Below are 57,671 nucleotides of genomic sequence, written 5' to 3' on the forward strand. Positions count from 1 at the left end.
TCAACAATCTCGGCCGCGTGCAGTACTTGCGGGGCGAGCTCGGGGTGGCGGAGGCGACGCTGACCCGTGCTCTGGATCTGTCCACGGACCTGGGCAGCCGACACGGCCGGGCCAACGCCCTCAATAGTCTTGGCATTGTGCAGTATGCGCGGGGTGAGTACGGGGTGGCGGAGGTAACGCTGACCCGTGCTCTGGATCTGTTCACGGACCTGGGCAACCGACACGGCCGGGCCAACGGCCATCTGAATCTCGGAATCACCCAACGCCTGCACGGCGCTCACGAACCCGCGACCACGAACCTCACGAAGGCCCTCGTCCTGTTCGGTGAGGTCGGCGATCATGACGGAGAAGCCGAGACCCACAACGCCCTGGGCGAGCTCACGCTCGCCCACCCCGACGCCGGCGACCCCCACACCCATTTCACCACCGCCCTCACCCTCGCCCGAGACACCGGCTCCCGACTCCACGAAGCCAATGCTCTAGCAGGACAGGGACGATGCCTCCAGCACACCGACCCGGCACGCGCCATCACCCTGCTCCACCAAGCCCTCATCCTCCACCGGGAACTCGACGTCCCCGAGGCGACCCGAACCGCAGCCCTCCTGGACAACCTGCAACGCGACCACTCGAACACCCCCGAACCACCCCTGGGTTCCGCGTCAAACCCGGGACTGTAAAACGAAACGAGCCGGTGTAACTCGAGCTGAAGACGGTTACTTTGCGTCCCGATGGCCAGGCGGCCGTCGAAGGCGACGTCATTTAAGGGGCATCTGATCTTGGTTTGGGGTGGTCTGTCCGGTTTGCCGACCGCTCTAAGCTTGACTCTGTCGGTGATCTTGGAACGGTCGGTGTGTCGTGGTGGGTGACCGGTAGGTAACAGCGAGGCTCCCGGGGGTCGGTGAAGTCGCAATGCTCCCTGAGGTGGTCGTATGTCGTTACCGGTTGGTACGCGGTCTGCGGTGGAGGTCCCGGAGCTCACCGCGCGATGGCGCGAGCCAGCAATCCCGGTGGTACGACGGCGATGTGGGTGCGTGACCGTCTCGGTGGTCTGTGGAGGGACGAGGACTTCGTCGACTGCTACTCGCGTAACGGGCGTCGCGGGCTCTCCCCGGCCCAGTTGGCCATGGTGAGCGTGTTGCAGTTCCTGCTGGGCCTGTCCGATCGCGATGCCGCCGAGGCGGTGCGCTGCCGCATCGACTTCAAGTATGCGCTCGGTCTGGAGCTGGACGATCCCGGCTTTCACCACAGCGTGCTCGGCGACTTCCGGGACCGTCTCGTGAGAGCCGGGCGGGCGGACCGCCTCCTGGATGTCGCGCTGACCCGTCTGAAGGGGGTCGGCCTGGTCCGCGAGCGCACCACCCAGCGCACCGATTCCACCCACGTCCTGGCCGCCGTGCGCGACCTGACCCGTCTGGAGTTGGTCACCGAGACGGTGCGCGCGGCTTTGGAGGAACTCACCCGCACCGCCGACCACGCGCTGGAAGGGCTGGTCGACGAGCACTGGGGCCGCCGCTACGGCCGGCCGGTGCGCCTGGGCAAGAACCCGACCAGGCCCAGGACCAGGATCAACACCGCCGGGGCGGACGCCTGTCACCTGCTCGAACACCTCGGCCGCCACCATCCCGGCCTACTGGACGGGCCCGGGTGCAGACCCTGCGGCAGGTGCTGGTGCAGAACTATCACCGGGATGCCACCGGTCGCCTGCGGTGGCGCGACGAGGACGAGGGCAGCGGTCTGCCGCCTTCGGCGATCCGGATCGTCTCGCCCTACGACCCGACGGCCCGCTACGCACGTCGGGGACAGGTCACCCGCTGGCAGGGGTTCCTCGCGCACGTGACCGAGACCTGCTCGGGCGACGGTCCCAATGTGATCACCGACGTGGCCACCATGCCGGCCACCAGCCCGGACGCCGAGGTCCTGCCCGCCATCCACGCCAGACTGCAACACCGGGGCCTGCGGCCCGACCAGCACCTGGTCGACGGCGGCTACACCTTCCTGGTCCACCTGGAGCGGGCCGAGCGCGAACACCGGATCACCGTCGTCGGACCGCTGCCCGCAAACCCCACCCACCAACACCGCAAGGGCGAGGGCTTCGCACGCGACGACTTCCGCATCGACTTCGACCGTCGCAGGTCACCTGCCCGCAGGGGCAGGTGAGCAAGGGCTGGCACGGGCCCTACCCGACGTCCTCGCCGACCGCGGCCCCGCTGATCGTGGCCCGCTTCACCAAGGGCCAGTGCCAACCCTGCCCGGTCCGGGCCAAGTGCACCACTTCCCGGGACTCCGCCCGCAACGTGGGCTTTCCCCCGCGAGAACTGCTCGAACTGCAGCTGCGCAACCGCGCCGAGCGGCAGGAACCGGCCTGGCACAAGCGTTACGCGGTGCGTTCCGGCGTCGAGGGCACCATCTGCGCGTTCGCCCACGGCCATGGCATGCGCCACTGCCGCTACCGCGGGCAGGCCAAGACCCACCTGCAGCACGTGCTCACCGCCATCGCCGTCAACATCGAACGCCTCAGCCGGCAACCTCCCGACCAGAAGCCGCCCCCGCGACCACCGGCAGCCTTCCAGGGCCACCTCGACAAGCAGGACATCCCACGCCTGCGTTCCTGGAGAGCCGTCGACTGACACGCCACCAACCAAGATCACCGACAGAGTCAACCTTAGGCAATAGAGCCGCACAAGCTCTTGCCGTCTCGTTGCAGGAACCGGTACAGCAACCACAGCACCAGGGCGATCGGGGTGAGCACCGCCACGAACAGGATTGCTGCGAACATCCCGTAACCGTGCGGGTCGGCGGACAACCCGGTGACGCTGACCAGCCCCATGCCGATGAGCAGGGCGATCAGTGCGGCAGCGCAGAGGAACGCGACGAGCACGATGCGCCTCAGTGTTGTTCGTAGGGCGCTCGTGTGGGTCGTACCGTCCTGTGCGTCCATCTTCAGCTCCGCAGGTGGTGTCGGCCCGACCTTTCATCACTCGGGGTCAGGGGTGCAGACGGTCAGAAATGACTTTCGGTTCTCCCGTTGCACGTCCGAGGCGTCCATCCAGCCACGCCGGCCGAAGAGGTAGCTGTCGGACGGGTGCCGGGCAGACTCGTCCAGCACCCGGTCGACCTCGGCCCTGGCGCCGTGCGCACTCGGGCCGTCGACGGAAAAGGTGATCCAGTCCGCTTCGGTCCAGTCGTAGTCCTCGGGCAGGGCTTTCCGGACTTCGAGCGGTTCAGGGGTGGCCGGCGATCCTCCGGTGGTCCCAAGTAGGTCCATGTGCTCCAGCAGCACCCCGGGCCGGGGTGCGGACCACGTCTGCTGCGCGCTCCTGGTGGTACCGGAGTCGAAGACCACCGTCACGCCGGTGACGCCGCGGCAGGAGGTCCCGGTCCACAGCTTCAGCACTCCGTCATCGACGCGGAACCCGGCCGCCGTCGGCAGTGACGGCTCGAACGGTGCCTTGGTGTCGCACGCCGCGGTCACCGACACCACGAGGAGGATGGTGCAGGCGGCGTGGCGCCAGTCAGTGATACCCGCCATCGGAGAGCCCCGCGTCTTCTTCGGTTTCGTTGCCGCCTGTGATCCGCTCCCACACGTAGGAGGCCACGTAGCGCGCGTGGCCCTCATTCGCCCACTGCTGTGAGTGGCGTTCCTCGTGGTGGAGCAGTCGGTCCATGTCGAGAGCGCCCCGCTGAGGTCCGTCATCGCCGTCATACCATGCGTGGCCCGACCTGGCCACCTCTCGGAGCTGCTGCGCCGCGTCCTCGGGGTCGTCGATGTTCAGCATGAACGTGTCGCCGTAGGTCGTTCCGCCCAGTTGGCTGAACTGGTCCTGGATCAGGTTCCCTCCCAATCCCATCATCATGCCGTTCGGCGTGGTCACCAGCCTGCCACCGTTGCCGTGCACGAACGCCACGTCCTCGTTGTAGCTCCAGTCGTTCGCCCGCTGCCGCTCGACGATCCGATTCAGCTCATCCGATCCGTAGGGGGTCGGTGCGAAGTCGGTCTTCTCCCCTTCGGTGCCGTAGTCGGTACCCGCGTTCATGATGTATGTCATCCGCACCGCCTTGGCGGCGTCGTCGCCGCTGATGTCGGTCGGCATCATGAAGTACGACTTCGACGTCCCGTCGCCGTCCTCGTCCTCCCGGATCTCCTCCATCCCTTCGAGGACCTTGAAGTCCTCCGGCGTGATGTGGTGGTCGGCGGCGATCTTCTTGATCGTGTCGACCGACACGCCGCGGCGCACGGCGTTCTCGAGCCACTGCCGGTAGTGCCCGGACGCGGGTGGCCCGGTCAGCAGTCCGGCGTCCCGGAGCGACTGCTCCATCTTGACGACCTGGGCGTCGATCTCACCCGACTTCCCAGCGGCGGCCAGGGTGGTCGCGCCGTCGTCGTCGATACCGCCTTCCTGCGCGAGCCGCAGCACGCGTGCGAGGGTGGCGTCGATGCTGTTCGCCGTGGCGAGTATCGCCTTGGTTTCCTGCTCCAGCTGTTTCCTGATGTTCTCGCGGTGTTGCTGGGCCGCGATGCGCTCGTCGGCCTCGCGCGACGATCCCGGTGGGCTGGTGTCGACGGGCTTGTTATTCACGATCGTGCCGTCACCGGAGATGCGGAACTCGTAGGCGTCGGCGAGGGCGTCGTTGTTGGAAACCCGGGACTTCAGGGCGGAGACGTCGTCGGAAGCGGTCTGCAGTGCGCGTTTGACGGCGGACAGTTCCGCGATCAGCATCTCGGCCTTGTCCCGCGTGTCTCCCAGCGAATCGCGCGCGAGCTCGCCTGCGGAGCCGTGCCAGTCGGGCAGCTTCCTGGCCTCGTCGAGTTCGTCCTGCAACCCGACGAGTCTGTCCCGCCTCCCACCGAGGTTGGTGGCCGACGCGTCGAGCGCTTCAGCGTCCCATGTGCGGACGTCGTCGTAGCTGATGGTCATCTACCGAAAGCGCTTTCGGCGGCGTCCTCGTTCTCCGAGTACGTCTTCGAGGACGCCGAGACCGACTCGCTCCACTGGTCGATCTCGTGGGCCCAGCCCACCGAGCGTTCGTCGAACGCCAAAGCCAGAGACGGCGCGAGCTTCGCTGACTCCCCGCCCGGCATCGCCGCCGCGATCGTGTCCAAGCCGGTGCCCGGCCGCACCTCCCTGGCCTGGTCCGCAGCTGATGCCGCCGCATTCGACGCAGCCCGTAGCTGACCGATCTGAACTCCGTAGCCGCTCACACCCGTGACCTTCCTGTTCGGATCGATGAAACCACAGAGTCGAATTTCGCAGGTGGCGTACGCTCCACATTGCGCGGAGATCGCCCTTACCGGCAAAGTAGATCAAAAATCAGCAGCGAAGCCGATCATGGGATTGGCAGCTACATCGTCGGACTCCTTGTTGTGGCGGGTACTGCACCACGCTGGTCGAAGGTGACCTCGGTCGCGTGCATCAGTTCCTGCTGTGTCAACCTGTGAGGCCGGAACCGCGTGGTGCGTCGATGAACTTCGGTTCTACCGACAGGTGTGGGTTGGTTCCGCGTATATCACGCACCCGTCGCTCGTTTGGCCGTACGGGTCCACTCGACCGGACGATATTTCGCCACCCGGTCCCGCTGTTCTGCGGTGATCATCGATCGCCGGATGCGCTCGGTGTGAGTCGGGGCGAACGTGTGCAAAGTGACGGCTTGACGCGCCTATTCCTGCTGAGAAGGAATCATGAGTGGCATGGGGTTGATGTGCTCCATCGGGATACGCTGGATGTCGCCGGGAAGGGCGACGAGCACTGCGCACAGCGGCTCATCGCCCTCGCTCACGACGGCAAGATCCCGAACGGCGAGCAGTTGCTCGCCGCAGGGCTATGACCTGGCTCGGCGACCGGCCGGTGTCGGCCTCCGGATACCGCAGCTGCGGCAGACCCTGTGCTGCTGTCTGCGGGTGCTGGTCACTTGATTCATGATCAAGTGCACTTCAGTCTTCTCATGCCACTCTGGTGCCGCTCTCGGGTGTCCACATCGTTTGCCACGGCGGCGCAGTTCTGGACAGTCGCAGCGTGAGACAAAAGGACTCGGCGTGATGATGCAGATGGAGTATGACCGTGTCTGCGTATCTATACTAAGATGGTTCGGATGTTCCGATGTGAATAGCCGAACTCTCGGCCATGGCGTGCGGAGGATGCAGTGCGGCGAGAAGTCAGACTTAGTCCGGATGTAATAGTTCAAACGGACGAACGTGACGGTGTGGCGTATCTTTACGCACTGGCCAGGCTGATCGAAGCAAATTTCGCAGACGCCCCAGACGGTCAACGATCTGATGGTGGGGTGACAGATCGTCAGGTGCTGGTAGCTCGAATTCGCTGCTCTGCGGATGCACTAAGCGCTGCAATTGCCCCAGGTGAGCCAGTCTTCAGTCGTGGAATACGGGAGCGAATGGTCGAATTGCGACGAATTCTAGCAATCGACGGCTGGTCGCGGGCCAAAGAAAAGGAAAGAGTAAAAACGGATGCCGAAGGAGGCAGCACTTCGGTTCTTTAACGGCAACTGGTGCCATGGGGTGCGGTTGCCAGATTTCTGCACCGGGACGCTGAGTTGCGGCGCTCCTGCCCCTGAGTTCCCAGGGCGGTAGCGTGAGGTGTGGCGTTGCGACTGCTGCACTTGATCTTCGTCCGGTTGGGTGGTTGGCCATCTTCTGCGGCTAGGACGTCGAACTGGCAGTGCTACGACTGGGGTCTCCGTCATGCGCGACGGCGATGGGATGTCCGCTCCAGGCGCTACTAATGACTTTCCATCGGCTGCGGGGCACTTCACGACTGGATTCAGGGGGCCTGGACACTTGATTTGCGTACAGGCGTTCGACGCCCGCAGTGGTCGACATGGACCCGTCGTGGGAGGACGACGGGAGGAAAGTGGGAGAAGTCAAGGTGGGACAACAGGATCGAGCTGCACTCAAGCGCACTTAACTGCACGGCCGCGACGTGCCGGTTGAGCATTTCTGCAGGGGTTGGGGGTAGGTCCACTTCTTCGCGACCAGGCGTCGGTGCCATCGAAGGACCATCGAAGGATGGTGCCCGGTGTCACCGCTCGGTGCTCGCGCAGCGGTCGGGGAAGTCGGCGCACCGGCGCGGCGAGCACCGCGCGGTCGGCCCACTCCAGCCGCGGGTGGGGGTTGGTGCGGCGCAGGACGGCAACTTCGTGCCGCAGTACCAGCAGCTCCAAGTCTTTGGCCGCCGATGACCTGACCGGCCGAGCGGACCAGCCAGCCAACGAGCCGGACGAAGATCAGGTACGGCAGTCGTAGGGCCACGCCCCACGATCATGCTCCTACAGCTACTTCTGCGCGATCACCGCAGCTCAGCGCCTCAGTGCAGAGTTCTGGAACCCCACAGGCACACCTGATCACCCAGACGTTCAACAAAGATCGACTCTACCGGTGGTCCTACTGGCGCAGACGCCACCAGTACCGTGCTAGAAAGAGCCACTACCAGCGAAAACGCACGTAGTCACCAAGTGCGGCTGGAGTACTAAAGCCCCGCCGATACGCGAAGGAAGCTGCACACAGTCAGGCCGCAGTGTCTCCAGGGTCGGATCGGATAAGGCGGTGCCAGGTACCGCCTCGTCCATCCATTTCGGCATGTTCGATCGCAGGATGCCATCCGGCAGGCCACGATAATCTCATAGCTACAGGATGAGCCGTAAGAGCATTGGCGAAGGCGACGTCCCTGACGAACCTTGCGTTGGTGAATTGGGCATGTCCGGCGAATATCGCTCCGTCGAATTGCACGTCTCCGACAAATGTAGCCGAGTCGAACGTTGCACCGCGCCACGGTTCACCAAGAAATTCCGACCCTATAAACCACGATTTCTCGGAGAATGTGGCGCTGTCGAACCGAGCCTCCTCGCCGAACCTCACCCTGTCGAATCGGACGACCTTGGTGAATTCTCCCGCATCGAACCGGACACCCTTAGTGAATACCGCATCATTGAACCAACATTTTCCATCGAATCGTACCCCATCAAACAATGCGCGTTCCGTGAAGATCGCCCGACTGAACGCGGCATAACCGAGAAAATTCGCTCTGCGGAAATTGGCAACCCCGGTGAATAAAGTGCCACGAAAGTCTACATTCCGAGGTCTGCAGTGACTGAAGTCAAAGTCGATCAGGGTGGAACCAGAAAGGTCAAGATCGGTGTCAGGCCAAGACAATTTTATTGAGCGGCCGAGATCGCCACCAGGGCGCAGATGGGCGACAAGTATTCGTTGAGCCGCGAGCCGAACTTCACGCTCCTGCACCCGCTCGCTATAACGAGCGCGGATCTGTCCTTCAATATCTCCCGCAGGGGGCTCGCCAGGTAATGTGTACGGCATCCGCAAATAGGCGCACAGCACGTTTACCACGGTCTGCCGCTGGTGCGGATTGTCCTGTGCCAGCCGCTCCAGGGCATAAAGGCCAGCCAGCCGGACCGGTGCCTTATCGGAGCCGAGCTGTTCACTGGCCTTGGTGTACAGCTCCGTGATGCGCTGGGCTTCGGCGTGCAGACGAGCATCGGTGGCGACCTGCTCGGCGTGCAGTCGGTTGGCCTCGGCGACCTGCTCGGCGTGGACCTGCACGCGGTCGCGTTGGGCTAGCTCGGCGTGCCGGACCTCCAGTTCCTGCTCCTGCGTGCGCTGCCGCCGAGCGGCAAGGTACAGCGCGAACAACCCGCCGCCGCCCACGACGATCGACGCAGCGAGCTTCAGCGCGTCGAGCTGCGCGGTCGCCCGCTTGTCCGCGTCGGTCAGGGCGAGGCCGTCGATCCAGCGCCCAAGCCACACCAGCACGGCCACGGTGGCGGCCGATATCAGCACCGCGACTACCCGGACAGGCCACCGCGGCAACCGGGGCGGGGTCTTCGCGCCCTCGGGGGCGGCCGGGGTGGAGCGGGGTAACGGGGCGGGGGGCTCGTCAGTCACGTCGGCATCATCGCCGGGCCGCGGCTTGTCGTCACACTCTCCCCGCGCGGCCGCCTCGCGGTGCCGGTAACGCGGGCACCGACCGGTGCGACGGACCCTTATGCGCGTCTTACCATGTGAGATGCCACAAGTCAGCCGCATGACCTGACCTGCGGTTACGCTGCTGAGATCGCGGTGACCTTGCGTCGTCCGGCTTCGTGGATGCCGTCGGGGCTGCCGCAGCGGGACAGGATCTCCCCAGGACCGCAGGGTGGGTGACGCGGGGGCCGAGGGTGCATTCGAGGGTGGGGTGGATGCCGGTGAGCAGGCCGCGGATGCGGTTGGAGATCCGGGTGGCCTCGGCGGCCAGGTCGTCGTCGAAGCCGACAATGACGCCGAGCTCGGCCAGAGTGTCGTCGCGGGTGCCGACCGTGGATAGGGTGCGGACGGCGTCGGCGATGACGTGGGCGTCGCGGGCGTCGGTCTTGGCGTTGCCGGGGTAGAGGTTACGGCTGAACGCGGTAGGCGGGTTGCGTGGCGTGAACGCCGATGCCGCGGGCCAGGACGGTGTGGTCACGCCATCTGCAAGTGACACGACGGGCGTAGCCGTATCGCCGAAGCGCTCAGTCCCAGTGAACTGTCGTCACTTGACGGATGCACAACCGTTCGACGCCCGCAGCGGTCGACAACGGCTCGTCGTGGGAGGACGATGGGAGGAAATTGGGAGAAGTCAAGGCGTGGCAACAGGATCGAGCTGCGCTCAGATGCGTTGAACCGCGCCGTCGCGACCTGCCGGTTAGACGTTTTTGCAGGTCAGGCCATGATCCGGTCCACCCTGGGGGTCAAGGGGTCGCAGGTTCAAATCCTGTCGTCCCGACGGTCTGAGGGAGCCCGCTGGCTTGGGAAGTTCGCCCAGGTCAGCGGGCTTTCTCATGCGCCGGTGTCGATCTCCGGTTAGTCACGGAACGGTGACTTCGCGATCTTGGTGAACGCTGTGTAGGAGCGAAATCAGGAGCGGGTCGCTCCAACCCTTTGACCAACGCCAAATGGGGTCGTCTTGAACGGGTGAATCCTGCCAACCGACGCCAAACGCCAACCGTTGGGGTGAACCGCTTCCGCTGTGCGTCGAGCGTCCTGGTCGCGCCCTGACCGGCCGGTGTGGCGCGTGGTGACCTTAACGGCGCGATCGGACGCAGACTCGGGGGCATTAGGCGCGCCTGGCGATCACCTTGGTGGCGACGGCATGGCCCTGCGGCGGCGCACTGTTGCACATCGCGCACGGCGATCTCATACGGCAGTACCAGCAGTTCGACACGTTGCGCTCCAACGAGTACGGCACCCCGCGGGCGGGCTCCACCGCTGACTGCCGAGGTCCGCGATACTTGATCGAGATGGTCCGCGCCTTGGTCGGCGCGTGGCTGTCCGAGCCGCCTGTCGTGGGTGCCACGGACAAGACCCGCCGGTCGTTCACCGAACCGGTCGGCTCGATCGTCGGCCGGTGGTGAACGCTGTTTACGGAGGCTCGGAGGCCCAGGGATCCACGGGCACGAGGCCCACGGCGCGGCCTGAGGCGTCCAGCAGTCTGCCGTGGATCTTGTCGAGCCGCAGGACGAACTCGCAGTCCACTACGTGCACCCCGGGGTTCTCTTGTTCGATCCGATCCATCAAGCTGTCCGCGTCTTCGGGCGTCCGGAGATTGACGATGAGCTGAATGTTGCGCTCGGTGCCCGATGTGGAGACGCAGAACCGGGTCTCGAGCATTCCGCCGAGTTTCTGGCACGCCTCGGTTCGGATGCCGCTCTTGGCGTGGAGCCAGAAGAAGGCCGCGAGGTGCCAGCCCGCGAACCGCCTCGCGACGTCGGTGCGGAAGTCGATGATTCCCCGGTTCTGGGCCAGTCGCAGCTGTCGGCCGACAGACTGCGGTGTTCCGCCGAGCTCGTCGGCGAGTTCGGTGAGCGGACGGCGGGCATCAGCTGCCAATGCGAGGAACAAGCGCCGCTCCCTCATGGGGATGGGTGTCCACGAACCCGAACGGGTGACGTGTTTGGTCGCGAATTGCGCTACCTGGGACTCGCGCAGGGTCCTCACTCGCCAGCGCGACCCTCCGTATGCGTGGTGGTAGAGGTGGGTGCGCAGCGCGGTCGCCTGGATCGACGTGAGCACGCGCATGTGGAAGTTCGTCAATGCCTGCATCGAGGCGGCGATGGTCAGGGCATAGAGGTTGTACGCGCCCGTGAGGTGGCCGATCGTCATGACGTCCGGCAGGCCATCCCGGTTTCGCACAGCCGCGACCAGTGGCGTGACGCCGTGTGGAGCAGCTCGACCGCCGGTCCGGAACTCGCCCGAGGGCTCATCGTCGAGATCGCGTGCGAACCGGGCCGGACCGCTCAATGTCCGGGAGGTCCAACGTGCGCGATCGTCGCAGCTCAGCATCCCAGTGCAGAGTTCTGACATCCCACAGGCACGTCACCGCGACGGGGATCCCGTCGACGGCGAGCTCGTTCACGAGCGGGTAGGCACGGGCAGGTGGGTCGCTCGGCATCTCCATGGGTGCCTCGGATCCGGAGGCCGTCGATGTGCGGGAGTCGCACAGGTCGTGACGCGCGATGTGACGTCCGCCGCGAGCGAGTGCCGCGCACGGCACGTCGGACCAGGGGACGATGTGAGTGCGCCGTTCGTGGGCAGCTCGACGGGCACCACCGCATCGCCGAGTGTTCAGCCCCCGGCAGAGGCTGGTTACTTGACGAGCGCATGGCCTACACCGGGATCCTGCCCGATGAGACCAAGGACACCGCGGCCGCGTTCTGGACCAGGGCACAGGCATTCTTCCGGGCAGCGGGCGTCACGGTCACACGGGTACTGACCGACAACGGGTCCTGCTACCGCTCACGACTGCGGCGCGACACCCTCACCGCCGCCGGGATCACCCACTAACGCACCCCGCCCCTACCGGCCCCAGACCAACGGCAAGGTCGAACGGTTCAACCGCACCCTGCTCGACGAACGGGCCTACGCCCGCCCCGACAGGTCGGAGACCGAACGCCGAGCCGAGCTGCCGCGATGGCTGCACACCTACAATCACCACCGCGGCCACACCGCACTCGCAGGCCAACCACCCGCCAGTCGCGTCCCCAACCTCACCGGACAGTACAACTAGGTCAGGCCGCGGTCGGTGAGTCCCTGGCGGAAGCCGGAAGAGTCGCCATACCGACGTCGGCCACCACGGGCCGCGCGGGGCATGCCCATCGGGCTCCTGCCACTCGCTCAGGCCACTGTCCATTGCTGGCTGGGCCAGGTGCCGGGTTGGCAGGTGACCATCACGATGCGTGTGCCGACGGCGTTGGAGTCGAGGTCCATGCACAGCCCGTTGTAGTTGCTGATTGTCCGGTTCTCGCGGACCGTCCACTGCTGGCTGGCCCACGACCCGGGTTGGCAGGTCGCGATCACGACGGGTGTGCCGACGGCGTTGGAGCCGAGATCCGCACAGAGCGTGTTGTAGTTGCGGATCGTGCCGTCACCGGGCAGGCGCCACAGCTGACTGAGCCAATGCCCCGGCTGGCAGGTCGCCATCACGACGGGTGTGCCGACGGCGTTGGAGCCGAGATCCGCGCAGAGCGTGTTGTAGTTGCGGATGCGCTTGCTGGGGAACTGCTGGTGGATCCAGGTGACGATGTCGTCGGTCCGGGCCTCGGTGCTGCCCTGGCGGGTCTCGGTCACGAGCAGGCAGCCGTGCTGCCACGACGTGCTGTTGACCGCGACAAGCTCCGGCCGACCGCCGACCATCCGGAACGCAGGCCCGCCGGCGTCACCCTTGCAGGTGTCCACACCGTTCTCGCCGGTCAGCGACGCGGTGGTGGCACCGAGGGCGGTAACCGAGAAGGTGGCCAGGCGTGGCCTGTCCGGCACCCAGTCCGTCGCGGTGCGGCCGAAGCCCACCACACCCAGTGGTTCGCCCTGAACGGGTGCGGTGCGGCTCAACGCGATCGGGGTGACGTCGAGGACCGGTCGCTCCAACTTCGCGAGCACGACGTCCCGGTCCGTCCGGCGGACCAGGCCGGTCACCTTGACGACCTGGCCGGTGCCGGTGCCGAGGTTCGCGTTGCCGACGTTCACCGTCGTCGGCGTGGTCGGTGTGCTTCCGCTACCGGGGAAACATTGTGCCGCTGTGATCACCCACTCGGGGTCGATCAGCGCCCCGGTACAGCCCACACCTTCCGAGTGGATCCTGGCCACGAACGGGTGGCTTCCGTTCGGCAGGGTCGATCCGCCGGACACTGCCGAGGCGGGGATGCTCAAGTGCGCGCCCGTCAGAACGACTGCGGCAGCGGCCAGGACGAGCTTCTTCATCGAATCTCCAGCAAGAAGGCACCAGGATCGGCGTGGACGTTGCCCTCGGTGTTCCGGGCGGGACCGGTCGGCTTTCCGCCGTCCGGCTCACCGGCGGCATGGTTCGCTGCTCCTGGTCCCATCGCAGGCGGCGAGAGACATGAAGTTTCGGGAGTCCCGTTGCCGTGTCACGAGTCCTCCGAGCCCGATCGCTTCCACGCCTTCGAACGGCGTGACGCGTTTGTGGTCATCGGGTCGCCCTCAACTCGATGAGGACACCGGGAGTGCCGGTGGCTCCTTCGCCGATGGGGGTGGGCACAGGGTCGTTCTTGCGCACGGTGGATCGGCGAACTTCGCCGGTGTCGGTGGTCCAGCTCGCCACGGCGTTGTAGTCGTTGCCGTAGACCAGGAAGGCGTTGGGAATCTCCATGGTCAGGTAGCCGCTGTTCCCGGTGACCTGGAAACAGAAGAGGTGGTTGGGCGGGTCGAAGGCGTTGCTCTCCACCCTGATCTGGTTCGCACCGGCGCGGCAGTCGACGAGCAGGATGTGCCCATCGCCCTTCTTCAGACGGATCTGCCGTTGTTGGAAGATGGCATCGGCATCGGGGTAGTCGAAGGTTTCCACGAGAGGCTGCTGAGCGTCCTCGGCGGTGGCCGGCGCGCCGTTGGACAGCGCGGCGACGACCGAGGAAACGAGTGTGGCGGCGACGGCCGCGCTGATGACGAGCATGCGAGAACGTGCCCGCAAGGGAACCCCCCGAGATTCGTCCCGCGTACCGGGGCGGGACTGCTGAATGACCGAACGCACCGGCTGACCCCTCCCGGTCGCGGGTGCATCTTGGTGATGATGGGACAGGTCGCGGACGGAAGCCAAGGCCCTGTGATCCCTGTCGCAATGAGGTAACGCCGGGCGCTTCGGGTTCGGCGTTGTCAAGATCGATGGATCCTGTCTAGCCTGAGCGTCGGTACTGCGGGTCAGGGGGTCGACCGGCGGTTCAGGAGCGCAAAATCAAAAATCGTGGGGGGATTCGGGTGGGCGTAAGCCACATCCGACGGCTGCTGTGCGCTGCCGTCGCAGTTGGCACCCTGACGAGCGGTGTCGTCGTGACGCCGGTCGCGGTCGCGCAGGACGAGCCGCCGCTCAGCGATCGGGCCAGGGTTGTGGAGATCCTCCGCACGGCGGGGCCGGTCACCGCCCGGGCAGCCGAGGCGGCTTTGTTGGGTTCGGAAGCCGATCTCGCTCAGTTCTTGGCGACCGGCCACCAGAACTCCACGGTGCACGACGACCGGCTGCGGGCCGCGCAGCTGATCTCGGTCGCCGGGAGACAGGTCCGCGAGGCGGCCGGGCGGGCGTTGGCAGGGACGCCGGAGCAGCTGCGCGAGTTCCTGCGCTCGGGGTGGCAGTCGCCGGCGGACGGGGACAACCGGGTCAGGATCGCCCAACTCATCAACACCGCGGGCCCGGTGGTTCGACGGAAAGCCGGCGAGGCGCTCAACGGCACCGCCGGTGACCGGCAGAAGTTCCTGTCGCAGGGCCAGTTCCCTGCTCGTGAGCAGGACAACCGGCTGAAGGTCTCGCAGATCCTCTACGCCGGTGGCCCGGCCGTGCAGCAGGCGGCGGGAATCGCGTTGAACGGCACCGCCGACGACATCCTGGAGTTCCTCGAGATCGGTCAGCACGTCGCCCGTGAACGCGATCAAGAGGTGCTGACGGTATCGCAGTTGGTGGAGCTGGCGAAGGAGGCCGGGGCTGTCGCGGCGACGCAGACGGAGCTGGCCAAGGAAACCTCCGAGCGGGCCGTGCAGGCAGCCGCGTTGGCCAAACAAGCCGCCGAGACCGCCGCGGCGGAAACGGCCGCGGCACGGGACTCCGCCACCAAGGCGTCCGCAGCGGCAGGACGTGCGGCCGATGCCGCGTCCGGTGCGGCCAACGCTGCGAGCGTGGCCACCGAGGCCGCTGCGGCAGCCAACAACGCGGCACGAGTGGCCGCCAACGCCGCAGCCCGTGCCGCGAGCGCGGCAACGCTCGCGAGCCAGGCGGCGGCCCGCGCCTACGACGCCGCCGCGGCGGCCGCCACCAACGCCGGCGACGCCGCTGCCGCCAGGCAAGCCGCACAGAACGCCCGCGACGTCGCCGCAGGTGCGAAACTGGCAGCCGAGGCGGCCAACGCGGCAGGGATTGCCGCCGACGCCTCGGGTTCGGCCGCGCGTGCGGCCGCTGCCGCCGCGGTGAACGCGGGCGCTGCGGCGGCAGCGGCCGCGGAGGCCGGCAACTATGCCCATGCGGCCGGAGCGGAAGCGGATCGCGCAAGGCAGGCGGCTGCGCGGGCGCAGCGAGCGGCGCAGACCGCGACCCGAGCAGCTGACCACGCTACCGCTCTGGCCGCGCAAGCCGTCCGCGCGGCCTACGAGGCGCGTGACGCAGCCAACGCCGCCGCCACCCACGCCGAGAACGCCGCCCGTGCCGCCGACCAGGCAGCAGATCACGCCGGCGACGCAGCCGAAGCCGCACGCAAGTCCACAGAACATGCCAATGCGGCAAGCGCCGCAGCGGACATCGCCGAGGCGGCCGCCAACCAAGCTCGCCAGGTCGAGGAGACCGCCCGGCAGGCCGACAGCAACCGACTGGCCTTGCAGACCGAGCTCGGTGTCGCGGCAGCCGAGCAGGCCAAGCGCGAATACGACAACCGACCTACCGAACCATTCTGGGACGACCCGGAAAGCACCCGAATCGACCAGCAGACTCGCCAACTGCTCGATGAGGCCACCGCACCCGGCGCGCCGCCCGAGGTGATCGTCGACAAGGGCCGTCGGGCAGCCTTGAAGCTAGCCCGCACCGGCGGTTCTTGGACGAGGGAAGCCGCGTACACCGCGCTGGCCGGCACCGACCAGCAAGTGCGCGAGTTCGTATCCACCTTGCGGCTGCTGGCTTCGGAGCAGGATGACCGCGCTCGGGTGGGACAGCTGGCCACCGTCGCGCCGAAACCGGAGTACAAGGCCGCAGCGGAAGCAGCGCTGGCCGGGAGTGCCGACGCGGTGCTGGAGTTTCTGCGCACACAGCACTACGAGGGCAAGTATCTGGATGACCGGGTCAAGATCGCTCAGATCATCGAAGCCGGTGGCAGCGCCACCCGTGCTGCAGGTGCCCGCGCCCTAGAAGGCACCGAGGCCGACCAGCACGCCTTCATCCGCACCGGCCAGCACGTCACCAGGCAGCAGGACGAACGCGTCGCCGTCGCGGAACTGTTGCACGCAGGCGGTCCCGAGGTGAAATCCGCCGCAACGATCGCCCTCGCCGGCCCGCCGTCGTACGTCAAGGAGTTCCTCCAAGTCGGCCGGTACAAAGCGGCTCGGCTCGACCACGACACCGCGACCCACGCCGCTCGGGTGAGCGGCTTCGTCGCAGACGCCGCCAACATCGCCGCCACCGCCCGAGCCGACGCCGCCGAAGCGCATCGGGTCGCCGCTGTCGCTCGCAATGCCGCCGCCGAAGCCGAGGGCTACGCACAAGAGGCCCTCAACCACGCCGACGCTGCAGCCGGCTACGCCGAGGATGCTCGCCAGTCCGCCGACGATGCTCAGAGGTCCGCCAACGAAGCCACCGCATCAGCGCGCGCCGCGAGGGAGGCACAGGCGTCGGCGAACCGTGATGCCCGCTCGGCCACCAACTCCGCCGGGCAGGCCGCCGAGTCGGCGGCCCAGGCACGTGGCCACGCGGCGGCAGCGCGGTCGGCTGCCGATGCTGCTTACGCGGCCGCCGTGGCGGCGGGGAACGACGGAGCCTTGGCAGCGGAGGCCGCCGCAGAGGCGTATGGGTTCTATGTCCAGAAGCAGCGGCAAGAGGACCTGAACCAACGAGCAGGGAGCGGTGTTCCCGACCCCGACTGGCCCTCGGGTGGCGCCGGTCAGTTCGAGAACGGCACGGAGATGCTGGTCCTCGACGGCATTTGCTACATCAACGGCGTCGAATTGCCGGCCAACCTCGGCACCGGCTCCTGCGTCGGTCTGGTGCACGACTTCGACATCTGGCTCGGATGGGAAGCAGGTGTCATCGACTGGTCGGTGCTCCAGGGCCGTGCGGACGCCGTTCAGCAACTGCTCAGGGGGTACTGTTCCGGTCGGCCCGACGCGTGTGGACCTGAACTCATCGCACAGGTCCAAGCCCTCAACCTGCCCGACCTGCCGCTCTTCGTGATGGAACTCGGTGCTGGTGGTGCCATCTGGCGACAACTCCGCAAGATCGCCGGTTACGCTGCTCACACCCCGGCCATGCGGCACGTTCTCCCGATCGCCCACTCCTGGCTACCACGTGCGGCGGTCGATAAGATTCCCAGCAGTTGGGCTCTTCCGGTCGCCAACAAGAAGGGGGTCGGGTTGAGGTGGTTTGGTCCGAATCCCCAGTCACAGGGCGTGCGCATCGACGCCGCTGTGCCGGGAGGGCTGCCGTCGCAGCAAGTGAATCATGTCGTGGTCCGGGACGGTGGGAAGATCCTCGGTCGTGATGGGAGGCCGATCACCGGTTCTCTCAAGGACAATCCAGATGCGCACATCTCGCTAGACGAGTGGTTGAGGTGGGGGCAATGGAACAAGCCATGACCGGTGTCGATTACCCCGATATGCGCGTGGAGATCGTCGACGCCATACGCGCGCTATCCGATCCGGAATACCAGCGGCGTGTTTGGGTGAGGCGTGAAATGCCTCATCCGAACTACCACGACAACTTCACCATGAACATCCACGTACTCTACGACGACACCACGGTCTTCGAGAATCTATCGGAAGCCGTCGGCCCGTACCTGCGCAACCAAGCCGAGATCCGAGCACTGGCACCGCTCAAGGATGCGCTGGACTCGCTGTTCGACGTGTATGGCACCGAATTGACCGACGAGGAGTACATCGATAAGCCGGAGTGGCCGACGGTCATCGCAACCGCACGCGCCGCGCTGCGCGTCCTCACCGCCCACTGAGAGCGGGCCGGACGCGCTGACCACCCTGTCGACTCGCAGGACCGCATCGGCGAAACGAGTGAACAGACGTTGCGAAGGAAACTGGGCCGGGTGCGCGCCGCCGTAGAAGCTGCCATCTGCACTGCAGAAGGCGCAATTCCAGCACCGGATCCGGACCGGCGCACCTGGCAGCCCCGATCATCACCGCTCAGGAGGCACCGCGGCCGCTGACCGACGCCGTGCGCATCGCCGCCCGCATCCGCGATGTCGCCCCGGTTGTCCTGGCCTTGGTCGCGGTCACGGGCCTGGGCATCATCACGGGCTTGCACGCGATCGCTGAGCGTCGCGCCATCCGCGAGGTTGCCCGTCAACAGCGCTACGCCGCCATCGCTGTTCTCGATGAGCACCCAGTCCGCGACGTCCTCCCGCGCGAGAAGCCACCACTCCTTCGCCAACCCGTCACGGCCACCCCATCCGCTGCGCGACCGGGCCCAACGCCGCTTCCCGCACCACACCGGCGCAACCACGCCGAACCGCCCTGCCCAACCCGACCAGGAACACAGGTCGTACCCGGTGATCAGGACACATCGAGTGGAACGTGAAGCAGCCGCTCAAGTGCGGCCTTCCGGAGTTCGCGAGTCTGGAGGGTGGATGTATCCGAACTGCGGTGAAATGTGTTGAACCCCAACCTTGCCGCAATTATGCGGACAATAGGTTGCCTTTCGGGGCGTGTTTCACTCTGGGTGTCGCATCTACCCCGATTGTGTGTCTCTAAGTGCCCTGAACGGGCGCTTACCTGTTTCTCCTTCTCTTCGGCATACTGAGCGGCTCGCCAGTGCTCTGCGGGCTCGGTGTTCGCGCCGATCGCAGCGTTCGAAGGGGGAAGGGCAGGTGGCGATAGGTGCCGACCGTGCTCGGATTGATCTTGTCAGGGCCAAGGCGGAGTCGTGGGCAGATGACCTGATCGACTTCGGTCACAACAACACACTGCTGTACTACCGCGACAGCAAGACGTGGAGCCTCGACCTGACCAAGGCTTCTTCTGAAGTCGTCGCACAGTTGCTCGCGGGGCGTAAAACCAGGCTCGACACATTGGTAGCCGCTGGTGAGGCGCATGCGGCTGCCTGTCAGCGCGCTCGCAACCTGCGCCGCAGGATGCTCACCTTCCAGGAGGAACAGGGAATCGACGACGTGGGCAAGTTGGCCCACGGCCTGTTCCTGCTGCAACCGACGTCGACCAAGGGCACGGCGCCGGTCAAGCCCTTGCGGGCGCCGCTCGTCCTCCAGCCACTTACGATCACACCGCGCACTGCCGCGGAGACCGATTACGTGCTGGAGCTGGTCGGAGCCCCCGAGGTCAACCCGGTCTTGCTGTACGCGCTCAGCCGCCAGCACGGCATCGACCTCGACGTCGAGCAGCTCACCGATGAGCTGAACGCCATGCTGGAGGAGAACGACGACCGCTCGACGCACGCCGGACTCGTGTACCGGGCGCTGAGAGACGTCGTGTCTGAGCACGGCCGCACCGCTGAGTTCGAGGAGCGACTGTTCGCCAGTACGTTCAGCTTCGACAAGCTGCCGATGGTGCGAGAGCTGAAGGACTGCGCCGAGCTCTTGGCGGCGCACGACGTCATCGCCGCGACGGCGGGCTACGAACCGGCCAGGCGCCAGCTCCGTGAAACGGCCGGCGGTTACCAACCGGTCGAGCCCGATGAGGTCGTCCTCAGGGACGAGTTCCTCGTCCTCGACGCGGACTCGTCCCAGCAGCGCGCTGTCAACGCTGTGATGGACGGGCAGCACGTCGTGATCCAGGGACCGCCGGGGACAGGCAAGAGCCAGACGATCGCCAACATCATCACCGCCGCGGCGGCGAGGGGTTGGCGCGTGCTGTTCGTCGCGGAGAAACGAGCCGCGATCGAGGCGGTCACCAACAGATTGGAGCAAGTCGACCTGGGGCACCTGGTGTTCGACCTCCACCAGCAGAAGCTCGACAAGCGGCAGGTCGCGCAACAGGTCTCGGAGTCGTTGGACAGGGCGAGCAAGGAGCCGCCTGCGGACGGCAACGGCCTGCACGAGCGGTTGACCGAACGACGTGGCCAACTTCTGCACCACGACCGGGCCCTGCACGCCGCGATCGAGCCCTGGGGCATCAAGGCGTTCTCGCTGTACGACAACCTTCTGGCCCTGCCGGACAGGAGCGCCAACCCGGTGCGTTTCCGCGGTGCCGAGTTGCGCGACCTGCACGGTGACACAGTTCGGCGGGTCGAAGACGACCTCATGAAGTTCATCAACTCGGACGGCCTCCGCTTCCACCGCGGCGAGTCCGCCTGGTCGGAGTCCGAGATCCGCACGTCCGAGCAAGTGCAGAACGTGATCGTCCAGCTCGACGAGCTGCACGCCAAGACGTGGCCGGACGCGCAGGACCGGATGCGACGCCTCATCGGGCAGGTCGGCTTCAAACGCCCCACGGACCTGCCGGGTTGGGAACAGGTCTTGGAGCTGCTGCGCCACGTCGAAGGCACGTTGACCCTGTTCGAGAAGGACGTCTTCGGTGACGAACTGGAGGACTACTGCTTCGCCACCGGGGACCGCAGGTGGCGGTCAGCCAACCCGCGACCGCTGAGCTGGTGGCAGCGGTACAAGCTTCGCAAGGTGGCCGCGGCGCTCCGCAAGGCCGGGAAGTGCAACCGGCGCACGCTGCACGCGAACTTGAGCGCAGCGCTCGCCCAGCGCAACCGGTGGCAGGAGATGGCGGCGGGAGGGGGTGCACCGCAAGAAGTCATCGGTCTCGCCGAGACGCTCGAGGAGATCGCCAAGGCCCGCGACCAACTGGCCGCTGTGGCTATGGGAGCGCAGTTGACCGAACCCGACCAATGGTCGGAAGACGAGGTGACAGCGCACGTCGGGCGGCTCCACGAGGAGCGGGACTTCCTCTTCCAGGTCCCGATGCTGAACGAGTTGACGGATCGACTTGTCGGGATGGGGATGGGGCGCTTTCTGGACGTCCTGGTAGAGCGCAACGCGGATGCCGAACTCGCGCGCACCATGTTCCGCCACTCGTGGTACAGCTCCCTGCTCGACGAGTACCGGGTGCGCATCCCGCACCTAGGGCAGTTCACCGGGCTGCACCACTCCCACGTCGTCTCCGAGTTCCGGGAGTTCGACACCTCGCACTTCCAGCTCAACGCCCAGCGCGTGCGCCGGCGCGTCGCCGAGAGGCTGCGTGAAGCGCGCGACGCTCACCCGGACCAGAACGACGTGGTCCGCGCCGAGGCGAAGCGCAAGCGGGGCCACATGCCCCTGCGGAAGCTGGTCGCCAAGGCGCCGGACGTCCTGCTCGCCGCCCGTCCTTGCTGGGCGATGTCCCCGATCGTGGTCAGCAGGCTCCTGCCCGCACAGCGGCTGTTCGACCTGGTCGTCTTCGACGAGGCCAGCCAGGTGGAGCCGGAGGACGCGATGACGTCCATCATGCGCGGCAAGCAACTCGTGGTCGCGGGGGACGAGCGCCAACTGCCGCCCAGTAAATGGTTCCACACAGCTCTCAGCGGTGGTGATTCGGACAACGACGAGGATGATGACCAGGCCGATGCGCCCCAGGTCCGAGATTTCGAGTCCATCCTCGCCTGCCTGAGCGCCTTCATCCCGAACACGAGGATGCTGGAGTGGCACTACCGGAGCCAGGACGAGAGGCTGATCGCCTTCTCCAACAGGGCTTTCTACCAGGGGAAGCTCATCACCTTCCCCGGTTGCCAGGCGGTGAGCCCCCTGTCGTTGCACCAGGTCGACGGTCGGGTGGCGCCAGGACGTGACGGGTCCGCCGAAGCCGAGGTGGAGAAGGTCGTTGACCTGGTGCTGGCGCACGCCCGCGCCCATCCCGAGGACACCCTCGGTGTCATCACGATGGGCGGCAACCACGCCAAGCGAATCGAACTCGCCCTCCGGCGGGCCAATGCCGGCCACGACGAGCTGGCAGAGTTCAGCGGGCGCATGCAGGGGGCGGGGCGTCGCCTGTTCGTCAAGAGCATCGAACAGGTCCAAGGTGACGAGCGCGATGCGATCATCTTCAGCCTCGGCGCCGCCAAGACGATCAACGGTCGGCTCCACATGACCGCCTTCGGCCCGCTCAACCGCCAAGGGGGAGAGCGGCGGCTCAACGTGGCGATCACGCGTGCGCGGAAGCGCGTGGACATCGTCGCTTCGTTCTCCCCGCTCGACATGCCCACGACCGGGATCAGCGTCGGAGCGGACCTGCTGCGCCAGTACCTGGAGTTCGCGGACAACGGAGGCTCACTGGGCCTCGTCGGTGCGCAGGGCAAGCAGGAGATGAACGGTTTCGAGCGGAGCATCCACGAAGCCCTGGTCGATGCGGGCGTTCCAGTGACCCCGCAATGGGGGGTGGCCGGTTACCGCATCGACTTCGCCTTGGGGCACAGGGACCAGCCCGGTCGGATGGTGCTTGCCGTCGAGGCGGACGGGGACACCTATCACCAGTTGGGCAGTGCCCGTGACCGCGACAGGCTTCGCCAGGAGCACCTGGAACGCCTTGGCTGGCGGTTCCACCGCGTGTGGGCGAGCGAGTGGTTCCGCGATCGGGCCACGCAGACCGCCATGATCGTGGAGAGCTGGGAGAAGGCCATGCTCGACGCGGAACGAGGCGTCGCTTCTTCTCCGGTGACGACCGCGCCGCCACCGAAACCGCAACAGGTCGCCGTCGAACGCGGTCCTCGCCCGGGATTCCTCTCGGAGCCGCGGCGGTCGAAGACCGACGACTACTTCGATCGGGAGTTGGTCGAGCTGTGCTTGTGGCTGCTCACCGACCGGTTGCAGGTCGATCGCGACACCCGCATCGGCCAAGCCATTGACGAACTCGGTTTCCGCAGGCGCACGACCAAGATGGAACAGCGCATCGGCAACGCCCTGGTGCGCGCTCAGCAGCTCGTCGACGGACAGGGAGCATGATGTTTCCGCTAGACCCCAAGACCGTGGAACGGCTCGCCAGGATCGTGGTCGACCAGGGTGGTCCGTACGAGCGCACGGGACGCGAAGTCGAAGCGCTCCTCCGCAACGCCGGCTGGATCGACCCGCCGGACTACGACGGCTCGTCCAAGGTCGGCTGGCTGGTCGACGCCCTGGTCGAACGGGAGAACGCGCGAACCGACATCGAACGTTTCCTGTGTCGGCTGTGCGATCCCATCGAGTACTTGGAGGGCATGGCCGCAGCGGATGACGTTCGTCGATCGGTCAACGAGGTGCTCGAGTTGGAGAGGCTCGAGGTCAGCTACGTCGGCGGTCGACCGGTGGTCGGGGAGCTGGGGAGCAACGGCACGGTCAAGGTTGTGCTCCACGTCGAGGACGTGGAGCAGCGGCTGCGCAAGTTGATCGGTGAGGAGAAGTTGGTCCAGATGCTGGTCTCGCGGGTCAGGGAGAGCCAGTTCGCGGAGGCGAGCGGCTCGTACCTCCTCGCCCTCTTCGGCATCGGCAGCTTTGTCGAAGGGTTGCTCTACTCGGTGCTGACCAGCTATTACCCCGAGTTGCTCCGTGAAGGGTTCACCGGTCGGAAGGGAAAGATCCCGGCGGATCGCGCAGGTCTCGAACTGCTCCTCGACACGGCTCATGATCGAGGGCTGGTCCAGCTCGACGCGAAGGACTTCATGCGCCCCGTGCGGGAGTTCCGCAATTACATCCACCCGCGCAGGCAGTTCGAGACGGACTTCACCCCGGATGCAGACACGGTGGCCATGTGCTGGACGCCGGTGCAGGCGTTGCTGAACGACCTCGACAAGCTCGTGGTCTCCCAAGCGGCGAATGAGGCAACCGTGTAATCGACGGCGTTGGCTCAGCCGGGACGGGCAGCCGTCCCTGAGCGGGCTGCAGTGCGAGGAGCTGCCCTTGTTCGTGCGGCTCGTGGCTTCGCTGACACTGTGGGTGACCAGCACGTTCTGCTCGTCACCCACAGTGCCTGCCATTCCTGCTGCACGTCCACGTGGAGGTCGGACGCCGACGTCACATGGTCAGGACGCTGAAAAGGAGCCTTGTCATAGGAATCCAAGAACAGGCCAAATACGCAGGTACACCCCTGTCGCGGTTCCTCGATGAGCACCTGCCGCGCCGGACCGCTGTGGTTGAGGCGTGGACCGAGGGGTTGGCCTCCGCAGTCCCGAGCCGCATCCCCGCACTGCGGCACGGACGAGACAGCGCCGGGTGGGCACTGGAGTCGCGCATCGGTCTCGACTTGGCCAGCACACCACCACGGTTGCAGGAATTGTCCTACCTCTCGATCGACCGCTGCACGGCCCTGCTAGCCGCGGCCGGGTACGAGCCGGCTCCGATCGGTGCCCTGCCTGCGAACGGAACTGCGGATCCACTACTACGCCACTGGAAACGCACTCACCGCCCGACGGACTCGGACGACCAGAGTGCCGCCTTCTCGGACTGCCTGGCCCTCGACTCCTTCAGACAACCCATGCACCGCTGGGGGACCAAGCGCACGGTGGACGAACGTCGTTCGCTGTTCGCCAGCATGGCGACCGATGCGGACGACTCCGATGGCAACACCGAACTCCTCGATGCGCTGAAGCACTGCTGGACCCTCTACCTGGAGCGTGGTCGTCAAGCTCTGCTGGCGCTCGGGGAGCCGGTGGTCGTCGCACCAGAACTGGCAGGCGGGTATGGCGTGGCCGACCTGGTGATCGGACGAACGCTGGTCGATGTGAAACTCGCCGTTGAACCCACCGACGAAGACGTAGCTGCGTGGCTGCGGCAGCTCCTCGGCTACGTGCTGCTCGACCGGTTCGACACCTTCCGCCTGGACGCGATAGCGGTCTACTGCGGCTGGCACGGGAAACTGCTCACCTGGCCGCTGCCCGCCTTGTTGAGCTCTGCCGCCCCAGGACCCGCACCCAGTCTCGACAGCCTGCGCGCTGGCTTCTACGAGGTCCTGCACGACGAGCTGGACAGCTACGCTGCCTGGAAGGAACGTGAGCGCTACTCCTGATCCGGGAACCGCCGTCACGAGGTGTCGCTGTCGCGCTCGGGTGCGGGCGGTACCCGCAGGCGCTTCAGCGCGCGGCGAACCGTTGCAGCGGCTACACGGTGTCCGATTCGGGTAGGTCCACTTCTTCGGCGACCAGTCGCCGATGCCACCGAAGGACGGTGGCCGGCGTCACCAATCGGTGCTCGCGCAGCGGCGGAGGGAGTCGGCGAACCAGTGCGACGAGCACCGCGCGGTCGGCCCGCTCCAGCCGCGGGCGGGGGTTGGTGCGGCGCAGTACGGCGACTTCGTGCCGCAGCACCGGCAGTTCGGCGTCCTTGCCCGCCGATGACCGGTCGAGTAGGACCAGCCGGCCGACGACGCGGACGAAGATCGGGTACGGCAGTCGCAGCGCCACGCCTCACGATCATGCTCCTACGGCTCAGGGTGCGCGATCACCGCAGCTCATCGTCTCGGCGCTGAGTTCTGGAACCCCATACGGCCTTCGCCTTGGCCTCGATCGCCGGGTACTCCTCGTCCAGCCACCCGCACACCGAGGCGGGCTGCTGTTCGTGGGTCCGCCGGGCCGGGCGCTGTGGGGTGAACCCGTGACGGCGCAGCCACAACCCGACGCCCAGCTCGGTCATGTCGATCTCCTACGCCACCGCATCCTCCTCGACCAGCACCACCACCGGAAGTGCGCCAGAGCCGCGCGTGTGACAGCCCTGCGCTGGGGGTGCTCAGTCCGATCGCCTATGAGCAGTCACTCCGAGCGGTTGCCTGAACTCTTGAGCGCTGTCCATCGTTCGGGGTGAACCTCGACTTCGCTTACGTGCGGACGCAGCCCGTGGCCTGGAACGCCGGGGTCGTCCGGTAGCCGCTGCAGGTCTCCACGGCATCGTAGTAGTAGTACGCGCGAGGACCACTGAGAGGAATCGGGATTATGAGATGAGTGAGCACGGCGATGTTGAAGACATAGGGTGCGCCTTGATCCACGAACCCCGAGCACGAGGTGCCCAAGGTGACGACGCTGGGCGCGCTCGTGCTGGTGAGACCGCTCGAACAGGAAGTGGTGGTCGCGGCTTGGGCCATCGGTGCCGTACCCGCGGACATCGCGAGCATGGCCGCAGCCACGGCAAGAGTGCGTAATGCTCCGTTCGGCCTCATGTCTCTCCTTCGGAATGGTGGATTCCGGACAATGGAGCGTGATCCGACAATCCTGCCATGATAGCGAACGTCGATGGTGGCCGCAGGGCCGATTGGTTCAATTGTCTTCGGTCAAAAAGTCGCCATCCGGCGGGACAGTGCTCCAGTGGGCGTAACGCCGTCAATCGGGACGCGCATGGACCTGGGTGACGGGGTCGACGACTTCCGGTTCCTCATCCGCGACCGGGCCGGTCGGTTCACCACTTCTTTTGACGCGGTCCTCTCCGGCGCAGGCATCCACGTCGTGAAGATCCCGCCGCAGTGTCCACGAGCCAACACCTATGCCGAACGGGTTAATCGGAACGTCAGACGGGAAGTCATCGACCGCCTGCTCATCATCAACGAACATCACCTGCGAGCGGTACTCGACCGCTACGCGGTGGGGAAGGTTCCGTGGTAGCCGTTGTCGGCCCAGATCAGCGTCAATCGGTGGCCGGCCCGGTGGCGTACCCGTCGTAGCAGGGAACGGGCGGCACGTTTGTCGTGGATGTTGGCCGGGGTGACCAGCACGGCGAGCGGCAGACTCATCGTGTCCACGAGGATGTGGCGCTGGTAGACGGTGTTCCAGGGTGAGAAGTCCGCGGGCAGGGCGCGCCATTCGATGCCGTTGTCGACGGTGTCGAGGTTCGCGTCCACGATGAGGCGTCGGTAGTGCTTCTCCGGGCGTCCGCCCCGTCCGGACAGCCAGGACGGGTCCGGCGAACAGCGGATCGACGACGGCCCGCTGATCGTCGGTGAGATAGCGGCGCTGTCGTGAGCTTGGCTCGTGGGTTGCTGCCAAGCGGCAGCAACGGGTGCGCACGCGGACAGCGCCCAACGGGACAGGGCAGGATAACAACGGAACTCCTGGTCGAACGGATGCCTTCACCAGGGATTCCCCTGTCTGCGCACCGAAGCTCAGTCGTGCCCGGTGCACAAACAGCTACCGACACCCGCAGGCATCGCCTGGCATAAAGAGCAATTCGCCATTCGAGTTGATTGCTGGCCGCAGAACTGCGGATATGGAACCGATGGGAATTCTGCGGAACCGCCATGGCGTCCGTGCCGTCCCAGTCGATCGACACCATCGACTTCTCGAAGGGACCCGGTATGGGCGGGTTTGCCGCGATCATCCCCGTGCTGCGCTCGGACGCCGACGACCTCGACCGGCTTGCACGTGAGACGAAAGACCTGGCGGTGAAGTTAGAAGGCGCTTGCCAGGCGCCGCCCGAGGTCGGTGACGTGCAAGCGGCCATCGTGTACCAGCAGGCGAACTACGACTGGACTCGGACCAGGTTCGAAGACCTGCTCGCGGCCGAGGCCGAGGTCACCGAATTCGCCCGCAAATTGCGGGCGACGGCCGACTCCTACGCCGGCATCGACGCCGAGACCGCCCGCGCTCTGATGGAAATCATCGGCGGGTTGGACTGACATGACGAATGTGTTCAAGTACTTCGGCATCCAGGACCTCCGCGACCTCGCGGAGCGGGTCCTCTCCGGCGACCCCGCAGACCTGGAGAACCGTTCGGCGCTCTGCCGGACCGCGCACCAGGTCACGGAGGCGACCGGCACCGAACTGCTCTCGCTCGCCGGCACGCTGGCCCAGAACTGGGAAGGCGAGGCGTCGAACGCCGCCGCGGCGCGGCTCAGCGAGGCCGGCCGCAAACGGCACGCTCAGGCGGACCGGTTTCTCGCGTCGGCGACGTCGTTCTCCGTCGCCGCTGCGGCGCTCCGCGAGGTACAGGCGCAGGCACAGGCGCTGGTCGACACCGCGGAGGACCTGAGCGGGAAGCTGGACCGCGCGTTGTCGCTGGCCACCAGCACGGTCATGCCCGCCGCAGGTGCTGTGAGCTGGGGCGTCAAGAAGCTGACTGGTGTCGACCTCAAGGAGAAGCTTGAGGACGCCATCCTCGAGCTGACCAAGCCGATCCTGCACGAGGCGCTCGGGCTCAACAGGCGGATGGCGACCGCCATCCGGAACTACGAGAAGGTCTTGCGCGCCGAGTCCGAAGTGCTCCGGGCGATGCCCGGGATCGTCCGCGTCGACGCTGGTCCGGTCGATCTGCCAGGTGACGCCGACCTGCGCCGCGGTGCGCTGTTCCGGGCGCGTGCGGTTGCGGATCGACGCGGCCAACCCGCTGGCCCCCGAGGTGGCACAGGACATGAACGTATCCGTGCGCGGCGACTTGGTGATCGATCCGCACGGCGGTCGTGGACCGGCCGAGGTCAACGGCGACGTCACGCGGTTTCCCTCGTGGGAGGTCTACCAGCGCGATGGCGACGGCTCCAGCACGACGCTGCTGACCCGCGAGGAGGAGTCGCAGCCCGGTGGTACTGGGCCGATGATCGGCCTGCCCACAGCCCACGGTGCCGGTCGGCGAGCACCCCGAGCGGCTCGACGACTGGCGCGACCGGCATCACCCCGGCCAAGGGGACGAGGGGATCGTGGAAAAGGTGCTGGAGTTCCCCAGCACCCGTGGCGACGACTTCTATGACTACCCGGTCGGCCATGTGCCCTATCCGGGACTCGGCGGCGACGGGCGGGTGGTGCTGCCGGAGGCGCATCGCGTCGGGTAGTCGCGGTCTAGGCTCGGCACTGGAGGGGTGGACGTGAAGATCGTGATTCCAGGGGGAACCGGTCAGGTCGGCGGGGTGCTCCGACGCGCGCTGGGCGCGGCCGGTCATGACGTGGTGATCGTGAGCCGCAGCGCCGGCGTGCGCTGGGACGGCCGCACGCTCGGTCCGTGGGCGGCCGAGGTGGACGGCTGCGACGCGGTGATCAACCTGGCGGGCCGTAGCGTGAGCTGTCGTTACACGCCGGAGAACTTGGACGAGATGATGCGCTCGCGCGTCGACTCGGCGCGGGTTGTCGGTGAGGCGATCGCCGGGTCGGTGAGGCCGCCGCGGGTGTGGCTGCAAATGAGCACCGCCACCATCTACGCGCACCGGTTCGACGCGCCGAACGACGAGACTGCCGGCGTCATCGGTGGCGACGAGCCTGGCGTGCCGGACTACTGGGCGTTCAGCGTCGACATCGCGAAGAACTGGGAGGCCGAGCTCTCCGCCGCGGACACACCGCACACGCGCAAGGTGGCGTTGCGCAGCGCCATGGTGATGAGCCCCGACCGCGGCGGCGTGTTCGACGTGCTGTCCTGGCTGGCCAGGCTCGGACTCGGCGGGCCGGTCGCGGGCGGCCGGCAGTACGTGTCGTGGATCCACGACGAGGACTTCGTGCGTGCGATCGAGCTGCTGCTGGACTCCGACCTGGCCGGCCCGGTCAACCTGGCCTCGCCGGACCCGGTGCCGCAACGCGAGTTGATGCGCGTGCTGCGCTCGGCGTGGCGGATGCCGGTCGGGCTGCCCGCGACCGGGTGGATGGCGGAGGTGGGCGCGTTCGCGCTCCGCAGCGACACCGAGCTGCTGCTGAAGAGCCGTCGCGTCGTGCCGGGACGTCTGCTCGACGCCGGGTTCCGGTTCCACCACCCGGACTGGGCCTCGGCGGCGGACGACCTGGTACGACGCCGAAGAGGGAACTGACCCGTGCGGCCGGCGCCCGTACTCCCACCGCGTGGTGAACGTCCGGCGGATCGGTGGTTGTCACGCGCCGAGCTGCCTGCCTTGTGCTTGCCGGAAATGTCGTCCGTGCAGGTCCGGTGGGTGTTGTAGAAGTGCTCGTACTCGCGCGCGGCGTGGAGCAGGTGCTGCTGGCTCCAGAGAGCAGCGTTCGGTCGAGAAGCCACGGGGGACGACGCAGCGCGACGTCGAACGAGGGTTCGCCGCGATCCAGCGCAGGCTGGAAGGCGAAGCGCTGCAGGAGTCCGTGCTGCCCTTCGGGGGCGGCTACTACTTCACACCTCCGGACAACGACCTGGCCCGGTCACTTCTGTCCTGAGACCATTCACCACCTGAGCACCGCGTCGACCCCGTGATGACTTCCGCGGCAGAGCCGCCACTGGGACCGTCCTCGCCAGGGATCTCGGTGCGGCGTGGTCGGACGGGCGTTCGCGTCATCGTGGTGTGCAGTCGAGGTCGGCGAACGCCCTGCGTAGCCGGTTGACCACCTGAAGCGCGGAGTGGTCGGGACATACCCGGCGATCGTGCGGTGGCGGTGTGGCGGAGGCCAACCTCGACTGGCCAGGAGTGACGGGCTGAGGCGGACCCGCGCGGGTCCTTTCAGGCTGGAGGTTGTTGGTCGAGCAGTCCGACGGGGTCGCTGCTGTAGGCGACCATCCAGCTGGGGTCGATGCGGTACCAGATGTTGTCGTCCCAGAACGGGTCGTTGCTGTCGCCGTCGTAGTGGTTGACGAGGTGGTCGCGGATTGCCGGCCAGGTCGGGTCGCTGCTCGTGCCCTCGGGGTTCAGCGGAACGGCGTGCCCGTGGGTGAAGATGCCGAGTTGCTCGCCGCGCATGTAGGTCGCGCTGATGCCGGGCCGCGCGGCGAGGTGACGGGCCTTGGCGGCCTGGCGGTCGGTGCCGATGACCCAGCGGCCGTGGAGGAAGTGCCCGTCGGCGCCGCTGATGCGTGGCTCACCGCGCCGGGTGACCGTGGCGATGGCCAGGGTGCACATGCCTTGGCAGATCCGGACGACCTGCTCGGCGTCCAAGGTGCTCTCACCTGGTCGGATGATCGATTTGAGGTGGCTGCTGGAGCCGGCCAGAGACGTGTCGAGCAGGACTTGGAGGCGGCGGATCTCATCGGGAGTTTCGAACATTCGGCTAGTCAATCAGCTCCCACCGACAATGTCGGCTCGGTGCGCGGTCGCCGACGGGGTGACCGCCGATCGCGGACAGGAGCAGGGACTCGGCGAGGAACTGGACCCGGATCTGGCCGCGGGTGGCGCCGAGCGCACGGCGCAACCCGATCTCCGCGCGGCGTTCGAGGACCGAGATGACCATCGTGTTGGCCACCCCGACGCCGCCGACCAGCAGCGCCACCGCCCCGAGCCCGAGCAGCAGGCCGGTGAACGCGCGCTCGGTGGCCTTGCGCGCCGCGAGCGCGTCGGACGGGCGGGACACGAGCACCTCGTTCGCCACCTCGACGCCGTACCCGCCCTCGGCGAGCGCGAGCAGCGCGTTCACCGGCACGGTCAGCACGTCCTCCCGCTTGGACGCGGTGAAACCGACCCGCACCGAGACCTGGTCGAGCCCGGCCAGCGCCTCCTGGTCGGCGACCGTGACCGCGACCTCGATCTTCGTCCTCGGCTCGCCCTTGCCGCCTTCGCCGCCGTCGCCCTCGGCCACGACGGTCTCGGCGGTGGCGATCGTCCCGGCGACCTCCCGGCCGTCCGGCAGGCCGGCGGTCACCGCCGCGCCCTTGACCGCCGGCCGCCGGTCGGCGACGTCGAGCTCGACGGTGATGATCCGCGACGTGCCGGTGTGCTCGAGCACGGACGTGCCCGGCCCGACGGCGTCGCCGACCGCGACCCGGTGCGAGTCCACCCGCACCGGCCCGGCCGCGTACAGCACGCGGCCCGGCTCGACGCTCCCGGTCCTCGGCACACCGATGTCCCGCTGCCAGTCCTCGACCGCGGCGGCGGTCGACGCGGTGTACCTCTTGTCGACCGTGAACCCGGTGTAGCCGAGCGCGGCCAGGTTCGCCTCCAGCTGCTCGACGTCGGCGCCCTCGGCGTTCGGCGCGAACGTGCGGTAGGTGGGCAGGGCGCCGTACAGCAGCACGACCGGCGTGTCGTCGACGCGATGGATCGCCTGCCCGCGCTCGACCACCGTGCCCACCGCCGGCAAGGCGGTCACCGTCCCGCCGAGCCGGGCCGGCACCGTCGTCGGGTCCCCGTAGCCGAGCTCGCCGAACTCGGTCTGCGTGTCGATCAGCGTCTGCCTGGTCACCTCCGCGGTCGCCGGGGGCGGCTCGGCGGCGGTGTCGTGGTCGCGGTCACCGCCCCACAGACCGGCGTCGAACCCGGTCGCGGCGGCCACCGCGGCGCCGGCCGCGAGCACCGCGGACACCCCGATCACCACCTGCGGGCCCCGCCGCCGCCCGCGGCGCTCCCGACGGCTCACCTGCCCTCGCCATCGCTGAGGCCGGGCTCGTCACCCCTGCCCGACGGCCTCAGGCTCGCGCACTTCCGCTCCGCCTCCTTGAAGGCGGGGCTGTTCGGGTCGATCCCCAGCTCGTCGTTCTCGACCTGCAGGCCCGCGTCGGTCGGGTCCGGGAACCTCGGCACGCCGTTCTCCCGCACGCACCGCGAGTACTCCCGGAGCTTCGCGACCACCTGCGGGTCCGCCTTGCCCGGCTCACCCCCGTTCGGCAGGTACTGCTTGCACTCCCGCTGCGCCGCGTCGACCGCCTGCGGGTCGACCCCCTCGGGCAGGTCCAGCGACATGCCGCCGTCCTTGCCGATCTCCGGGTCCGAGAACTCCGGCACGCCGTTGTCCCGCATGCACTGCGAGTACCGCAGTCCCTGCGCGCGCTCGCCGTCGGCGTTCGGGGCGGCGCTCGACGTGGTGCTGCCGCCACCGCCGGCCGTGGCCACCTCCCCACCCCCGTCCGCCGTGCCGCAGCCCGCGACGGCGAGCACCAGCAGCAGGCCGGTCGCCAGTCCCGTCCTGATCCGCATCGTCGTCCTCCTCCGCTCCGGCCGGCCGGTCGCCGGCCACCGGGCGAAGTAGAGCCGGGGCGGCGTCACCCCGGCGTCTCCGCGAACGTTGACGCCGAGGTGACGTCACCACGGGTCACCATGGAGGGATGCGGATCCTGGTGGTCGAGGACGAGCCCCTGCTCGCGGGCGCGGTGGCGGAGGGCCTGCGCGACGACGCGCACGCGGTGGACGTGGTGCACGACGGCGGCGCCGCGCTGGAGCGGCTGGACGTGCACGACTACGACGTGGTCGTGCTCGACCGGGATCTGCCGGTCGTGCACGGTGACGACGTGTGCCGGACGATCACCGCGCGCGGCGCGACGACCAGGGTGCTGATGCTGACCGCCGCGGCGACGGTCGACGACCGGGTCGCGGGCCTCGCCGTCGGCGCGGACGACTACCTGCCGAAGCCCTTCGCGTTCGTCGAGCTGGCCGCGCGGGTCACGGCGCTGTGCCGGCGGTCCCGCCCGGCCGCGCCGGCGGTGCTCACGCGGGCCGGCATCCGGCTCGACCCGCACCGCCGCGAGGTGTTCCGGGACGGCCGCTACGTTCCGCTGTCCCGCAAGGAGTTCGCGGTCCTGGCCGAACTGCTGCGCGCCGACGGCGCCGCCGTGTCCGCGGAGCAGTTGCTGGAGAAGGCGTGGGACGAGCACGCGGACCCCTTCACCCACACCGTGCGGATGACGATCCTCAAGCTGCGGCGCAAGCTCGGCGAACCACCGGTCGTGCTGACCGAACCGGGAGTGGGGTACCGGATCCCGTGAGGCGGCTGACGATCCGCGCCCGGCTGACACTGGTCCACGGCGGGCTGTTCCTCCTCGCCGGGATCACGCTGCTCGGCGTGACCTACGCGCTCGTCTCCCGGCAGGCGCCCGGCGCCGGCCCGGCCACCACGACCGCGGTGGACGGTCCGCCGCTGAAGCCGGCCGGGGAGGGACCGTCCCTCAACCAGGTGGTCGAGGAGACCCGGCAGGACACACTCGCCGCGCTGCTCACCCAGGGCGGGATCGCGCTCGTCGCGGTCGCCGCCGCGGCGACCACGCTCGGCTGGTTCGTCGCCGGGCGGCTGCTGCGGCCGCTGGACCGGGTGACCGAGACCGCGCGGCGGATCGCCGACGCCCCGGCCGCCGACCGCAGCCTGCACGAGCGCATCGCGCTGACCGGCCCGCCCGACGAGATCAAGCGGCTGGCCGACACGTTCGACCTGATGCCGGCCCGCCTCGACCACTCGCTGGACGGCCAGCGCCGGTTCGTCGCGAACGCGTCGCACGAACTGCGCACCCCGCTCACCCTCAACCGGACGCTGATCGAGGTCGCGATCGCGCGCCGCGGGGCCGGGGCCGACGTGCGCCGGCTCGGCGAGACGCTGCTGGAGGTCAACGCCCGCCACGAACGGCTGATCGAAGGACTGCTGGTGCTCGCCAACTCCGACCGCGAGCCCGGCGAGTTGTCCTATGTGGACCTGGCGGACATCGTGACGCACGTCGTGGCGCAGCAGCAGGGGGCGGTCGACGTCCACGCCGAGCCGGGCGAGGCGCCGACCTCCGGGAACCCGGTGCTCCTGGAGCGGCTCGTGCAGAACCTCGTCGAGAACGGCGTGCGGCACAACGTCACCGAGGGCGGTTGGGTGCGCGTCACGAGCACCACCCGAGCGGACGGCTCGGTGGAGCTCGTGGTCGCCAACACCGGGCCGGCCGTGCCCCGCTACGAGATCCCCGGCCTGTTCGCACCGTTCCGCCGGCCGGCCACGAACCGGCTCACCGGCGCCGGCCTCGGGCTCTCGATCGTGCGCGCGGTGGCCCGCGCCCACGGTGGCGAGGTCCACGCCGAGCCGCGCGAAGGCGGCGGCCTCGTCGTCACGGTCACCCTGCCCGGGGCACCCGCACCACCGGTCGCCGTGGCCGAAGCCGCCGACAGGCCGACATCGGCGCGAAGCGGGGACTACTGGCGGTTCAGGCCCGGCCTTCGCTGATCAGGCGGTATGGCTCGGGCGCCGCGGCCGGGATGATGGGCGTGCCGGATGCGCCGATCACCTCGGGGAGTGACAGCCCATGGGGCCCGAGGTCGACTGTCGCATCGCGGGCACGGCCGGAGTCGCGGCGGAGTATCGGTGGATGATTCCGTGGGGGATGCGTTGAGAATATCCTCGGATGAGCTGAAGTCCTACCTGAAAAGGCGCTACCCTGATCGCTGGAGAGAGGTCTCGGAGGAGGAACTGTCCGAACTGTCGCAGGAGTTGTCGGAAGTCGGCTACACGTCGATCGCCATGCTGGACGACGCGCTGCGGGGGACCGATCCGCACCTGCTCGATCATGAGGATTTCCTGCCCTACGCACACCGGGGCTACTTCACGGCCACAGGCGCGGTTCGGCAATCACTGGCCCTGGTCGATGAAGAGTACCGGGAATTCAAATATCCTGATGACGACTCCGATGAGCCGCCGATCGTGGGTTAGGGGACCGGGAGAAGCGGTGTGCTCGCCGGGAGGGTCGTCGACTGACCGGCGGGTTGGGTCCGCTGTGGGTTCGATCATCGGCAAGGCCGGGGGAACGGCTGCTAACCTCACTGCTAGCACGTGCAAGTCGTGGGGAGAGGTGGACGTGAGGGCCGGGGCGGGCAAGCGGGTGACGGCGGCGGACGTCGCGCGGTCCTTGGGGCTTTCCCGGGCCACGGTCGGTTTCGTGCTCAACGGGACGGCCGGGCAGAGGATCTCGGAGGCGACCAGGGACCGGGTGCTGGCGGAGGCCGCACGCCTGGGGTACCGCCCGCACACGGCCGCCCAGGCGCTCCGCCGCGGCAGCAGCAGGCTGGTCCTGCTGATCATCCCGGACTGGCCGGTGGACTTCAGCGTCGGCAAGTGCGTCGAGGAAGCCTCGCACACGCTGGAAGAGGCCGGGTACTCGCTCGTCACCCAGACGCACCACCCCGTGGGAACGGCCCGCCCGCTCTGGGAACTCCTCGACCCCGAGGTGGTGGTGGGTTTCGCGCCGTTCACCCCGGACGAGGTGGCGGCGATGCGGGGCTGTGGCATCACGAAGATCATCCCGGGGGCGGGGCCGAGTCCTTCGACGCCCGATCCCCTCGGCCTCGACGACGGCCCGCGCCTGCAGGTCGAGCACCTGCACGCGCGCGGCCACCGGCGCCTCGGCTTCGCCGCGACGACCGACGCGCGCGTGTCCGGCCTGGTCGAGTCCCGGCTGCGGGCGGCCCGGGAAGCCGCCGCGTCCCTGGGGGCGGCCCCGCCGGTCGTCCGACCGGTCGACGGCGCTCCGGCCGCGGCCGCGCGGGCGGTCCGGGACTGGCTCCACGCGAACGTGACGGGTGTCGTCGCGTACAACGACGACAGCGCCGCAAGGGTGATCGGCGCCGCCCTTCGCGGGGGCCACGACGTGCCCGCCGACCTCGCCGTCATCGGGCACGACGACAGCCCGTACACCGCGTTGTTCGTCCCCTCCATCTCCAGCATCCGGATCGACTACGCGGGGCTCGGGCGGCACCTGGCCGCGCTGGCGCTCCAGGCCGCCACCGGCCGCCCGCTGCCCGACGGCGGTGTCGACGCCGCGACCGCGGTGGTCGCCCGGGAGTCCACGGGGTCCTGACGGATCAGGCGTCCGTCACCCGCGAGCTTCCCGGTCCGGGCCGCGGTGGCACGCCCCGACGGGGTTCGGGGCGAGCCCGGCGTCTTACCGGGGTCGGCCGGCAGCGGCCGGAGGTCGGTGCGGGGAGGCGCTGATCGGGGCCGAGCCGGTCCGCGGGCCACCCGCCGCGTCGGCCGGGAGCCGGTCCCGGCGGTCGCGCAGGCCGTCCGGGCGAGGGCGTCTCGACGCCTGCCGGCAGGGCTTGCTCCACAGACGTCGGGTCGGGCACGGCGGTCGACCTCCGCAGGTGGTTGGAACGTTTCAAGCTCGAGTGCTTGCACGTGCTAGCCGGACGAGATTAGCATCACCGCTCACCGTCCCGCTAGCACGTGCTAACAGCGTGGACCTCGCCTTTCGGACAACGGAGTCTGCTCATGACCGACAGCCAAGCGTCCGCCGTCCCGCCGCCTCCCGCAACCACGTCGGCCCAGCTCCCGTCGCCGGACACGGGGCTGCCGGAGGTCTCCGCCCGCTACATCTGGTTGATGGTGCTCGCCCAGTTCGGCGTCTTCATCGCGTTCATCACCCCGCTGGCGATCTCGTTGTCGGTCCGGCTCGCGCAGCTCGCGCCGGGGCACGAGGAGTACCTCGGCTACGTCACCGGCGCCGGCGCCGCGACGGTCGTCGTCACCGGCCCGCTGCTGGGGGTGCTCAGCGACCGCACCCGCAGCCGGCTGGGTCGCCGCCGGCCGTTCATGGTCGTCGGCACGCTGGTCGGGATCGTGTCGCTGGTCGTGATGGCGACCGCCCCGAGCGTCCTCGTGCTCGGGCTCGGCTGGGTCCTCGCCCAGCTGGGCTGGGGCCAGGCCCTCGGCGCGCTGACCAACTCGCAGGCCGACCGCCTGCCGGAGTCCCAGCGCGGCAAGGTCGCCGGCCTGGTGGGGTTCGGCACCCTCGTCGCACCGGCCGTCGGCGTCACGCTCGCCGGCGGCTTCGTGGGTGACCCGCTCCTGCTCTTCCTGGTGCCCGGCGCGATCGGCGCCGTCCTGGTGGCGCTGTTCGTCGCCCTGGTGCCCGAGCCGGACAGCCGCGGCTCGTCCTTCGGCGCCCCGCTGACGATCGGCGCCCTGGCCCGCAAGTACGTGTTCGACCCTCGCCGGTACCCGGACTACTCCTGGGCGTGGCTCAGCCGCTTCCTGTTCTACTTCGGGCTGACGCTCAACACGACGTTCGTCGCGTTCTTCCTCGCCTCCCGCCTGGGTGTCGGCGTGCAGGAGGTGGCGGGCACCGTCGCCGCCCTGTCCGGGCTCGGCGTGCCGGCCACCTCCGCCGGGGCGATCGGCGGCGGGTTCCTCTCCGACCGGCTGCGCAGGCGGCGCGCGTTCGTGCTCGCCGCGGGAGCCGTCTTCGCGCTCGGCGCGGTCGTGATGGCGCTCGCCGGGAACCTGCCCCTGCTGTTCGCCGGGTCGCTGACCACGTCGATCGCGCTGGGCATGTTCTCGGCCGTCGACCAGGCGCTGGTGCTCGACGTCCTGCCGGAGCGGGAGAGCGAGGCCGGCCGGTTCATGGGCATCATCGGTTTCGCGACCAGCGTGCCGCAATCCGCGGCCCCCCTCGTCGCACCGGTGGTCCTGGCGGTCGGTGCGACCGCCACCGGCAAGAACTACACCCTGCTGTTCTTCGTCGCCGCCGCCTGCACCGTCCTGAGTGGACTCGCGGTGCTGCGCGTCAAGTCCGTTCGCTGAGGAGTCGATCATGTCATCCACCTGGCAGGCCAGGTTCATCACACCCGCGGCCACGTCCTGGGCGCGGCCCGGCGAGCCCGCGGCCTACTTCCGCCGCGAGTTCACCGTCGAGGGGGCGCCCCGCCGCGCGACGTTGCACGTCACCGCGATCGGGGTGGTCGAGGCCCACGTCAACGGCGCCCGCGTGGGCGAGGACGTGCTGACGCCCGGCTGGACGTCCTACCGCCACCGGCTGGCGGTGAGCAGCCACGACGTCACCGACCGGATCGTGCCCGGGGCCAACGCCCTGGGCGCGGTCGTCGGCGAGGGGTGGGCGATCGGCCGGCTCGGGTACGAGGGCAAGCGCAACCACTACGCCGACCGGCCGGGGCTGTTCCTGCAGCTCGACCTGGAGTACGACGACCGGGTCGAGACCGTCGGCACGGACGAGTCGTTCACCGCCGGGACCGGAGCCGTGCTCGCCAACAGCCTGTACGACGGGGAAGAGCACGACGCGCGCCTCGAACCCGTCGGCTGGGACCTCCCCGGCTTCGACGACACCACGTGGACGCCGGTGGAACCCTTCGACTGGGACCTCGCCACCCTGGTCACCACCGGCGCGCCGCCGATCCGCAGGACCCAGGAGCTCGCCCCGACCGCGATCCACCGCAACCGCGACGGCAACCCGATCGTCGACTTCGGGCAGAACATCTCGGGCCGGGTCAGGCTGACCGTGCGCGGGCGGGCCGGGCAGACGGTGACGCTGCGCCACGCCGAGGTCCTGGTCGACGGCGAGCTGAACACCGAGACCCTGCGCACGGCCGCAGCGACCGACCGGTACACCTCGCGGGGTGACGACGTGGAGACGTGGGAACCGAGGTTCACCTTCCACGGCTTCCGCTTCGTCGAGGTGGACGGCTATCCCGGCACGCTGACCGCCGACGACATCACCGCGGTCGTCGTCCACAGCGACATGCCCCGCACCGGCTGGTTCGAGTGCTCCGACGAACGGCTCAACCGGCTGCACGCCAACGTCGTGTGGTCCATGCGGGACAACTTCGTCGGCGTCCCCACCGACTGCCCGCAGCGCGACGAACGCCTGGGTTGGACCGGGGACATCAACGCCTTCGGCCCGACCGCGGCCTTCCTCTACGACGTGCGCGGGGTGCTCGGGTCGTGGCTCGCCGATCTCGCCGCCGAGCACCGCGCGAAGGGCTACGTCCCCTGGGTGGTCCCCGACGTGCTGTCGACGCCGTGCACGCCGACCGCGCTGTGGAGCGACGTGGCGGTCAGCCTGCCGTGGACCCTGTACACCGAATACGGCGACGTCGGGATCCTGCGGCGCAGCTACGGGTCCATGTCCGCGTTCATCCGGGACGTCGAGACCCGGCTGAACGGGAACGGCTTGTGGGACCGGGGGTTCCAGTTCGGCGACTGGCTCGACCCCGACGCGCCGATCGACAACCCCGCCGGGGGGAAGACCGACCGCCACCTCGTGGCCTCGGCCTTCCTGTGCCGCACCACCGCCGAGATCACGAAGGCCGCGCGCCTGCTGGGCGAGACCGACGACGCCGAGCACTTCGCGGCCCTCGCCGCGCGCGTGCGGACCGCCTTCCGCCACGAGTACGTCACCGCGTCCGGCCGCCTCGCCGACGAGTCCGCCACCGCACTGGCGCTCTCGATCTGCTTCGACATCCTGGACGAGGAGCAGGAGGTCAGGGCGGGCGAGCGGTTGGCCGCGCTGGTCGCCAAGGCCGGCTACCGGATCTCCACCGGCTTCGCCGGGACCCCGTTCGTCACGGAGGCGCTCAGCCGGACCGGTCACCTGGACGTGGCCTACCTCCTGCTGCTGGAGACCGGGTGCCCGTCGTTCCTCTACCCGGTGACGATGGGAGCGACGACGATCTGGGAACGGTGGGACTCGATCCGGCCGGACGGCTCGGTCAACCCGTCGGGGATGACGTCGCTGAACCACTACGCGCTCGGCGCGGTCGCCGACTGGCTGCACAAGGTCGTCGGCGGCCTGACCCCCGCCGAACCCGGCTACCTCAGGATGCGCATCGCACCACGCCCAGGTGGCGATCTCACCCACGCGACCGTCACCCACGACACGGTGCACGGGCCGGCCTCCGTCGCGTGGCGCATCAGCGAGAACCGGATGCGACTCGACGTGCGGATCCCGGAGGGCACCAGCGCGACCGTCGTGCTGCCGCTGCACCCCGACGACCTCGTCGTCGAGGTCGAGGCCGGCGAGCACGGTTGGCAGTACGACATCGCGGGCACGGCCCCGGTCCGGTACACGATGGACACACCGCTGCGGGTCCTCGCCCAGGACGCCGCGGTGTGGCGTGCCGTCACCGAGGCGTTCGGCAAGCACTTCCCCGGCATCCCCCTCGACGCCTCCGCCCCGGAAGCGGCGAGCTTCTCGCTCAACACCGTCCTCCACCACGTGCCCGGCGCCTCGCGGGAACTCCAGGACGATCTCACGGCCGCCGTCGTCGGCCGGGAAGGACACCGCTGATGCCACAGCACACCACCGCCGACCTCACGCTGGAGCAGAAGGCGTCGCTGCTGTCCGGGCACGACTTCTGGACCACCAAGGCGATCGACGCCGCGGGCGTGCCGTCCCTGCTCCTGGTCGACGGACCGCACGGACTCCGCGCCCAGGACGCCGAAGTCGACCACCTGGGCGTGCACGCCGGCCGACCCGCCACCTGCTTCCCCACCGCGGCCGCCGTCGGCAGCAGCTGGGACCCCGAGGTGGCCGCGGAGATCGGCGCCGCCCTCGGCCGCGAGGCGCGCGCCGCCGGCGTCACCGTCAACCTCGGCCCCGGCGTGAACATCAAGCGGTCACCGTTGTGCGGCCGCAACTTCGAGTACTACTCCGAAGACCCGCTGCTGAGCGGCGTGCTGGGGGCCGCGCACGTGCGCGCTCTCCAGGAGCAGGGCGTGGGCGCCTCCGTCAAGCACTTCGCGGCCAACAACCAGGAGACCGACCGGATGCGGATCAGCGCGGACGTGGACGAGCGCACGCTGCGCGAGATCTACCTCCCGGCGTTCGAGAAGGTCGTCACCGAAGCGCACCCGGCCACGGTCATGTGCTCGTACAACCGCGTCAACGGCGTCCTGGCGTCGCAGAACCGCTGGCTGCTCACCGACGTCCTGCGCGACGAGTGGGGGTTCGACGGCGTCGTCGTCTCCGACTGGGGCGCCGTGGCCGACCGCGTCGCGGCGCTCGTCGCCGGCCTGGACCTGGAGATGCCGGGCACCGGCGGCGCCACCGATGCCGAGATCGTGGCCGCGGTGCGCAGCGGCGAGCTGGACGAGGCGGTGGTCGACCGGAGCGTGCGCCGCGTGGTCGAACTCTCCCGGAGGGCCGCGCCCGCGACCGGCACGTTCGACGCCGCCGCCCACCACTCGCTGGCGAAGCGACTCGCCACCGAGTGCGCCGTGCTGGTGAAGAACGACCGGGGGACCCTGCCGATCGCGCCCGGCGCCGCCGTCGCCGTCGTCGGGCGGTTCGCCGCCGAGGCGCGCTTCCAGGGTGGCGGCAGCTCGCACGTGAACCCGACCCGCGTCGACACCGCACTCGACGCGATCCGGGCGTTGGGCACGTCCGTCCGCTACGCGCGCGGGCTCGACGACAACGCCGTGGGGATCGCCCGCGAAGCGGAGGTGAGCGTCGTCTTCGCCGGGTTGGAGGAGTCCGACGAGTCCGAGGGCTACGACCGCGACACCCTCGACCTGCCCGCGGACCAGGTGGACCTCATCCGCGCGGTCGCGGCGGTCAGCCGGCGGACCGTCGTCGTGCTCTCGCACGGCGGGGTCGTCTCGCTCGAAGGCTGGCACGACGAGGTCGACGCGATCCTGGAGGGCTGGCTGCTCGGCCAGGCCGGCGGCGCCGCCGTCGCGGACCTGCTGTTCGGCATCGCCAACCCCTCCGGCCACCTCGCCGAGACCATCCCGGTCCGCCTGCGGGACAACCCGAGCTACTTCAACTTCCCCGGCGAGCAGGGGCACGTCCGCTACGGCGAGGGCGTGCTCGTCGGCTACCGCTACTACGAGACCGCCGAGGTCGGAGTCCGGTACCCGTTCGGCCACGGCCTGTCCTACACCACGTTCGGGACGAGCGACCTCACCGTCACCACCACCGGGGACGACAGCGCGACGGTCTCGGTGACCGTGACGAACACCGGTTCCGTCGCGGGCAAGCACGTCGTGCAGGTCTACGTCGCGACCACGGCCGGCCCGGTCCGCCGCCCCGCCCGCGAACTCCGCGCGTTCACCAAGGTCGCGCTGGAACCGGGCGAGTCGCGCAGGGTGGAGCTGTCCCTCGGCCGCCGGGCCTTCGCCTACTACGACATCGAGCTGCGCCGGTGGGTGGTCGCCCCCGGCGACTACACCGTCCAGGTCGGCGAGAGCGCCGCCGTGGTCGTGGCGCAGGAGCGGATCACGCTCGTCGGGGACGTGATCGAGCGCGAGCTGAGCCTGGACTCACCGGTCGAGGAGTGGTTCGGCCACCCGGTGGTCGGCCCGCTGATCACCCGCACCCTCACCGAGGCCATGACCGAGGAGCAGGCGCGGCAGGCGGAGACCTCGTCGGACTCGCTGCGCATGGTCGCCTCGCTGCCGATGGGCCAGTTCGTCCACTTCCTGACCCTGAGCGGCGCGCACCTGCCCCCCGACGCCCTGGCCGATCTGGTCGAGATCAGCAAGACCCGCGTCGCGCCTTCCGTGGACCACGCGGCGGAAGGGGTCTCCCGGTGACCACACCCACGCGTCCGCGCACGCACGTGGGCGGCTGCGAAACCCACCGGCCGTTCGACACCGGACCCGTCTCCACGAAGTGAGGTCGCACGTGCGAAGCAAGCGGACCCGTGTCCTCCTCACCGGAGCCACGGGCAACTGGGGTCGCGCGGTCCTCGACGAGTTCCGCGAACGGGCCGACCGCGTCGAGGTCGTGGCACTGGTCCTGCCCGGCAGGCGTGACACCGAGGTGGTCCGCCGCTACGAGGACATGGAGAACCTCCAGGTCGTCCACGGCGACCTGACCGACTACGACGCGGTCGAGCGCTGCGTGCGCGGCGCGGACTTCGTGCTGCACGTCGGCGCGGTGGTCTCGCCCTTCGCCGACGACCACCCCGACCTGGCCCACCGGGTCAACGTGGGCGGCATCCGCAACATCGTCCGCGCCGTGCGCGCCCAACCCGACCCGGCCCGCACCGCCGTCGTCGGCATCGGCTCGGTCGCGCAGACCGGTGACCGCAACCCGCCCCACCACTGGGGGCGCGTCGGCGACCCGCTGCGCGTCTCCCGCTACGACGAGTACGGGCAGACCAAGGTCGTCGCGGAGAAGGAACTGGTCGACTCCGGCCTGCCCCGGTGGGCGTGGCTGCGCCAGACCGGCATCTTCCACCCCGGCATGCTCCGGATCCGCGACCCGATCATGACGCACTCCACGCTCGGCGGCGTCATGGAGTGGGTCTCGGTCGAGGACGCCGCCCGGCTGCTGGCCAACCTCTGCGAACCCGACGTGCCCGAGGAGTTCTGGGGCGGGATCCACAACATCGGCGGCGGCGAGGCGTGGCGGCTGACCAACTGGCAGCTCCAGGAGCGCATCGGCGCGGCGCTCGGTGTCGGCGACCCGAGGCGCTGGTACGACCGGAACTGGTTCGCCACCCGCAACTTCCACGGCCAGTGGTACACCGACTCCGACCGGTTGGAGGAGCTGGTCCCGTTCCGCGGCGACAGCTTCGACGCCGCCCTGGACCGGGCCCTGCGCGCCAACCCCTCGTTGGCGATGGCGGGTCGGGTGCCGGCGTGGGTGGTGAAGAACCTCGTGATGAGGCCGCTCACCCGGAAGCAGCGGGGCACGATGGCCTACGTCCGCGACGGGGACGAGGAGGCGATCGCGGCCTACTACGGCTCCCGCGCGGAGTTCGAGGCCATCGGCGGCTGGGACACCTTCCGGCCCGTCGAGCCGGACCGCGTGCCCTCCTACCTCGACCACGGCTACGACGAGGACAAGGACCCCGCCCGGTGGACGGCGGCGGACTACCGCGACGCCGCCGCGTTCCGCGGGGGAGAGCTGGTCTCGTCCGACGCGGTGCAGGGCGACGTCGCCACCCCGCTCTCGTGGCGGTGCGCGTTCGGCCACGGGTTCACCGGCAGCCCCCGCCTGGTCCTCACCGCAGGGCACTGGTGCCCCGAGTGCGTCAAGGACGTCGCCGGCTACCCCCGGCAGGCCGAGCGCAACGCCTTCCTCGCCCAGCTCGAACCCGCCGACGCGCCGCACGACCCGGTATCGGGGTGACCCGGACTCCCGCTCAGTGGAACACCGGCCACCGGGCCGGGCGCCCGGCGGCTCTACTGCGCTCGTCGCGACACACCACTACCCGGAGGTTCCATGAACGACGGTGGGCGGTTGACGTTCGTCAAGGTCGTCGTGGACGACCTCGACGCGCAGGCCGGGTTCTACCGCTCCGTCCTCGCGCTGGCGGCCGTGCACCGGCTGTCCGGCGGTGAGGGCGAGGGCCGCTACGAGCAGGTCGTGCTCGCCGGGGCCGGTGCGGGGCCGACCGTGCTGCTGGTGCGCTACCCCGACCGGGTCGTGCCGCCGGCGGGCGAGGCCGTGCTCGGCTTCGGCGTCGCCGACGTCGACGAGGTCGTGCGCGCCGCCGTGGCGGCCGGGGGCTCCGTGCGGGTCGGGCCCAGGGCGCTGCCCGGCACCGGGATGCGGGTGGCGGTGGTGACCGATCCGGAGGGGCACGCGCTGGAGCTGGTGCAGGGCTCGTGAGGGCTGTCGCGACCACCACGACGCACGGGAAGAGGACGACGATGTTCGATCTGTCGGGCCACGCGGCCCTGGTCACCGGAGCCGGTCGGAACGCGGGCGCGGGCATCGCCCGCTGCTTGGCCGCACGCGGTGCGGCGGTGGCGGTCAACGACCTGGTCGCGGAGCGGGCCGAGGCGGTCGCGGAGGAGATCGCGGCGGCCGGTGGCGCGGCGGTGGCGGTGCCGTTCGACGTCACCGACCGCGAGGCGGTCAAGGACGCCGTGGCGCGCGCTCGCGCGGGGCTGGGGCGGTCCGTCGACATCATGGTGCACAACGCCGGCATCGCCGCCGACTTCGGGCAGGGGCACTTCCGCACCCTCGACCCGGGCCGGTGGCGCGCACCGATCGAGATCAACCTGTTCGGCGCGATGAACTGCGTCTCGGCGGTCGTGGACGACATGTGCGAAGCCGGGTGGGGGCGCATCGTGCAGATCTCCTCCGGCGCCGCCCGCACGGGCTCCGACCAGGGCCTGTCGCTCTACGGGGCGGGCAAGAGCGGGGTGGAGGGCTTCATGCGGCACCTGTCACAGGAGCTGGCGCCCTCCGGTGTCACGGTCAACACGCTGGCCCTGGGGCTCCAGACCAACGCCGCCGGGGCGGCCACCGAGGTGTTCGCGCGGAAGATCCCCACCCGCCGGCTGGGCACGCCCGAGGACGTCGGCGCGGCCGTGGTCTACCTGGCCTCGGAGGAGGCGTCCTGGCTGACGGGGCAGATCCTCGACCTCAACGGCGGCAGCGTCACGTCCTGACCGGCGGGTGGGCGGAGCCGGTGCGCCGTCACCGCCCACCCGGCCGCGCACCGTACGGTGGTGCGGATCGTGAGGAGTGCCCATGCCCGCCAGGAGGAGCGCCGACACCGCGGACCAGGCCGTGTCGCGCGTGGTCGACGGCATCAAGCGGATGATCGTCTCCGGTGACCTGCTGCCGGGTCAGCAGATCCGGCAGGAGCAGATGGCCGCCGTGCTCGGGGTGAGCCGGTTGCCGGTGCGCGAGGGCCTGCGGCAGTTGGTGGCCGACGGGCTGGTGGCGCACGAGCACAACGTGGGCTTCGCCGTGGCGCGGTTGAGCCGCCCGGAGTTCGACCAGGTCTACCTGATGCGGCGGCTGCTGGAGACCGAGGTGATCCGCAGCCTGCCGCGGCCGGACCCCGCGCGGCTGGACCGGATCGGATCGCTCGCCGAGGACGTCGAACGGGCCGCCGCCGATCTGGACCTGCCCCGGATGAGGGAGGCCAACAGCGCCTTCCACCAGGCGATCTTCGGGCTGAGCGCGCTGAACCTGGTGGTCGCGGAGATCAACCGCATCTGGACGTGGGCGTTGCCGTACCACGCGGTGTACCTCTACGACGAGGCCGCGCGGGCACGCATCCTCGCCGAGCACCGGGACATGCTGGCCGCGTTGGGCTCGGGCGACCTGGAACGGCTGGTCGAGCTGATGGACACGCACCGGGCGGGCTCGGAGGCGCGGCTGTCGTTGATGTTCGGGGCGGGCGCGGTTCCCCGGCCGTCGGCCGGGTGAGGCGTCCACTCAGCGGAACGGCGGATACAGGATTGGATCCAATTTCCTAGGCTGGCCCGGACCCCGAGAGAGGAGTCCGGGTGACAGCCACGATCGACCTCGCCGCCCACCGCCCCGGCGACGCCGAGCTGAGGCTCCGGGACGAGGTGCGGCACTTCCTCGACGACGAGCGCGCCGCCGGGGCGTTCCGCCCGCGCGGCGACGCCTGGATGTCCGCCGCCGACCCCGCCTTCAGCAGGCGGCTCGGCGCGCGCGGCTGGCTGGGCATGACCCTGCCCGCCCGCTACGGCGGCCACGACCGCTCCCCGCTGGAGCGCTTCGCGGTGGTCGAGGAGCTGCTGGCGGCGGGCGCGCCGGTCGCCGCGCACTGGATCGCCGACCGCCAGACGGCCCCCTCGATCCTGCGCAACGGCACCGAGGAGCAGCGGCTCCGGTACCTGCCGGGCATCGCCCGCGGCGAGTGCTTCTTCGCCATCGGCATGAGCGAGCCGGACGCGGGTTCCGACCTGGCCGCCGTGCGCACCCGCGCCCGCGAGGTGGCCGGCGGCTGGGAGATCACCGGCGCCAAGCTGTGGACCACCGGCGCGCACTTCGCCCACGCGATCGTCGTGCTCGCCCGCACCGACGGCGCACCCGGCGACCGGCACGCCGGCCTGTCGCAGTTCGTGGTGGACCTGCCGCACCCGGCGGTGCACGTCCGGCCCATCACGACGATCGACGGCGAGCACCACTTCAACGAGGTCGTCCTCGACCACGCCGTCGTCCCGGCCGGCGCGCTGCTGGGCGAGCGGGGCGCCGGCTGGCGGCAGGTCGTCGCGGAGCTGGCGCACGAGCGCTCCGGGCCCGAGCGGTTCCTCAGCACCGCACCGCTGCTCCAGGCGTGGGCGTCGGGGCTGCGCGAGGGCGACCCGGTGGCCGCCCGCGAGGTCGGGAGGCTCACCGCCCGCGCCTGGGCGTTGCGGCAGCTCTCGCTGGCCGTGGCCGCCGCGCTGGCGGCGGGCCGATCCCCCGAGGTGGCCGCGGCCCTGGTCAAGGACCTCGGATCCCGCTTCGAGGGCGACGTCGTGGAGTCGGTGCGGCGGGTGGCGGGCGTCGAGCCCCGACCCGGCGCGGACGGACTCGCGGGGCTGCTCGCCGAGGCGATCCCGCGCACGCCGGCGTTCACCCTGCGCGGCGGCACGAACGAGATCCTGCGGTCCGTCGTGGCCCGCGGTCTGGGGGTCCGGTGAGCGACGAGCTGCACGAGGAGATCCGCGCCGCCGTCGGCGCGATCCTCAAGGGACGCACGACGGGCGGCTTCGACGCCGCGCTGTGGCAGGACCTGGCCGACACCGGCTTCCACCTGCTGGGCGTGCCCGAGGAGGTGGGCGGCAGCGGCGGGGGGCTGCGCGACCTCGCGGTCGTGGTCGACCTCGTCGCCCGCCACGCCGCCGGGGCCCCGGTCGCCGAGTCGGCGTTCCTGGCCGGGTGGCTGCTGGCCCGGGCCGGTCTGGACGTGCCCGGTGGTCTGGTCGTGGCCTCGCTCGACGTGGTGAAGGCGCACCGGCGCGGCGGTCCGCCGCGGCTGTCGGGCCGGGCCGCCGTGCCGTGGGCGCGGCACGCCGACCACGTCGTCACCCTCGCCCGGGACGGCGACGACCTGTGCGTGGCCGTGGCGCCGGTCGGCGAGGTCGAGCAGGCGGAGAACCTCGCCGGGGAACCGCGGGACACCGCGGTGCTCCACGACGTCGAGGCCGTCGCCTCCGCGCCGGTCGGGATCGACGCCGACGAGCTGCGGCTGAGGGGCGCGCTGGTGCGGTCGGTGCAGCTCGCGGGCACGGCCCGCGCGGTGTTGGAGTCCGCCCGGCGGCACGTCGCCGAACGCGAGCAGTTCGGCCGCCCGCTGGCCCGCTTCCAGGCCGTGCAGCAGCACCTGGCCGCGCTCGCGGCGGAGGTCACCGCCATGCGGATCGCCGCCGACGCCGCGCTGCTCGCGGTCGAGGCGGACGACCGGGCCGAGGTCGCCGTGGCCGCCGCCAAGGCCACCACGTCGGCCGGCGCGCACGTCGTGGCCACGATCGGGCACCAGCTGCACGGTGCGCTCGGCTACTCCGCCGAGCACCACCTCGGTGCGGCGACCGCGCGGCTGTGGTCGTGGCGCGAGGAGTTCGGCAACGAGGCCCACTGGCAGGACCGGCTGGCCGCCGCCGTGGCGGAAGAAGGCTCGTGGTGGGCGACGGTCAGCGGGGGCGCCCGGTGAGCGGGGGAGCGCTGCGCGGCCTGAAGGTGCTGGACCTGAGCCGGGTGCTGGCCGGGCCGCTGTGCACGCAGATGCTCGCCGACCACGGCGCCGAGGTGGTCAAGGTCGAACCCCCGGCGGGCGACGAGACCCGCCGCTGGGGGCCGCCGTTCGTGGACGACGGGCAGACCACCAGCGCCTACTACCAGGGGCTCAACCGCAACAAGGCCAACATCGTGCTCGACCTCAAGGTCGGGCGGGCCCGCGAGGTGGTGCTCGACCTCATCGCCGGCGCGGACGTGGTCGTGGAGAACTTCAAGGCCGGGACCATGGAACGCTGGGGCCTGGGCTACGAGTCGCACCTGGCCGCGCGGTTCCCGCGCCTGGTGTACTGCCGCATCACCGGCTACGGCGTGGACGGCCCGCTGGGCGGGGAACCGGGCTACGACGCGGTGCTCCAGGCCCACGGCGGGCTGATGAGCGTCAACGGCGAACCGGACGGCGACCCGCTGCGCGTCGGTGTGCCGATCGTGGACATCACCGCCGCGCACCAGGCGTTCGCCGGCGTCCTGCTGGCCCTGACCGAGCGGGCGGTCAGCGGGCGCGGGCAGCTGGTGGACATCACGCTGATCGACGCCGTGGTGTCGCTGATGCACCCGCACTCCGCCGCCCACCTGGCCTCCGGGGCGGTGCCGGTCCGCACCGGGGCCGCGCACCCGACCGTCGCGCCGTACCAGGTGTTCCGCACCGCGCGCGGCGGCAGCCTGTTCGTGGCCGCCGCCAGCGACGCCCACTTCGCCGCGCTCACCGACGTGCTCGGCCGGCCCGACCTGGCCGGGGACGGGAGGTTCCTGCGCAACCGGGACCGCGTCGAGCACCGCGCCGAGCTGCTGGCCCTGCTCGAACCGCTGTTCCGCGCCCGGGACGCCGACGAACTGGCCGAGGCGCTGCGGGGGCGTGGGGTGCCCGCGAGCCCGGTCAACGACGTCGCCGCCGCGCTGGCCGCGCCGCAGGTGCGGCACCGGGGCATGGTGGTCTCCGACGGCGACTACCGGGGGATCGGCGTGCCGATCAAGCTCGGCCGCTCGGCCTCGGCGCCGCCCCGCGCCCCCGCCGCCCGGGGCGCGGACACCGAACGCGTCCTGGCCGCCCACGGCTACGGGGCCGACGACGTCGCGGCGCTGCGCGAGTGCGGGGCGCTCGGCTGAGGGTCATCGCACGGCCGCGCCCGCCAGCACCATCCGCAACGCGTCGCGCAGCAGCGCGTCCAGGTCCTCGTCGGAGCCGGACGTGATCCAGTGCTCGAAGACGTGCCGGGTGGCGTGCACGACCAGGTAGGCGGGCAGCGTGCGGTGCAGCGGGTGCCCGCCCGCCGGCAGGCGCCGGTCGAGGTACCCGGCGATCACCTCGCACAGCTCCCGGTCGGCCTCCTGCCAGCGCAGCCGGTACTCCGGCGTGGTCACCATCAGCGTGAGGAACCGCCGGTCGAACTCGCTGATCCGGCCGCCGGGCATGGCGGCGGTCCAGGCCGCGACGAGGGCCTCGACCGGGTCGGTGGTGTCCGGGACGTCCCGCAGCGCGTTCGCGACGGCCTCGGCGGTGGCGCGGAACAGCGGGCGCACCACGTCCTCCTTGACCGGGAAGTGGCGGTGGAACGTGCGCGGGGAGACGCCGGCGGCCTCGGCGATGCGCTCGACCTTCGCCGAGGTGTCGCCGTCGGCCACGAAGATCTCCATCGCGGCGCGGGCGATCGCGGCGCGCAGCTCCTCGGCACGCCGCTCGGTCAGCGTCGGGCGCTCACCCCTCGGCACGTGCACACCCCTTCGCAAGCCCGGTACCTGGCCAAACAGAACTGGATTCAGGATCGTATGCGGAAATTGGACACGATTTGTTTACACGATGACCGGGTGCGGCTAGGCTCACACCTGTCAGTTTCTGCCACATCGGCAGATTGTGCAACAAGGCGATGTCGCCGGGAGGCGCCGATGACGACGGCCCGGGGCCACGACGCGCCCACCGCGATGATCGACCGGGTGGCCTCCCTGCTCCAGGTCTTCGACGGCGGCCACCGGTTCACCCTGGCCGAGGTCTCCCGGCGCGCGGGGCTGCCCCGCTCGTCGGCGCACCGCATCCTCGGCCGCCTGGTCGACCTCGGCTGGATCGAGCGCCGGGGCTTCGAGTACGCGTTGGGCATCCGCATGTTCGAGCTGGGGTCCCAGGTCGTGCGCCGCGACGGCGTGCACCAGGCCGCCCTGCCCCACATGCACGCCCTGCACCGCTCGACCGGGTTGACCGTCCACCTCAGCGCCCTGCAGTCGGGGGACGTGCTGCACCTGGAACGCATCGGCGGCTGGCCGGAGAAGGGCGAGGGCTGGCGGCTGGGCGCCCGGCAACCCGCCGTGCACTCGGCCGCGGGCCGCGCCCTGCTCGCCCAGCTCGACGACGCCGACTGGCCCGCCCTGTCCTACCCCGCACCCGCCACGCCCGGCGGGGTCCGCACCGAAGCCGACCTGCGCCGCGAGATCGACCGGGTCCGCGACCGCGACGGCGTCGCCGTGGACGCCGAAGGCTGCTCCGCCGGCGTCACGGCGGTCGCCGCCGCCATCGGCCCGGCCGAGGGCGGGCTGTCCGCGGCCCTGTCGCTGTGCGGACCCGCGACCGCCGTCCCCGTCGACCGGGCCGTCGCCGCCGTGCGCCGGGCCGCCACCGACATCTGGTACGCCGCCTCCGGCGTGACCCGCCTGCGCGGGCGGCCCACCCGCCCCGTCCACGCGACCCTGCCGCTCGCCGACGCGCTGACCGCCCTCGCCCGCGGTTGACCCGCGCACCCGTCGCTTCGACCCACCACGAGGAACCGGTGTCCCGATGACCGTGATCGCCCACGACCAGCCCACCTACGTCGTCTCGCCCGTGACCGGCGTCGACCCGGACGCCCTGGCCGCCGCCGTCGACGCCGCCGAGCCCGGCGCCCTGCTCGCCGCCCTGGTGCACCTGACCGGGGACACCGCGCTCGTCGACGAGTTCGAGGCCGAGCTCGCCGGCCACCGCGCCGCGGCCGGCGCGGCGTGGTCGGGCGAGTACCCGGAGGAGATCGCCGCCGAGGTCCGCGCCCGCGCCCGCCGCCTGCTGGGCGCCTCGCTCGTGCCGCGCCTGGGCGTCCCCGACGACGAGCTGTTCCGCCGGCTCGCCGGCGTCTGCGCCAACGACACGGTGGACGCCGAGTACGTGGCCCACCTGCGCGAGCAGGCCGGGTTCGAACCCGCCCGCCGCGTGGTGCCCACGACCCGCCGCCCGCCGGAGGACTTCACCGTCGCCGTCATCGGCTCGGGCATGATCGGTCTCAACGCCGCGATCAAACTCGGCGAGGCCGGGTTCCGCTACCACGTGTTCGAGAAGAACGACGACCTCGGCGGCACCTGGTCGCGCAACACCTACCCCGGCGCGGCGGTCGACACCCCCAGCCACTTCTACTCGTACTCGTTCGAGCTGAACCCGACCTGGTCGAAGTACTACCCGACCGGGCCCGAGTACCTGGCGTACCTGCGCGGCGTGGCCCGCAAGTACGACCTGCACCGCCACATCTCCTTCTCCACCGAAGTGCTCGGCTGCGCCTGGGACGAGGCCGACCGGGCGTGGACGCTCACCGTGCGCGGCCCGGACGGCGCGACGCGCACCCACCGCGCCAACGCCGTGGTCACGGCCACCGGCGTGCTCAACGCCGCCTCGATCCCCGACATCCCCGGCGCGGAGACCTTCCGCGGCGAGATGATGCACACCGCGCAGTGGCGGCCCGAGGTCGACCTGACCGGCAAGAAGGTCGTCGTCCTCGGCGCGGGCTGCACCTCGGTGCAGGTCGTGGCCGCCGTGGTCGACCAGGTCGAGGCGCTGCACGTCGTGGCGCGCCAGCCCCACTGGGTCATCCCCGAGCGCGCTGTCGCCGCCGACGTCCCCGAGGGCGCGCGGTGGGCGCTGGAGAACATCCCCTACTACCACCAGTGGTTCCGGCTCAAGTCCTACTGGTGGGCCGCCGACAAGGGCTGGCCGATCGCCCGCATCGACGACGACTGGTATGCGACCCACGTCTCCGCGTCCCCGGCCAACGACGCGGTCATGCAGGTCTGCCTGGACCACCTGGAACGCTCCTTCGCCGACCGGCCGGACCTCAGGGAGAAGCTGACCCCGGACTTCCCGCCGTTCGCCAAGCGCATCGTCAAGGACCCCGGCTTCTTCGAGGCGGTCAAGCGCGACCACGTCACCGTGCACCGCGCCGCGTTCCGCGAGATCCGCCCCGACGGGGTGGTCACCACCGAGGGCGGGTTCATCGAGGCCGACGTCATCATCTGGGCCACCGGCTTCAAGCTGGAGTACCTGGGTTTCCTCGACGTCGTCGGCCGCGACGGGCTGACGCTGTCCGAGGCGTGGGCCGACCAGGACCCGCGCGCCTACCTGGGCATCACCGTCCCCGGCTTCCCCAACTTCTTCGTCACCGCCGGCCCCAACGCCGCCCCCAACCACGGCGGCGGCCACAACGTCACCAGCGAGGAACACGTCCACTACGTCGTGGAGAGCCTGCAGTACCTGGTGGAGAACGACCTCGCCGCGATGGAGCCGACCCGCGAGGCCACCGACGACTACAACCGCCGCGTGGACGAGTCGCTGGACAAGACCGTGTGGCAGCACGGCGGCACCGCCAACGGCTACTACCGCAACAAGAACGGACGGGCGTGGGTGACCTGCCCGTGGCGGCTGGTCGACTACTGGACCATGCTGCGCGCCCCGGAGCCGAGGGATTACGCGTTCACGCCCGGTGCGAGGAGTTGACGTGCCCGGGGCGTCGCCGGCGCCCGGCGACGCCCCGGTCCTCACTCGCCGCGGAACACCGGCGCGCGTCGCTCCAGGCTCGCCGCGATGCCCTCGGCGGAGTCGGCGGTCCGCCACAGCCGGGCCTGCTCGGCCAGTTCGCGCTCCAGCGCCCGACGGACGCGCCCGGGCAGGTCGGCGCGCAACGTCGCCCGGATCGACCGCACCGCCAGCGGCGCCGCCGCCGCGATCTCCCGGGCCCACGCCAACGCGGTCTCGCGCACCCGACCGGGTTCGGCGAGCCGGTCGGCCAGTCCGATGTGGACGGCCTCCTCGCCGCCCACCCGCCGCCCGGTGAGCAGCAGGTCGGCCGCGACGCGCCGGCCCAGCAGGTCCGGCAGCGTCACGCTCAGGCCGAAACCCTGGTGGAAGCCCAGCAGCGCGAAGTTGGCCGCGAACCGCGACGACGGCTCGGCGACCCGGAAGTCCGCCGCGCACGCCAGGCCCAAGCCGCCGCCCACCGCCGCGCCCTGCACCGCGGCGATGATCGGCGTGCGCACGTCGAACAGCCGCGCGGCCCGGCGGTACAGGCGTTCCGACACCGCGACCCGGTCCCGGTCGAAGCCGCCGCCGTCGCCGAAGTCCGCGCCCGCGCAGAAGTGCCTGCCCTGCGAGGCCAGCACGATCACCCGGCAGGCGGGGTCGTCGTCGAGGGCGAGAGCGGCGTCGACGATGCCGCCGATGAGCCGTTCGTCGAAGTGGTTGGCGGGCGGGCGGCGCATCTCCAGCAGCGCGATGCCGTCCAGCACGGACACCGACAGGTCGGGGCGGGTGTCGTCAGCAGAGGTCGTCACGCCCCGGAGGCTGCCGCACGGCGGTGGTGCGCGAGCCCGATGTCCCGCTCACCGGGACGAGCGCCGCCGGGGTCGCGTGCGCGGGGCCACCATCACCGCCCCGACACAGGACCAAGGAGATGAACCCTTGAACACCGCCGACGACGTGATGCGCATCGTCACCCTCCTCAACCGGTTCGGCCGCCTGGCCGACGAGAGCACGATCCCCGAGATCGGCGCCCTGTGCACCGAGGACGTGGAGTGGTGGATGCCCGAGGCGACCTGGCAGGGCCGCGAGGACGTGCTGGCGGGGCTGGAGTCGATGCGGGAGCTGGGGTACGCGGGTCCCGCCTCCCGCAACCGGCACGTCATCACCAACCACGAGGTCCACGTGGACGGCGACCGCGCCGCGGCCCACTCCTACTTCCAACTCCTCTCCGGCGACACGCCGTCGAGCATCCTCGCCGTCGGCTCCTACACCGACGAGCTGCGGCGCGGCGACGACGGCCGCTGGCTGCTCGCCCGCCGCCAGGTCACCTCCTGACCCGGACCCGTCCACTCACCGGAACACCGAAGCCCCGCCCGGACGCCCGCTCCCTAGTCTCGGGCGATCCCGGGCCAGACTCCGCCGTTCGCCGCCGCACGAGGAGGACCCATGACCGTCCCGCACGACCCACGCGTCCGCGCGGCGCTCGACCGCGCGCTGGAGCTGGGGGAGATCGGCATCGCCGTCGCCGCCTACCACCGCGGCGAGCTGATCGTCGACGCCGTCGCCGGGCTCGCCGACGCCGAGCGCCGCGTCCCCGCCGACCACCGCACGCTGTTCCCGGTGTTCTCGGTGACCAAGGGCGTCACCGCCCTCGCCGTGCACCTCCAGGCCGAGCGCGGCCTGCTCGACTTGGACGCGCCGATCTCCCGCTACTGGCCGGAGTTCGCCGCCAACGGCAAGGCCGCCACCACCGTCGAGCAGGCGCTGTCGCACCGCGCGGGCATCCCGCAGATGCCCGACGGGGTCACGCCGGAGCTGATGGCCGACTGGGACTGGGTGGTCGAACGCGTCGCCGCGTCCACCCCGCTGTTCGAACCCGGCACGGCCAACGCCTACCACGTGCTGGTGTGGGGCTGGATCCTCGGCGAGGTCGTGCGCCGCACCGACCCCGCCCGCCGGTCGTTCGACGCGTTCGTCCGCGAGGAGATCTGCGCACCGCTCGGCGTCACCGACTTCCACCTCGGCGTGCCCGACGCGGACCTGCCCCGGGTCGCCACCCTCTACGGCGGCGACACCTTCGCCATCGTCGACGAGCACAACATCAGCCCGCCCGCCGTGTTCCCCGGCTCCGAGGTGCACAACCAGCGCGTCGTGCGGCAGGCCGTCGACCCCGGAGCCGGGGCCATCGCCACCGCGCCCTCCGTGGCCCGGATCTTCGCCCTGCTGGCCGAAGGCGGCGAACTCGACGGCGTGCGGCTGCTGTCCGACGAACGGGCCGCGTCCCTGACCCGGCCGCGGCAGGGCGCGCACGACCCGGACCGGGTGCTGACCATCCCGGTGTGGTTCGGCGCGGCCGGCTACTGGCTCGGCGGCGAACCGGGGGCCTCCGACCCGCTGGTGGGCGGGCACCGCGAGATCGTCTACAGCCCCGGCGCGGGCGGGTCGATCGCCTGGGCCGACCTGCGCGACCGCGTCGCCGTGGCGATCTGCCACAACAACATGGACACCCCGGCGGTCACCGATCCGGAGACGACGTTCGCACCCGTCGTCCGCGCGATCCGCGAGATCGTCGCCGAGCGCGAGGAGAACACCCGATGAGCGAGGCGAAGGCCCTGTTCGGCGGCGGTGTCGCCGTGATCACCGGCGCGGGCGCCGGCATCGGCGCGGGACTGGCCCGCCACGCCGCGCTGGAGCTGGGCATGACGGTCGTGCTCGCCGACGTCGACACCGCCGCCGTCGCGGCCCTGCGCGCCGAACTGGAGGCGGCCGGCGCCCGTGCGGTCGACGTCGCCTGCGACGTGCGCGACCCGGGGGCGCTCGAGCGGCTCGCCGAGCGCACCGTGGCCGAGGTCGGCCCGGTCCGGCTGCTGGTCAACAACGCCGGCGTCGAGCAGTTCGGCTACCTGTGGGACACCCCGGTCGCCAACTGGGAGCGCCTGGTCGCCATCAACGTCAACGGCGTCTTCCACGGCATCCGCGCGTTCCTGCCGCGCATGCTCGCCGAGCCGGGGCGGTCGTGGGTGTGGAACCTGTCCTCGATCGGCGGGGTCGGCGCCGCGCCCCTCCAAGCCCCCTACATCATGAGCAAGCACGCCGTGCTCGCGCTCACCGAGTGCCTGCACCAGGAGGTCGAGCTGGCCGGGCACGCCGGTCACGTCCACGTCCAGGCGGTGCTGCCCGGCGCGGTCGCCTCCGACATCTTCGAGTCCGCGGGCGCGGTCGAGGACGGCGACATCGCGGCGGCCGAGGAGCACCGCCAGGCCATGCTGAAGGTCAAGGCGCAGGCGATGGACCCGCTCGACGCCGCCCGCGTGTTCTTCGACCAGGCGGCGGCCGGCGAGTTCTACCTGACCTCGCAGCCGTTCGTCCTCGACGCCATGGCCGCCCGCGCCGACACCCTGGTCCACCGCCGTGCCCCGGTCCTGCTCCAGGGCGAGTTCACCGTCCCGGCCGAGTGAGGGGGTGCGACCGTGACCGCGTTCCCGCTGGACCCCGACGCCGCGGCCGTCGCCGCGGCCGTGGCCGACACCCCGTCCCTGCGCGAGCGGGGCATCGAGGCCGCCCGCGCGTCCCTGGAGGCCGCGCCCCACCCGCCGAACCTGCCCGTCATGGCCGTCACCGAGGATCGCCCGATCCCCGCCCCGCACGGGGACATCCCGCTGCGCGTGCACCGCCCCACCACCGACGACGGCGCGCCGGTGATCGTGTACTTCCACGGCGGCGGCATGTGCATGGGCTCCAACCACTCCTTCGAGCCGGTGGCCCGCAACCTGGCCCACCACAGCGGCGCGGTGGTCGTGGCGGTCGAGTACCGCCTGGCGCCGGAGGCCCCGCCGCCCGCGCAGTTCGACGACGCCTGGGCCGCCACCGCGTGGGTCGCCGGGCACGCCGACGACCTGGGCGTGGACCCGGCGCGACTGGCCGTGGTCGGCGACAGCGCGGGCGGCACCCTGGCCGCGGCCGTCGCGCTGGCGGCCCGCGACCGCGGTGGACCCGCCCTCGCCTGCCAGGTGCTGATCTACCCCGGCGTGGACCGCGACCTGGC

Annotated in this window: 52 protein-coding genes and 2 pseudogenes (1 of these 54 running past the window's edge); 36 read left to right on the forward strand and 18 right to left on the reverse strand. The window is 70.0% G+C overall.

Annotated elements, in window-relative coordinates; all coding sequences use genetic code 11:
- From ACWEFJ_RS24210 to ACWEFJ_RS24225, 4 genes are all read left to right on the forward strand, one after another.
- The coding region (locus ACWEFJ_RS24210) for a tetratricopeptide repeat protein (protein WP_449715135.1) at positions 1-677 on the forward strand (677 nt) is incomplete at its 5' end.
- 344 nt (positions 678-1,021) lie between these two features.
- Positions 1,022-1,837, forward strand: coding sequence for a transposase (locus tag ACWEFJ_RS24215; RefSeq protein WP_449715222.1), 816 nt, complete (start codon positions 1,022-1,024; stop codon positions 1,835-1,837).
- Between the two features lie 29 nt (positions 1,838-1,866).
- Positions 1,867-2,157, forward strand: coding sequence for a hypothetical protein (locus ACWEFJ_RS24220; protein ID WP_449715136.1), 291 nt, complete (start codon positions 1,867-1,869; stop codon positions 2,155-2,157).
- Positions 2,154-2,627, forward strand: a complete 474-nt coding sequence (locus tag ACWEFJ_RS24225) for a transposase (protein WP_449715137.1) — start codon at positions 2,154-2,156, stop codon at positions 2,625-2,627. The genes ACWEFJ_RS24220 and ACWEFJ_RS24225 overlap by 4 nt, the downstream gene beginning before the upstream one ends.
- Positions 2,628-2,662: 35 nt before the next feature.
- Here ACWEFJ_RS24225 and ACWEFJ_RS24230 read toward each other — a convergent pair whose 3' ends face one another.
- The 6 genes and pseudogenes from ACWEFJ_RS24230 to ACWEFJ_RS24255 all read right to left on the reverse strand — a co-directional run.
- Positions 2,663-2,938, reverse strand: a complete 276-nt coding sequence (locus ACWEFJ_RS24230) for a hypothetical protein (protein WP_449715138.1) — start codon at positions 2,936-2,938, stop codon at positions 2,663-2,665.
- A gap of 36 nt (positions 2,939-2,974) precedes the next feature.
- Complete coding sequence (locus tag ACWEFJ_RS24235) at positions 2,975-3,529, reverse strand: hypothetical protein (RefSeq protein ID WP_449715139.1); 555 nt, start codon at positions 3,527-3,529, stop codon at positions 2,975-2,977.
- Positions 3,513-4,916 carry a WXG100 family type VII secretion target gene (locus ACWEFJ_RS24240; protein ID WP_449715140.1) on the reverse strand — a complete coding sequence of 468 codons (1,404 nt, stop codon included), beginning with the start codon at positions 4,914-4,916 and terminating at the stop codon, positions 3,513-3,515. Before ACWEFJ_RS24240 ends, ACWEFJ_RS24235 begins: the two co-directional genes overlap by 17 nt.
- Positions 4,913-5,200 (reverse strand): hypothetical protein, encoded by a 288-nt coding sequence (locus ACWEFJ_RS24245; protein ID WP_449715141.1) that lies wholly within the window; start codon positions 5,198-5,200, stop codon positions 4,913-4,915. Before ACWEFJ_RS24245 ends, ACWEFJ_RS24240 begins: the two co-directional genes overlap by 4 nt.
- 2,316 nt (positions 5,201-7,516) lie before the next feature.
- Positions 7,517-8,782: a pentapeptide repeat-containing protein gene (locus ACWEFJ_RS24250; RefSeq protein WP_449715142.1), complete on the reverse strand. Its 1,266-nt coding sequence runs from the start codon at positions 8,780-8,782 to the stop codon at positions 7,517-7,519.
- A 290-nt stretch (positions 8,783-9,072) separates the two neighbouring features.
- Positions 9,073-9,395: pseudogene (locus ACWEFJ_RS24255) on the reverse strand (IS110 family transposase); the annotation flags it as partial.
- Positions 9,396-10,119: 724 nt separating this feature from the next.
- Here ACWEFJ_RS24255 and ACWEFJ_RS24260 point away from each other — a divergent pair.
- Positions 10,120-10,392, forward strand: a complete 273-nt coding sequence (locus ACWEFJ_RS24260) for a hypothetical protein (protein WP_449715143.1) — start codon at positions 10,120-10,122, stop codon at positions 10,390-10,392.
- A gap of 7 nt (positions 10,393-10,399) precedes the next feature.
- On the opposite strand, the gene ACWEFJ_RS24265 is transcribed toward ACWEFJ_RS24260, so the two are convergent.
- Complete coding sequence (locus ACWEFJ_RS24265) at positions 10,400-11,320, reverse strand: Lrp/AsnC family transcriptional regulator (protein WP_449715144.1); 921 nt, start codon at positions 11,318-11,320, stop codon at positions 10,400-10,402.
- Positions 11,321-11,635: 315 nt separating this feature from the next.
- Between ACWEFJ_RS24265 and ACWEFJ_RS24270 the strand changes: the two are divergent.
- Positions 11,636-12,044, forward strand: a pseudogene (locus ACWEFJ_RS24270) (integrase core domain-containing protein); the annotation flags it as partial.
- 107 nt (positions 12,045-12,151) lie between these two features.
- On the opposite strand, the gene ACWEFJ_RS24275 reads toward ACWEFJ_RS24270, so the two are convergent.
- Both ACWEFJ_RS24275 and ACWEFJ_RS24280 read right to left on the reverse strand, forming a co-directional pair.
- A complete protein-coding gene (locus tag ACWEFJ_RS24275) occupies positions 12,152-13,234 on the reverse strand; it encodes a trypsin-like serine protease (protein ID WP_449715145.1) in 1,083 nt (360 codons plus the stop codon).
- A 226-nt stretch (positions 13,235-13,460) separates the two neighbouring features.
- The gene (locus ACWEFJ_RS24280) at positions 13,461-13,943 is read right to left on the reverse strand and encodes a hypothetical protein (RefSeq protein ID WP_449715146.1); all 483 of its coding nucleotides are present in this window, start codon (positions 13,941-13,943) and stop codon (positions 13,461-13,463) included.
- A 374-nt stretch (positions 13,944-14,317) separates the two neighbouring features.
- Between ACWEFJ_RS24280 and ACWEFJ_RS24285 the strand changes: the two genes are divergently transcribed.
- The 5 genes from ACWEFJ_RS24285 (at position 14,318) to ACWEFJ_RS24305 (ending at position 25,153) form a co-directional block, all read left to right on the forward strand.
- Positions 14,318-17,809, forward strand: coding sequence for an ALF repeat-containing protein (locus ACWEFJ_RS24285; protein ID WP_449715147.1), 3,492 nt, complete (start codon positions 14,318-14,320; stop codon positions 17,807-17,809).
- Entirely contained in the window at positions 17,794-18,180 is a 387-nt protein-coding gene (locus tag ACWEFJ_RS24290; RefSeq protein ID WP_449715148.1) for an SCO4402 family protein, read from the forward strand. Before ACWEFJ_RS24285 ends, ACWEFJ_RS24290 begins: the two co-directional genes overlap by 16 nt.
- 870 nt (positions 18,181-19,050) lie before the next feature.
- Positions 19,051-23,118 (forward strand): AAA domain-containing protein, encoded by a 4,068-nt coding sequence (locus ACWEFJ_RS24295; RefSeq protein ID WP_449715149.1) that lies wholly within the window; start codon positions 19,051-19,053, stop codon positions 23,116-23,118.
- A 23-nt stretch (positions 23,119-23,141) separates the two neighbouring features.
- The gene (locus ACWEFJ_RS24300) at positions 23,142-23,981 is read left to right on the forward strand and encodes a hypothetical protein (protein ID WP_378088185.1); all 840 of its coding nucleotides are present in this window, start codon (positions 23,142-23,144) and stop codon (positions 23,979-23,981) included.
- 185 nt (positions 23,982-24,166) lie between these two features.
- On the forward strand, positions 24,167-25,153 hold the full coding sequence (locus ACWEFJ_RS24305; protein ID WP_449715150.1) for a hypothetical protein: 987 nt from the start codon (positions 24,167-24,169) through the stop codon (positions 25,151-25,153).
- A 91-nt stretch (positions 25,154-25,244) separates the two neighbouring features.
- Here ACWEFJ_RS24305 and ACWEFJ_RS24310 read toward each other — a convergent pair whose 3' ends face one another.
- Both ACWEFJ_RS24310 and ACWEFJ_RS24315 read right to left on the reverse strand, forming a co-directional pair.
- Complete coding sequence (locus ACWEFJ_RS24310; protein WP_449715151.1) at positions 25,245-25,547, reverse strand: integrase; 303 nt, start codon at positions 25,545-25,547, stop codon at positions 25,245-25,247.
- A 37-nt stretch (positions 25,548-25,584) separates the two neighbouring features.
- On the reverse strand, positions 25,585-25,776 hold the full coding sequence (locus ACWEFJ_RS24315; protein WP_449715152.1) for a winged helix-turn-helix domain-containing protein: 192 nt from the start codon (positions 25,774-25,776) through the stop codon (positions 25,585-25,587).
- 374 nt (positions 25,777-26,150) lie between these two features.
- Here ACWEFJ_RS24315 and ACWEFJ_RS24320 point away from each other — a divergent pair, with 374 nt between their 5' ends.
- Positions 26,151-26,357 carry a hypothetical protein gene (locus ACWEFJ_RS24320; RefSeq protein ID WP_449715153.1) on the forward strand — a complete coding sequence of 69 codons (207 nt, stop codon included), beginning with the start codon at positions 26,151-26,153 and terminating at the stop codon, positions 26,355-26,357.
- 114 nt (positions 26,358-26,471) lie between these two features.
- Entirely contained in the window at positions 26,472-26,735 is a 264-nt protein-coding gene (locus ACWEFJ_RS24325; protein WP_449715154.1) for a hypothetical protein, read from the forward strand.
- Here the strand turns inward: ACWEFJ_RS24325 and ACWEFJ_RS24330 are convergent.
- Positions 26,708-27,160: a transposase gene (locus tag ACWEFJ_RS24330; protein WP_449715223.1), complete on the reverse strand. Its 453-nt coding sequence runs from the start codon at positions 27,158-27,160 to the stop codon at positions 26,708-26,710. The two genes, ACWEFJ_RS24325 and ACWEFJ_RS24330, sit on opposite strands and share 28 nt — an antisense overlap.
- A gap of 207 nt (positions 27,161-27,367) precedes the next feature.
- Here ACWEFJ_RS24330 and ACWEFJ_RS24335 point away from each other — a divergent pair, with 207 nt between their 5' ends.
- The gene (locus ACWEFJ_RS24335) at positions 27,368-27,745 is read left to right on the forward strand and encodes a hypothetical protein (RefSeq protein ID WP_449715155.1); all 378 of its coding nucleotides are present in this window, start codon (positions 27,368-27,370) and stop codon (positions 27,743-27,745) included.
- Here the strand turns inward: ACWEFJ_RS24335 and ACWEFJ_RS24340 are convergent.
- Entirely contained in the window at positions 27,726-28,556 is an 831-nt protein-coding gene (locus ACWEFJ_RS24340) for a hypothetical protein (RefSeq protein WP_449715156.1), read from the reverse strand. The genes ACWEFJ_RS24335 and ACWEFJ_RS24340 overlap by 20 nt on opposite strands.
- A 125-nt stretch (positions 28,557-28,681) precedes the next feature.
- Here ACWEFJ_RS24340 and ACWEFJ_RS24345 point away from each other — a divergent pair, with 125 nt between their 5' ends.
- Entirely contained in the window at positions 28,682-28,891 is a 210-nt protein-coding gene (locus tag ACWEFJ_RS24345; protein WP_449715157.1) for a hypothetical protein, read from the forward strand.
- A 33-nt stretch (positions 28,892-28,924) separates the two neighbouring features.
- Positions 28,925-29,851 carry an epimerase gene (locus tag ACWEFJ_RS24350; RefSeq protein WP_449715158.1) on the forward strand — a complete coding sequence of 309 codons (927 nt, stop codon included), beginning with the start codon at positions 28,925-28,927 and terminating at the stop codon, positions 29,849-29,851.
- 636 nt (positions 29,852-30,487) lie between these two features.
- On the opposite strand, the gene ACWEFJ_RS24355 is transcribed toward ACWEFJ_RS24350, so the two are convergent.
- The 3 genes from ACWEFJ_RS24355 to ACWEFJ_RS24365 are packed head-to-tail and all read right to left on the reverse strand — an operon-like array spanning position 30,488 to position 32,890.
- Entirely contained in the window at positions 30,488-31,027 is a 540-nt protein-coding gene (locus tag ACWEFJ_RS24355) for a pyridoxamine 5'-phosphate oxidase family protein (protein WP_449715159.1), read from the reverse strand.
- 4 nt (positions 31,028-31,031) lie between these two features.
- Positions 31,032-32,333 carry an FtsX-like permease family protein gene (locus ACWEFJ_RS24360; RefSeq protein WP_449715160.1) on the reverse strand — a complete coding sequence of 434 codons (1,302 nt, stop codon included), beginning with the start codon at positions 32,331-32,333 and terminating at the stop codon, positions 31,032-31,034.
- Positions 32,330-32,890, reverse strand: a complete 561-nt coding sequence (locus ACWEFJ_RS24365) for a hypothetical protein (RefSeq protein ID WP_449715161.1) — start codon at positions 32,888-32,890, stop codon at positions 32,330-32,332. The genes ACWEFJ_RS24360 and ACWEFJ_RS24365 overlap by 4 nt, the downstream gene beginning before the upstream one ends.
- A gap of 128 nt (positions 32,891-33,018) precedes the next feature.
- Between ACWEFJ_RS24365 and ACWEFJ_RS24370 the strand changes: the two genes are divergently transcribed.
- The 14 genes from ACWEFJ_RS24370 to ACWEFJ_RS24435 all read left to right on the forward strand — a co-directional run bounded on the left by ACWEFJ_RS24370 (position 33,019) and on the right by ACWEFJ_RS24435 (position 49,992).
- Positions 33,019-33,675, forward strand: coding sequence for a response regulator transcription factor (locus ACWEFJ_RS24370; RefSeq protein ID WP_449715162.1), 657 nt, complete (start codon positions 33,019-33,021; stop codon positions 33,673-33,675).
- Positions 33,672-34,883, forward strand: coding sequence for a sensor histidine kinase (locus ACWEFJ_RS24375; protein WP_449715163.1), 1,212 nt, complete (start codon positions 33,672-33,674; stop codon positions 34,881-34,883). The genes ACWEFJ_RS24370 and ACWEFJ_RS24375 overlap by 4 nt, the downstream gene beginning before the upstream one ends.
- Before the next feature lie 138 nt (positions 34,884-35,021).
- Positions 35,022-35,366 carry a hypothetical protein gene (locus tag ACWEFJ_RS24380; protein ID WP_449715164.1) on the forward strand — a complete coding sequence of 115 codons (345 nt, stop codon included), beginning with the start codon at positions 35,022-35,024 and terminating at the stop codon, positions 35,364-35,366.
- A 145-nt stretch (positions 35,367-35,511) separates the two neighbouring features.
- Complete coding sequence (locus ACWEFJ_RS24385; RefSeq protein WP_449715165.1) at positions 35,512-36,510, forward strand: LacI family DNA-binding transcriptional regulator; 999 nt, start codon at positions 35,512-35,514, stop codon at positions 36,508-36,510.
- 413 nt (positions 36,511-36,923) lie between these two features.
- The gene (locus ACWEFJ_RS24390) at positions 36,924-38,234 is read left to right on the forward strand and encodes an MFS transporter (RefSeq protein ID WP_449715166.1); all 1,311 of its coding nucleotides are present in this window, start codon (positions 36,924-36,926) and stop codon (positions 38,232-38,234) included.
- Positions 38,235-38,244: 10 nt separating this feature from the next.
- The gene (locus ACWEFJ_RS24395; protein ID WP_449715167.1) at positions 38,245-40,734 is read left to right on the forward strand and encodes a glycoside hydrolase family 78 protein; all 2,490 of its coding nucleotides are present in this window, start codon (positions 38,245-38,247) and stop codon (positions 40,732-40,734) included.
- The gene (locus ACWEFJ_RS24400; RefSeq protein ID WP_449715168.1) at positions 40,734-42,980 is read left to right on the forward strand and encodes a glycoside hydrolase family 3 C-terminal domain-containing protein; all 2,247 of its coding nucleotides are present in this window, start codon (positions 40,734-40,736) and stop codon (positions 42,978-42,980) included. The genes ACWEFJ_RS24395 and ACWEFJ_RS24400 overlap by 1 nt, the downstream gene beginning before the upstream one ends.
- A 91-nt stretch (positions 42,981-43,071) precedes the next feature.
- On the forward strand, positions 43,072-44,526 hold the full coding sequence (locus ACWEFJ_RS24405; RefSeq protein ID WP_449715169.1) for an NAD-dependent epimerase/dehydratase family protein: 1,455 nt from the start codon (positions 43,072-43,074) through the stop codon (positions 44,524-44,526).
- A 93-nt stretch (positions 44,527-44,619) separates the two neighbouring features.
- Positions 44,620-45,009 carry a VOC family protein gene (locus ACWEFJ_RS24410; protein WP_378088230.1) on the forward strand — a complete coding sequence of 130 codons (390 nt, stop codon included), beginning with the start codon at positions 44,620-44,622 and terminating at the stop codon, positions 45,007-45,009.
- 41 nt (positions 45,010-45,050) lie between these two features.
- Positions 45,051-45,797 carry an SDR family NAD(P)-dependent oxidoreductase gene (locus tag ACWEFJ_RS24415; RefSeq protein ID WP_378088232.1) on the forward strand — a complete coding sequence of 249 codons (747 nt, stop codon included), beginning with the start codon at positions 45,051-45,053 and terminating at the stop codon, positions 45,795-45,797.
- Between the two features lie 82 nt (positions 45,798-45,879).
- Positions 45,880-46,566 (forward strand): GntR family transcriptional regulator, encoded by a 687-nt coding sequence (locus ACWEFJ_RS24420; protein ID WP_378088234.1) that lies wholly within the window; start codon positions 45,880-45,882, stop codon positions 46,564-46,566.
- 80 nt (positions 46,567-46,646) lie between these two features.
- Entirely contained in the window at positions 46,647-47,795 is a 1,149-nt protein-coding gene (locus ACWEFJ_RS24425; RefSeq protein WP_449715170.1) for an acyl-CoA dehydrogenase family protein, read from the forward strand.
- The gene (locus ACWEFJ_RS24430; protein ID WP_449715171.1) at positions 47,792-48,805 is read left to right on the forward strand and encodes an acyl-CoA dehydrogenase family protein; all 1,014 of its coding nucleotides are present in this window, start codon (positions 47,792-47,794) and stop codon (positions 48,803-48,805) included. The genes ACWEFJ_RS24425 and ACWEFJ_RS24430 overlap by 4 nt, the downstream gene beginning before the upstream one ends.
- On the forward strand, positions 48,802-49,992 hold the full coding sequence (locus ACWEFJ_RS24435) for a CaiB/BaiF CoA transferase family protein (RefSeq protein WP_449715172.1): 1,191 nt from the start codon (positions 48,802-48,804) through the stop codon (positions 49,990-49,992). The genes ACWEFJ_RS24430 and ACWEFJ_RS24435 overlap by 4 nt, the downstream gene beginning before the upstream one ends.
- Before the next feature lie 3 nt (positions 49,993-49,995).
- Here the strand turns inward: ACWEFJ_RS24435 and ACWEFJ_RS24440 are convergent, their stop codons facing one another.
- Entirely contained in the window at positions 49,996-50,595 is a 600-nt protein-coding gene (locus tag ACWEFJ_RS24440) for a TetR/AcrR family transcriptional regulator (RefSeq protein WP_449715173.1), read from the reverse strand.
- Positions 50,596-50,769: 174 nt separating this feature from the next.
- Here ACWEFJ_RS24440 and ACWEFJ_RS24445 point away from each other — a divergent pair, with 174 nt between their 5' ends.
- Together ACWEFJ_RS24445 and ACWEFJ_RS24450 are read left to right on the forward strand one after the other, a co-directional pair.
- A complete protein-coding gene (locus ACWEFJ_RS24445; RefSeq protein ID WP_378088244.1) occupies positions 50,770-51,603 on the forward strand; it encodes an IclR family transcriptional regulator in 834 nt (277 codons plus the stop codon).
- Positions 51,604-51,649: 46 nt separating this feature from the next.
- Complete coding sequence (locus ACWEFJ_RS24450) at positions 51,650-53,605, forward strand: flavin-containing monooxygenase (protein WP_449715174.1); 1,956 nt, start codon at positions 51,650-51,652, stop codon at positions 53,603-53,605.
- Between the two features lie 41 nt (positions 53,606-53,646).
- Here the strand turns inward: ACWEFJ_RS24450 and ACWEFJ_RS24455 are convergent, their stop codons facing one another.
- On the reverse strand, positions 53,647-54,438 hold the full coding sequence (locus ACWEFJ_RS24455) for an enoyl-CoA hydratase/isomerase family protein (protein WP_449715175.1): 792 nt from the start codon (positions 54,436-54,438) through the stop codon (positions 53,647-53,649).
- Positions 54,439-54,565: 127 nt separating this feature from the next.
- On the opposite strand from ACWEFJ_RS24455, the gene ACWEFJ_RS24460 reads away from it, so the two are divergent.
- The 4 genes from ACWEFJ_RS24460 to ACWEFJ_RS24475 form a co-directional block, all read left to right on the forward strand.
- Positions 54,566-54,961 (forward strand): nuclear transport factor 2 family protein, encoded by a 396-nt coding sequence (locus ACWEFJ_RS24460; protein WP_378088255.1) that lies wholly within the window; start codon positions 54,566-54,568, stop codon positions 54,959-54,961.
- 111 nt (positions 54,962-55,072) lie between these two features.
- Complete coding sequence (locus ACWEFJ_RS24465) at positions 55,073-56,224, forward strand: serine hydrolase domain-containing protein (RefSeq protein WP_449715176.1); 1,152 nt, start codon at positions 55,073-55,075, stop codon at positions 56,222-56,224.
- The gene (locus ACWEFJ_RS24470; RefSeq protein ID WP_449715177.1) at positions 56,221-57,084 is read left to right on the forward strand and encodes an SDR family NAD(P)-dependent oxidoreductase; all 864 of its coding nucleotides are present in this window, start codon (positions 56,221-56,223) and stop codon (positions 57,082-57,084) included. The genes ACWEFJ_RS24465 and ACWEFJ_RS24470 overlap by 4 nt, the downstream gene beginning before the upstream one ends.
- 12 nt (positions 57,085-57,096) lie before the next feature.
- On the forward strand, positions 57,097-57,671 hold the 5' portion of the coding sequence (locus ACWEFJ_RS24475) for an alpha/beta hydrolase (protein ID WP_449715178.1). It continues 370 nt past the right edge of the window; 575 of the gene's 945 nt are visible here — the first part of the coding sequence; it begins with the start codon at positions 57,097-57,099; its stop codon lies off the right edge, out of view.

This window comes from Actinosynnema sp. NPDC004786, from assembly GCF_053601135.1.

Coding starts and splice junctions, on each gene's coding strand:
- ACWEFJ_RS24470 (WP_449715177.1), top strand. CDS start 56,221: ATGAGCGAGGCGAAGGCCCTGTTCGGCGGCGGTGTCGCCGTGATCACC.
- ACWEFJ_RS24370 (WP_449715162.1), top strand. CDS start 33,019: ATGCGGATCCTGGTGGTCGAGGACGAGCCCCTGCTCGCGGGCGCGGTG.
- ACWEFJ_RS24235 (WP_449715139.1), bottom strand. CDS start 3,529: ATGGCGGGTATCACTGACTGGCGCCACGCCGCCTGCACCATCCTCCTC.
- ACWEFJ_RS24355 (WP_449715159.1), bottom strand. CDS start 31,027: ATGTTCGAAACTCCCGATGAGATCCGCCGCCTCCAAGTCCTGCTCGAC.
- ACWEFJ_RS24230 (WP_449715138.1), bottom strand. CDS start 2,938: ATGGACGCACAGGACGGTACGACCCACACGAGCGCCCTACGAACAACA.
- ACWEFJ_RS24395 (WP_449715167.1), top strand. CDS start 38,245: ATGTCATCCACCTGGCAGGCCAGGTTCATCACACCCGCGGCCACGTCC.
- ACWEFJ_RS24315 (WP_449715152.1), bottom strand. CDS start 25,776: ATGACCGAGCTGGGCGTCGGGTTGTGGCTGCGCCGTCACGGGTTCACC.
- ACWEFJ_RS24365 (WP_449715161.1), bottom strand. CDS start 32,890: ATGCGGATCAGGACGGGACTGGCGACCGGCCTGCTGCTGGTGCTCGCC.
- ACWEFJ_RS24445 (WP_378088244.1), top strand. CDS start 50,770: ATGACGACGGCCCGGGGCCACGACGCGCCCACCGCGATGATCGACCGG.
- ACWEFJ_RS24335 (WP_449715155.1), top strand. CDS start 27,368: ATGGCGTCCGTGCCGTCCCAGTCGATCGACACCATCGACTTCTCGAAG.
- ACWEFJ_RS24265 (WP_449715144.1), bottom strand. CDS start 11,320: ATGCTGAGCTGCGACGATCGCGCACGTTGGACCTCCCGGACATTGAGC.
- ACWEFJ_RS24215 (WP_449715222.1), top strand. CDS start 1,022: ATGTGGGTGCGTGACCGTCTCGGTGGTCTGTGGAGGGACGAGGACTTC.
- ACWEFJ_RS24275 (WP_449715145.1), bottom strand. CDS start 13,234: ATGAAGAAGCTCGTCCTGGCCGCTGCCGCAGTCGTTCTGACGGGCGCG.
- ACWEFJ_RS24280 (WP_449715146.1), bottom strand. CDS start 13,943: ATGCTCGTCATCAGCGCGGCCGTCGCCGCCACACTCGTTTCCTCGGTC.
- ACWEFJ_RS24415 (WP_378088232.1), top strand. CDS start 45,051: ATGTTCGATCTGTCGGGCCACGCGGCCCTGGTCACCGGAGCCGGTCGG.
- ACWEFJ_RS24325 (WP_449715154.1), top strand. CDS start 26,472: ATGGACCTGGGTGACGGGGTCGACGACTTCCGGTTCCTCATCCGCGAC.
- ACWEFJ_RS24240 (WP_449715140.1), bottom strand. CDS start 4,916: ATGACCATCAGCTACGACGACGTCCGCACATGGGACGCTGAAGCGCTC.
- ACWEFJ_RS24390 (WP_449715166.1), top strand. CDS start 36,924: ATGACCGACAGCCAAGCGTCCGCCGTCCCGCCGCCTCCCGCAACCACG.
- ACWEFJ_RS24450 (WP_449715174.1), top strand. CDS start 51,650: ATGACCGTGATCGCCCACGACCAGCCCACCTACGTCGTCTCGCCCGTG.
- ACWEFJ_RS24420 (WP_378088234.1), top strand. CDS start 45,880: ATGCCCGCCAGGAGGAGCGCCGACACCGCGGACCAGGCCGTGTCGCGC.
- ACWEFJ_RS24410 (WP_378088230.1), top strand. CDS start 44,620: ATGAACGACGGTGGGCGGTTGACGTTCGTCAAGGTCGTCGTGGACGAC.
- ACWEFJ_RS24465 (WP_449715176.1), top strand. CDS start 55,073: ATGACCGTCCCGCACGACCCACGCGTCCGCGCGGCGCTCGACCGCGCG.
- ACWEFJ_RS24290 (WP_449715148.1), top strand. CDS start 17,794: ATGGAACAAGCCATGACCGGTGTCGATTACCCCGATATGCGCGTGGAG.
- ACWEFJ_RS24305 (WP_449715150.1), top strand. CDS start 24,167: ATGGTCAGGACGCTGAAAAGGAGCCTTGTCATAGGAATCCAAGAACAG.
- ACWEFJ_RS24400 (WP_449715168.1), top strand. CDS start 40,734: ATGCCACAGCACACCACCGCCGACCTCACGCTGGAGCAGAAGGCGTCG.